Here is a 48,449-nt window from a genome sequence, read left to right on the forward strand (position 1 = left end):
ACATCGGCATCGACGAGCCAGTCGGGCAGCAGCGCGATGCCGGCGCCGTCGAGCACGGCCTCGCGCAACACTTCACTATGATTCGATTTCAGGCGCCCGGCAACCAGCACCCGCGTCGTGCCGTGCGCATCGGCGAACGACCACGCCTGCTGGTCGCCGCCGAAGTGAAAGCGCACGCACGCGTGATCGACCAGTTCGCCCGGCGTTGCCGGCGTGCCGTGCGCGTCGAGATAGTCGTGGCTCGCGACGACATAGCGCTGGAACGTCGCGAGCTGCCGTGCGACGACCTCCGCGGAAGGCGCTGCTTCGCCGAGCCGGATCGCGACGTCGATCCGGCCGGCGACGAGATCGACGCGTTCGTCGGTGAGCTGCAGGTCGAGATCGAGTTTCGGATGGCGCGCGAGGAAGGCCGCGACATGCGGCGCGATGCGGCGCACGCCGTACGCGACCGGCACCGACACGCGCAGCGGCCCGGACGGCTCGTCGCCGCGATCGGAGACGAGCGCGTCCGCTTCCGCGAGCTCCTCGAGCAGCCGCTTCGCGCGCGCGTAGTACATGGAGCCGGCATCGGACAGCGTGACCTGGCGCGTCGTGCGGTTCAGCAGCGCGGTGCCGAGCGATGCCTCGAGCGCATCCACCGCGCGCACGACCGACGAGGCCGCGAGGTCGAGACGGCGTCCCGCGCTCGAGAAGCCGCCGGCTTCCGCCACTTCCACGAACGCGCGCAGCGCGGAGAATTTGTCCATGTCGTCGCCTTTGTGCATGCCGCAACGATCCGTTGCGCGCCGTTCGCATTCTAGCGCCGGCCGGCAAGCGCTATCGTTGAAACTGCAATCAACAGGAGAGCGCAATGAATTCCGTCGAAGTCACGGTCACCTACGACCTCATCTGCCCGTGGTGCTGGATCGCCGAGCGCAGGCTCGCGGAGGCGATCGACGCAGCGGGACTGACCGGTGACGTGAAGGTCAGGTTCGTGCCGTTCGAACTGAACCCGGCGATGCCGGCCGCAGGCATCGATCGCAAGGCATACCGCAGCGCGAAATTCGGCAGCTGGGCGCGCTCGCAGGCACTCGACGCGCAGGTGGCCGAGGCCGGCCGCGCGGCGGGCCTGGTGTTCGATCACGCGCGGATCGCGCGTACGCCGAACACCCGGCTCGCGCACCGGCTCGTCTGGTTCGCGCAGCAGCGCGGCAGTGCGGCCGCGCTCGTCGATGCATTGTTCGCCGCGTACTTCCGCGACGGCCGCGACATCGGCGATGCGGACATGCTCGTGGAGATCGCGGCCGGCGCCGGCTTGCCGGGCGACGCGGTGCGGGCGTTCCTCGTGTCCGGCGAGGGGCTCGACGCGGTGATCGCGCTCGAGGCCGACGCGGTGCGCGCAGGCATCGCGTCGGTGCCGTCGACGCGCATCGGATCCACCGTCATCAGCGGCGCGCAACCGGCCGCCGTGTTTCTCGAGGCGTTGCTCGCCGCGCATCACGCGCATGACGCCGTAGCCTGAAGCGGTGCCCACCCTGAAGCACGGCCGGCGCCGTTCCGGCCCGGCTTCAGAACGTTTCATGTCCGGCTCAGGACAAGGGCGCGAGCGGCCGGTAGGCTCGATGTCGCGCGTACAGGCCCGGCCGACCGTCGGACCGGCAAGCGTCGCGCGACGTCGACACGCAACCGGGGGATCGGACATGAACTCACTGAAGCGGCGCATGCGCGCGCTGCGCGCGGGCGGCGTGCTGCTCGTCGCGTGGTACGTCGGCCTGCTCGCATCGACCGCATCGGCCGCGTCGGTCGCCTCGGCGGCATCGGCGGCATCGGTCGCATCGGTCGCGTCGACCGCCTCGGTCATATCGACCGCATTCGCCGGCCAGCCGGGCGACGGCACTCAGCCGCCGGGCTTCTACCGGCAGAAGGTCGGCGACCTGACGATCGTCGCGCTGTCCGACGGCACGCATCCGTTTCCGGTCGATACGGTTTTTCGCGATGTGTCGAAGGACGAGATCCGGCGCGATCTCGACCGCGCCTTTCTCGAGCCGCCGGTACAAGGGTCGATCAATGCGTTCCTGGTCGACACGGGATCGCGGCGGATTCTGGTCGATACGGGCGCCGGCGTGCTGTACGGCGACTGCTGCGGAAAGCTGCTCGGCAACCTGCGAGCGGCAGGCTACGCGCCCGCGCAGATCGACGAGGTGCTGCTCACGCACCTGCACAAGGATCATGTCGGCGGCATCGTGACGGACGGGCGGATGACCTTTCCGAACGCGGTCGTCCGGGTGAACGAGATCGAGGCGAATTACTGGCTCGACCCGGACCACAAGGCGCAGGCGCCGGCGTTCCTCGCGTCGTTTTTCGATTCGGCGGCCGCGTCGGTCGCGCCGTATGTCGCGGCCGGCCGTTTCAGGACGTTTCGTGGCGAAGCGACGCTCGCGCCCGGCGTTCGCGCGGTGCCGATGCCCGGCCATACGCCGGGCCATACGGCCTATCTGATCGAGAGCGGCGATGCGGGACTGCTCGCATGGGGCGACATCGTGCACGTCGCGGCGATCCAGTTGCAGGATCCGGATGCGACCGTCCAGTACGACAGCGATGCCGATGCGGCGCGCCGCACGCGGCGCGACGTGCTCCGGCGCGTGGCCGGCCGGCGCTATCTGGTCGGCGCCGCGCACATCGCGTTTCCCGGGCTCGGGCACTTGCGCAGGGACGGGGAGCGATACGACTGGGTGCCGGTCAACTACGACGCGACGCCGCTGCGCTGACCGGATGACGTGCGCGACGGTGTCAGCGCGTCATGCCGCGCCGCCATGCGCCGGGCGGATGGCCGACGATGCGCGCGAAGATGCGGTTCAGGTGGCTCTGGTCGGCGAAACCGCAGACGGCCGCGATTTCCGCGAGCGTCATGTCGGTCGTCTCGATCAGCTGGCGGGCCCGGATCACGCGCTGCTCGAGCAGCCACTGATGCGGCGTGCGCCCCGTCGTGCGGGAGAACGCGCGGATGAAATAGCCGCGCGACAGATCGCATTCGCTCGCGACTTCCTCGATCGATACGCCGAGGTTCGCCTTTTCCATCAGCAGTTCCTTGGCGAGCGCCGTCTTGGCCGGCGACAGCAGGCCCTTGTGCTGCAGGTCGCGCGCACGCGCGTTGCCGTAGCGGCTGGCGAGATGCGCGCCGATCGCGACTCCCATCTGCTCGACGAACAGCGTGTTCAGCGCGCCCGGCACGTCGAGGCTGTCGGCGACCGCGTGCGCGAGATGGCCGAGCACCGGGTCCTGCACGTCGGGCGCGCAGGTCAGGCCACCGATCGCCGTGCCGTCGTGTTCGCGGCCGAGGCGGTCGAGATAGCTGTGCGACAGCTCGATCAGCACGAAATCGAACTTGCCGTACAGATCGGCGCGGAAATTCCGGGAAAAGTCGCGAATGTAGATCGAGTCGTGCTGGAACCGCCGCTCGGATTTGCCGGCGCCGCCATAGATCGTGCGCCGGTGGCCGCCGTTCAGCGACACGCCGATCAGGAAGCCGCGATCGCTGGCGGCCATCTCGATGCGCTCGAAGTGTTCGTCGCGCATGCATTTGCGGTGGAGCGTCAGGCCGCCGACCGACCGGTCGATATCCTTGGACAACAGGCTCGACACGCATCCGAGCGTATCTTTCGGCACCGCCGCGGGCACTGCGGCGAAAGGATCTGACATGACGGAACGTCCTTCAATGGGGTACGGCATACGAGCAGTTTTACGTGCAAGTTTATACGGCACACACATTCGGCTCAGCATAACTTGAATAAATGTCCGCTTGCTGACGAAAAAATCGCCGTCCGGCCGAGCGCCGGCGCCGACGCTCGACCTGCTGGCGGAAGCGACAGGTCGAACGATATCGCCCCATTTATATCCGCGCGGCCCGCGTATCCGCCGCGGGCCGAGGCGGCGGGCGCCAGTGCATTTTCGTTCAAGATTTTTATTGATACGGCGTTTAGACTCGGGCCACTTTTTGAGACTTTGCGCCCGCCTGCCGTGCAGCCGGGCGCGGACTCCCGCCCCGGTGAACCGCGTGTTCACATGGCGGTCATCGTGGGGAACCTGGAGGCGGCCATGATCCAGATCGGGAATTTGTCGGTGGATTTCGAGCAGCGCGACATACGCGACCACGGTGCGTCGTTGCGTATTGGCGCGCGTGCGCTCGACATACTGGAAGTATTGCATCGCGCGAACGGCTCCCTCGTATCGAAGGACGACATCATGGACGCGGTGTGGCCGGGCCTGATCGTCGAGGAGAACCGGCTGCAGGTGCACGTCGCGACGTTGCGCAAGGCGCTGGGCCCGAACCGCGACCTGATCAAGACGGTGCCGGGCCGCGGCTACCTGCTGATCGCGCATCCGCCGGTCGCGCACGCGGTGGCGCCGCGCGCATCCGAGGTTGCGCCCGAGGTTGGGCCCGAGGCGGCCGCGGCACCCCATCCGGCGCCGCTCGTCGGGCGTCAGACCGAGATCGGGCAGATCGTCGACATGCTCGAGCGGGCATCGGTCGTCACGCTGGTGGGCGCGGGCGGCATCGGCAAGACGAGCCTGGCCGAGCGCGTCGCGCATGAACTGCGCGGCCGCGCCGGCGAGCGCGTGCTGTTCGTGGAACTGGCGCGCGCGGCGACGCGCGACGACGTGCTGCGCGCGATCGGCGCGGAACTCGGGCTCGACGCGGATGGCGTGCCGGCCGTCGAACGGATCGGCGAGGCCTTCGCCGCGTCGCGCGGCCTGCTCGTGCTCGACAACGCGGAGCACGTCGTCGACCTGGCGGCCGACCTCGTCGAAACGCTGACGTCGCACGCCGCGCCGCTGCGCGTGCTCGTGACGAGCCGCGAGCCGCTGCATATCTCGGTCGAGGCCGTGTTTCGCGTGAGTCCGCTGGCGGTGCCGGACGCCGATGCGGGCGTCGACGAGATCGCGCGCCATTCGGCCGTCGAGCTGTTTCTCGCGCGGATTCGCGCGGCCACGCCCGATTGCGCGGTCGATGCGGCCGGCATGCGGCTGATCGGCGACATCTGCCGGCGCCTCGACGGGCTGCCGCTCGCGATCGAGCTGGCCGCCGCGCGGGTCGCGACGCTCGGGCTCGAGGTCGTCGCGGCGCGTCTCGACGACCGGCTGAACCTGCTGACGGGCGGGCTGCGCTCGGCGTTGCCGCGCCACCAGACGCTGCGCGCCACGTTCGACTGGAGCTACGTGCTGCTGGATGCGGCCGCGCGGTCGCTGTTTCGCCGGATGGCCTGCTTCGTCGGCCCGTTTACGTTCGATGCCGCGCGTGATGTCGCGATGGATCCGGGCATGCCGTCCGCCGAAATGATCGCGCTGCTCGGCGAGCTGGTCGCGAAGTCGCTGGTGACCGTCGAGTTCAACGGCGCGCAGGCGCGCTACCGACTGACCGAATCGACCCGCGCGTACGCGCTCGAAAAACTGCACAACGAAGGCGAGTTCGACACGGTCGCCGCACGTCATGCGCGCTACGAACGCGAGCAGGCGGATGCCGCGATGGCGGCCCAGGCCCAGGCCGCGCATGCGGCCAGCCTGGGTGCCGGCGCGGGCATCGCGCCGCTGCGCGAACTCGCGGTGGCCGGGCCGCCGGCCGCGGAAATCGACGCGCTGGCGCATGCGTTGCTCGAACCGGCGCGCATGCGCGAAAGTTCGATCCCGGCGAGGCGCGCGCTCGACACGCTCGATGCCGGCGCCCACGGCGCCGTCGACGCGGCACGCGAGATGCGCCTGCGCGCGGCCTACGCGGCGGCGCTGCTGCATACCGACGGCGATACGCACACGGCCGCCGCGACGTGGGACAGGACGCTCGGTCTCGCCGGCCGGATCGGCGACGAGGCGTTCGACGCGCGCGCGCTGGTCGGGCTGTGGAACACGATGCTGACGCGCTCCGACATTCATGAATCGCTGCGCTACGCGACGCGCTTCGAGCGGGCCGCGGAGCGGCGCGGCGACCGGCCGCAGCGGCTGCTGGCGGACGCGATGGTCGCGACCTCGCTGCATTACTTCGGCGAGCATGCGCAGGCGCGCGAGCGGCTGGAGGCGGCGACGGCCGAGCTGGCCGTCGCCGGCGAGCCGCCCTGCGCGCAGGCGGCGCTGGGCATCGACGTCGCGACGCTCGGCCGGACGATGCTGACGCGGCTCGTCTGGCTGCAGGGCGATGCGGAATATGCGATGCGGCTGGCCGCGCAGGCGGTCGAATCCGCGCGCCGCAGCGGCTCGGCGCCGGCATTGTGCGTCGTGCTCGGCGCCGCGGCCGTGCCGATGGCGTTGTCCTACGGCGATCATGACGCGATTTCCGATTATCTGGAGACGCTGCGCTCGACCGCCGATGCGCACGGCTTCGACATCTGGCGCAGCCATGCCGAATGTCTCGCCGGGCAGTTCGACATGCAGGCCGGCCATCCCGGCGCCGGGCTCGCGCGGCTCGAGCCCGCGCTGCGGCGCATCGAAGCGAGCGGCTTCCGGCGCCTGCTCGCGCCGCTGGTCGTCGCCTACGCGGAAGGGTTGACGCGCACGGGCCGCGCGGCCGACGCGTGCACGAAGCTCGACGCGACGCTCGCGCGCTGCCGCGCGCACGGCGAGCATCTGTTCGTGCCGGAACTGCTGCGCGCGAGGGGGCTGGCGACGCTCGAACAGGCCCGCACCGCCGACCCGGATCTCGCGATCGCGTGCGAAGCCGACGGGCACCGTCACCTGCTGATGGCGATTCATGCGGCGAACGGCCAGGGTGCCGCGATGTGGGCGCTGCGCGCGACGCTGGACCTGGCCGATCACCTGATCGAGCGCGGGCGCACCGCGCAGGCGTCGTCGCTGGTGGCCGACCTGTCGGGGCATGTCGACCCGCAATCGCGGGCGTTCGACGTGCGCCGCCTGGCGCGCCTGCAGAACTTCGTTCGCCCGGAGACGGCTGCGCCGACGGGCCTGACGCGCAGGCGACGCGAGGCGGCGGATGCGATGCAGTCGGCGGCGTAACGGCGTGCCGGGCCCGCGCCGGGCGCCGTCGCGTCCGAGCGCCGCGGCGCGGCGGCCTGATCGTGCAATGTTCAAGGGGGAAGGGATGGTCGGTGTATCGTCAAACCGGGTGCATGCCGCGTGCGGCCGCATGCCGGCGTTCGGCGCGAGCAGGGGAGGCTGACGGTGCTCGACACGACGGCATTCGCCGAAGCGGCGGACCTCATCGTCTACAACGGCAAGATCGCGACGCAGGATGCGCGGCAGTCGTTCGTGACCGCGCTCGCGGTGAAGGACGGCCGGATCCTCGCGAGCGGCAGCGGCCGCGACGTGCTGCGCCATGCGCGCGACGGCACGCCGCGCATCGACCTGAACGGCCGCACCGTGATCCCGGGGCTGAACGATTCGCACCTGCACATGATCCGCGGCGGCCTGAACTTCAACCTCGAGCTGCGCTGGGACGGCGTGCCGACGCTGGCCGACGCGCTCGGCATGCTGCGCCGCCAGGTGCTGCGCACGCCCGCGCCGCACTGGGTGCGCGTGGTCGGCGGCTGGACCGAATTCCAGTTCGCGGAAAAGCGCGGGCCGACGGTGGCCGAGCTCAACGCGATCGCGCCCGACACGCCGGTCTTCATCCTGCACCTGGGCGACAGCGCGCTGCTGAACGCGGCCGCGCTGCGCGCGATCGGCTACGGCCGCGACACGTCCGATCCGCCCGGCGGCGAGATCCAGCGCGATCGCCTCGGCCGGCCGACCGGCATGCTGATCGCGCGCCCCGACATGGGCATCCTGCATGCGGTGCTCGAGCGCGCGCCGAAGCTCGGCCACGACGACCAGATCAATTCGACGCGGCATTTCATGCGCGAACTGAACCGTTTCGGCGTGACGAGCACGATCGACGCGGGTGGCGATTTCCAGGCCTATCCGGACGACTACGCGGCGGTCATGGCGCTCGCGAAGCGCGGCGAACTGACGGTGCGCATCGCGTACAGCCTGTTCGTGCAGCAGGCGGGGCGCGAGCTCGACGACTACGCGCGGTGGGTGACGCTGGCCAAGCCCGGCGACGGCGACGCGTTCCTGCGGATGAACGGCGCCGGCGAACTGCTGGTGTATTCCGCGGCCGATTTCGGCAATTTTCTCGAACCACGCCCCGACCTGCCCGACGCGCTCGAGGCGGAACTGGCCGCCGTGGTCCGGCTGCTGGTGCGGCACCGCTGGCCGTTCCGGCTGCACGCGACCTACGACGAATCGATCGGCCGCTTCCTGAACGTGCTGGAAGCCGTGAACCGCGAGCTGCCGTTCGACGGGCTGCGCTGGTTCTTCGATCATTGCGAGACGATCTCGGATGCGAACATCGCGCGCATCGCCGCGCTCGGCGGCGGCGTGACGGTCCAGCACCGGATGGCGTTCCAGGGCGAGTACTTCATCGCGCGCTACGGCGCGGAAGCGGCCGCGCGCACGCCGCCGATCCGCGCGATGCTGGCGGCCGGGCTGCCGGTCGGCGCGGGTACCGATGCGACGCGCATCGCGAGCTACAACCCGTTCCTGTCGCTGTACTGGATGGTGTCCGGGCGCACCGTCGGCGGCACGGCGCTGTATCCCGAATGGAACCGGCTCGGCCGGATGGAAGCGCTGCGCCGCTATACGGTCGGCAGCGCGTGGTTTTCGAACGAAGACGATCGCAAGGGCGCGCTGGTGCCCGGCCAGTACGCGGATTTCGCCGTGCTGACGGACGACTACTTCACGATCGACGAGGCGCAGATCAAGACGCTCTCCTCGGTGCTGACCGTCGTCGGCGGCAAGGTCGTGCATGCGGCCGACGAGTTCGCGCCGCTGGCGCCCCCGCCGTTGCCGGTCAGCCCCGCGTGGTCGCCGGTGGTCGAATTCGGCGGTTTCGGCCGGCGTCGTCCCGCGGCGGCGTCGCTGCGCGCGGCGGGCGGCGGCAGCGCGGATGCCGCCCGCGCGGACGCCGGTGCCGTGCGCGGCCCCGCGGTGCGTTTCGCGCGGCGCCTGCAGGTGGCTGCGCGGGAAGTCGTCGAGCAGTGCGAAGCATTCGGTTATCCCGGCGTCGCCTCGTAGGCGGCAGGTCGGCGCGCCGGCGCGTGCGGCCCGATGAACAGACAATTTTCCGCCCCGGCGCGGGGCAGAAGGAGACGAGATGAGTGGAGCGCCGACGTGCGCACCCGCCGATGACGAAGTCGCCGGCGTTCGCATTCCGCGGACGCCGATGGCGATCGAAGCGGCCGAAGCGGCGTGTGCATCGTTGCCGCCGGTGCTGACCGGTCACGCATGCCGGGTGTTCGTCCTGGCGTCGCTTGCCGCGCGCCGTGCCGGCGAGACGCTCGATGCCGATGCGCTGTACGTGGCCGCGATGTACGCGAACATGGGACTGAGCCCCGCCTATTGCCGCTCGAGCGCGCGCTACGAGGTCGACAGCGCCGATGCCGCGCACGCGTTCCTGCTGCGGCATCACACGTCGCAGCGCCAGCGCGACGACGTGTGGCGCGCGATCGCGCTGCATACGACGCCCGGTGTGGCCGCGCGCGTCTCGCCGCTGGCGTGCGCGCTGGCCGAGGCTGTGGCGGCGGACCTGATGGCGAGCGGCTTCGACGCGTATTCGGTGGACGAGCGTCGGGCGCTGCTCGCCGCGTATCCGCGCGAAGAAGGGTTCGGCGACGCGTTCCTCGATGCGGTCGCACGTGGCGTCGCGCACCGGCCGGCGTCGACGTTCGGCACGTGGAGTGCCGATGTGCTCGAGCGTGCCGACCCGGATTTTCAGCGGCCGAATTTCTGCGGGCGCGTGCTGGGCGCGCGCTGGAAGGACGTTTGACGGCTTCGTTCCGGAGCCGGCGGCGCGAGCTTGCCGCGGCGGCAGCTTGGCCGCTGTTGCGGTGCATGGGCGTTCAGGTGCTCAGGTGCTCAGACGTCCAAGCGCCCAAGCGCCCAAGCGCCCAAGCGCCCAAGCGCCCAAACGTTCAAACGTTCAAACGTTCGCGCCCGCCGCGTCATGACGCGCATAGTCGACGTATCCCGCGCGGTCGCCGCCATACCAGCCGACCGGCTTCGGCGCGGCGAGCGGCGCCTTCGCCGCGATGCGCTCGACGAGGTCGGGGTTCGCGATGTAGGCGCGCGCGAACGCGACGAGATCGGCATCACCCGCATCGATCAGCGCATTCGCGGCCTCCGGCGCGATGCCGCCGTTGACGATCAGCGTGCCGCGGTACGCGTTGCGCGTGTTCGCGACGATGCGCGGCAGGTCGGGTTCGCCGCTCCAGCCGTTGGTGTCCGCCGCGTGTACATAGGCGACGCCGGCTTCGTCGAGCATGCGCCCGACGTACGTGTACGTCGCGTCCGGATCCGCGTCGCGCACGTTGTTGTACTTCGCGTACGGCGAGATGCGCACGCCCACGCGATCGAGCGGCATCACGCCGCCCACCGCGTCGACGATTTCCTCGAGAAAGCGCGCGCGGTTCGCGACTGAGCCGCCGTAGCGGTCGTCGCGGCGGTTCAGCGTCGACGACAGGAACTGGTGCGGCAGGTAGCCGTTGGCTGCGTGAATTTCGACGCCGTCGAAGCCGGCCGCCTTCGCGCGCAGCGCCGCCTGGCGGAATTCCTCGACCGTCGCGGCGACCTCGTCGGTCGTCATCGCGCGCGACGGCGTCGCATGAATCTTCGTGTAGTAGCCGTTCTGCAACTGCGCCCACACCTGCAGCTGTTCGAGATCGTCGTTGACGCCGGACGGCGACAGCGGCGCTTCGCCGCCGAGCAGCGTCAGCGAGCTGACCCGGCCGCCGTGCCAGAGCTGCGCGAAGATGCGCCCGCCGTTCGCATGAACTGCGTCGGTGACCTGTTTCCAGCCGGCCGCCTGCTCGTCGGTGACGAGCCCGGGCGTCAGTTCGAACGCCGCGGAGGCCGGGCTGACGTTGGTCGCTTCGGTGACGATCAGGCCGGCGGATGCGCGCTGGGCGTAGTACTCGGCCATGAGCGCGGTCGGCTGGCCGCGCGAAGGCGCGCGAGAACGCGTCATCGGCCCCATCACGATACGGTTGGGAAGCGGCAGGCCGCGCAGATCGTAGTTACCGAGCAGGGTAGACATGATGAATTCCTTTTTGCGTGGAGCAGGGCGGCGCCGCGGATCGTGCGGCCGTGGCCGGTGTCGCGGCGGGCCCTGCGGAAAGTCGGAGGTGACGTGCCGGCAGCGTTCCAATGGCGCGAGCGACCCGAGCGGCGTTCGCGCGTGAACCGGTGCCGGCGCCGGTTCAAGCCTGGGCGTGGCGTTGCGCGTGCGGCCGCCCGATCACGAGGTAGTGGGCGAGCGCGATGATCGGGAACGCGCCGGCGACGGCCGCGACGAGCGGCCAGCCGCCATGCTCGTACAGCGGGCTCGCGAGCGCGGAGCCGACGGCCCCGCCGACGAAGATGCTGGTCATGTACAGCGCGTTCAGGCGGTTGCGGCTCGCCGCATGCAGCGCGTAGATCTCGCGCTGGCCGAGCACCATGTTCATCTGCACCGCGAAGTCGAGCACGATGCCCGTGACGACGAGGCCGTACAGCCCGGCGCCGTGGACCAGTGCAACCGCATACGACAGTGCGCCGGCGACCAGCGCGATCAGCGTTGCCCGCACCGTGTGCCCGGCATCCGCGAGGCGGCCGGCGACGGGCGCCGACGTCGCGCCGATCGCGCCAACCAGCGCGAACAGGCCGATGGCCGATTGCGACAGGCCGTAGTGACGCGTGAGCTCGACCGGCACGGCGGTCCAGAACAGGCTGAACGACGCGAACATCAGGCCCTGGTAGAACGCGCGATGGCGCAGCACCGGCATCGTGCGGACCAGATGCAGCAGCGAGCCGATCAGTTCGAAATAGGTCGCGCGGTGATCGGGCTGGCGCGACGGGATCGTCAGCGCGAGCACGGCCGTCACGAGCGTCATCAGCACGGCGGCGGCCGCGAACACGAAGCGCCAGCCGAACGCGTCGGCCACCACGCTCGACAGCGGGCGCGCGAGCAGGATGCCGAGCAGCAGCCCGCTCATGATCGTGCCGACCACGCGGCCGCGGGAATGATCGGGCGCGAGGTGCGCGGCGAGCGGCACGAGGATCTGCACGGCGACCGAGCTGAAGCCGATCAGCAGCGAGATCGCGAGGAACGGCCCGGGCGTATGCACCATCGCCGCCGCCGCGAGGCTCGCGATCGACACGACGGCGGTCGTGATCATCAGCTTGCGGTTCTCGAGCAGGTCGCCGAGCGGGACGATGAAGAACAGGCCGAGCGCGTAGCCGATCTGCGTCAGCGACACGATGAGGCTCGCGGTTTCGCCCGACATGTGCAGGCTGGGTGCGATGAGTTCGGTGATCGGCTGCGCGTAGTACAGGTTCGCGACGATCGCGCCGCAACTGAACGCGAACAGCAGGATGAGGCCCTGCGTGAGCTTGGCCGCGTGCCCCTGGGGCGCGAGCGGGGTGGATTCTGCTGACATGGTCGACTCCTTCGAAAGAGATGTCGGGTGCCCGGTCGTCGGGCGGATGATGCGGTGTGAGTCGCGGCGAAACGGAAGCCGCCGCATTGCCGTCAAGATTATTGATCGATCGATAACAAGGGAATACGGCCGCCGCGCAATCGAGCATTGCGCGGCGCGCAAAGGGGGCGGATCGCGGGCGGCGTCATGCGCGTCCGCCGCGGCAGGGATCGGCCGCGAACCGCATGCCGGTGACGGCGAGCCCGGCCGCGGCGGGCGCGCAGGTGGACGCCGGTGGCGGCGAGCCTGGCCGACGCGAGCGCGCAGGCGGACGGCCGGGGGCGGCCAGATGGCCGCGCAACGGTTCGCCGTGCGTGTCGGGAAAGGTGGTCAGGCGGCGCAGTACCGCGACCCCGCCGCCGTGAGCGGGCGACGGCCGGTCGCGACATTCGTGGACGGCGGCCTCGCGGCCGATGCAATTCAGCGTGACGGCGGCAGCCAGGTCCGCGATGGAGCCGCCGGCGATCGCGATCTTCATGATGGCCTCTCGTCGCGGGCCTCCGGCGCGGATATCGCGGATCGCGAAGCCCATGAAACCAGTCTGGATCGCGCGGGCTGAATTGTCCTAAAACGCCGCCTTAAATCACTTGATTCATGCGCTGCGCGATGCGGGCGGCCTTCAGCCGCGCTGGCCCTGCAGCGTCGGGATCTGCGCGAACAGGCCGGCGAGCCAGTCGACGAAGACCTTGAGCTTGACGGGCGTGTGGCGGTTGGGCGGATACAGGATCGAGATCGGCCGCGGCGGCGTGTTGAAATCGGTCAGCACCTCGCGCAGGCGTCCCGATTTCAGGTACGGCTCGACCAGGTACAGCGAGGTCTTGATCAGGCCGATTCCCGCGACGCCGCATGCGATGTAGGTGTCGGCGTCGTTGACCGCGACCGTGCCGCACATCTGGATGATGCGCGTTTCGCCGTCGACGACGTAGTCCCACGGCCGCGGCCGGCCCGTATCGGCCGACATGTGGCTGACCGCGATGTGCTGCGCGAGGTCGTCCACCGTGTCGGGTGCGCCGCAGCGCTCGAGATACGCGGGGGCCGCGCAGGTGCAGGTGGTGAGGCTGCCGATCCGTTTCGCGACCAGCCCCGAGTCGTCGAGCGCGCCGATGCGCACGACGCAATCGACCCCCTCGCCGACGAGGTCGATCTGCCGGTCCGTCACGCCGAGTTCGACCGAGATGCCCGGGTGGGCGGCGAGGAATTCGGGCAGCGCGGGCACCATGATCTGTTTCGCCATCGCCGGCGGCAGGTTCACCTTCAGGCGGCCGCGCGGCACGTTGCGCGCCTGCGAGACGGCCGCTTCCATGTCGTCGATCTCGCGCAGCACGCCGACGCAGCGTTCGTAATAGGCCTGCCCGTCCTCGGTCAGCGAGATGCGGCGCGTCGTGCGGTTCAGCAGCCGGCAGCCGAGATGCTGTTCGAGCGTGCTCAGCAGCGCGGACACGCGCGGCGTCGTGAGCCCGGTGGTGTCCGACGCGCGCGTGAAGCTGCCCGTCTCGACGATGCGCGTGAACACGCGCATCGAAAGCAAGGTATCCATCGTTCAGAAATCTCCAGCCTGTCGGGTTGCCGGCGCCGGTCCGTGCCGGCGCGGTCGGTTGTGAGGTGCGGCTATGCGTCGATCCGTTTCCTGAGCGAATCGCCGGCGAACGGCATTTCGCGCATGCGCTGGCCGGTCGCGTCGAAGATCGCGTTGGCCAGCGCGCCCGCGGTCGGCCCCATCGACGCCTCGGCCGCGCCGAGGAACGGTGCACCGGGGCGATTGATCAGATGCACCTTGATGCTTTGCGGGGCCGAGCCGAACCGCAGGATCGGATAGCTGCTCCAGTCGAAACTGCGAATGCGCTGCGTATCGTATTTCAGCGCCTCGTACAGTGTCCAGCTGGCGGCCTGCACGATGCCGCCCTCGATCTGGTTGCGGATGCCGTCCGGCGACACGACCTGGCCGGCGTCGACCGCGACTTCCGCGCGATCGAGCGTCACGTGGCCCGTCTCCGGCTCGACCGTGATCTCGATCGCGATCGCGACGTAGGCCATCAGGTTCTTGTACTTGCCGAACGCGAAGCCGACGCCGCGATTGCGCGCGCGCGGCGGCCGCGGCCAGCCGAACCGGGCCGCGGCGAGCTGGATCACCTGCCGCGCGCGCGGGTCCTGCATGTGGCGCAGGCGGAATTCGACCGGATCGACGCCGGCGGCGTGCGCGAGCTCGTCCATGAAGCTCTCGATGGCCCACACGTTGGTGTGCGCGCCGAGCGAGCGCATCGCGGAAGTCTGCAGCGGCATCGTCGGCGAGAAGTTGTTGACGATGTGCATGTTGGGCAGCGCGTAGAGCGGGATCGCGTTGCGATCGCCGCCGCCCTCGGGCTGCAGCATCGGCGTCGACGGCGCGGACACGAACGGCGGCTCGAGCATCCGCGCGGGCAGCAGCCGGCCGGCGTTGACGATGCGCTCGTTGTGCGAGCTGCTCCACAGCGCATAGTTCCAGTCGACGATGCGACCGCCCGCGTCGAGCGACGCGCTGAGCTCGGTGACCATCGCCGGCGTGAAGTGGTCCCACGTATGTTCCTGCTCGCGCATCCATTGCACGCGGATCGGCTTGCCGGGCATCGCCGCCGCGATCAGCGCCGCATGCGCGGCCGCATCGTCCGCGCCGTTGTGCCCGTAGCAGCCGGAACCCTCGGTGTGAATGCAGCGCACGCTCGCCTTCGGCAGCGACAGCATCTCGGCGAGGGCGTCGCGCAGCGGGTAGACGCCCTGCGAGTGGGTCCACACCGTCAGCGTGCCGTTCTCGAGATGCGCGACCGAACACGACGGCCCGATCGAGCCGTGCAGCAGGTAGTTCTTCAGGAACGTGGCGGACAGCGTCTTCGTCGCAGGCGCGGTGGGCGCATGCGTGTTGGCGATTTCGATGCGCTGGGTCGCGATCCGCTTGAGCTCCGCGTGGACCGTCGCGCGATCGGGCAGCGCGCGGCCGCCGGACCAGCGGCAGCTTGCGGCCAGCGCGCGCTGCGCGACGACCGCCTGCCATTCGCCGTGCGTGACGACCGCGAGCATGCTGCCGTTGCGCACGATCCGCACGACGCCCGGCATCTTCAGGATCGCGGCTTCGTCGAACGACTGCAGTGCCGCGTCGTACACCGGCGGCATCACGACGCGCGCGTGCAGCATGCCCGGCAGTTCCATGTCCTGCACGTAGCTGACGCCGCCCGTGACCTTGTTCGGGATGTCGACGCGCGGCAGCGACGTGCCGATCACGGTGAACGTGGCCGGGGGCTTCAGCGGCGAGGTCGGCGTCGCGTTGCGGTGCAGGTCGACGGTGCGCACCGCGTCGCCGTAGCGCATCGTGCGGCCGTCCGGCGCCTTGATGACGGCATCGGCGACGGTGAGCGTGCGCGGATCGACGCCGAACTGCTTCGCCGCGCCGTCGACCAGCAGCCCGCGCACCTGCGCGGCGGCGTTCAGCAGCGCGGAGCCGCTGTCCGCCATCGTGTGGCTGCCGGCCGTCAGGCCCTCGTCCGGCGACGCGCCGGTGTCGGCGGTCAGGAACGTGATCAGCGAGGGCTTCATGTTCAGCTCCTCGGCGGCCACTTGCAGCAACGCGGTGCGCACGCCGGTGCCGAGCTCGACCTTGCCGGTAAACACGGTGACCTTGCCGTCGGGCGCGATCTTGATCCACGCGTCGAGCAGCGGGTTGGTCTTGAGGCTGCCGGCCAGCGTTTCGGTGGCCTTGGCGACGTGGACGGCGGCGCCTTCGTCCGCGATCACGACTTCGGCGGCCGCGCGCGCGGCCGGCGCGAGGCTGAACGCGACGAAGAGCGCGCCGGAGACCATGAAGTGCCGGCGGCCTTCGTCGATGTCGTCGGGTGCGTTCATCAGATTCCCTTGCTGATCATGACCGGCGCGGCGGACGGTTCCGGCTCCGGCAGGCCCGCGACCTGGCGCACGGCGGCCAGGATCCGCATGTGGGTGCCGCAACGGCACAGGTTCGGTTCCATGTGGGTGCGCAGCTCGCGTTCGGTCGGTTTCGGGTTGCGTTCGAGCAGCGCCTGCGCGCGCATGATCATGCCCGCGATGCAGTAGCCGCACTGCGCCGCCTGGTGGTCGATGAACGCCTGTTGAAGCTTGCCCGGATGGTCGGCCGTGCCGAGGCTTTCGACGGTTCTGACGCGGCGCTCGCCGAGCGCGGCGACCGGAATCAGGCACGAGAACATCGGCTTGTCGTCGACGATCACGGTACATGCGCCGCATTGCCCGAGGCCGCAGCCGAATTTCGCGCCGTGCAGGTGCAGGTCGTTGCGCAGCGCGTACAGCAGCGGCGTCGACGGATCGATGTCGAGCGTGTGCCGCACGCCGTTCACGGTGAGGGCGATCATGGTGCGCGGTCCTCCTTTCTGAGCTTCGCGGCTAGGGTGTCGATGCCGCTCCATGCGGGGCGATCGGAATACGTCTCGCGCAGGTAGGCGGCGAGATCCGCGATCTGCGCGTCGTCGTACTGGTCGAGGTAGGACGGCATGTAGTTCAGCGTGTCCTCGCCATGCCAGCCGATGCCGTTGAACATCATCTGGATCGCGTTGCGCGGCGTGTCGGCATGGATGGCCGTGCTGAACGCGAGCGTCGGCCGCTCCCCGATCGACTGCATCGGCGAGACCGGCCCGTGACACTGCGCGCACGACGCCTGGAACAGTACGGCGCCGCGCTGCGCGGCCGGCGTCGTCGGGCCGTGTTCCGTGGCGGCCGTCGTTGCGGGACGCGCGGCGGCAGGCTTCTGGATGGACAGGATGTACGCGGCGATCGCCTCGACGTCTTCCGCCGGCACCGTCGCGAGATCGCGCGTGACCGGCAGCATCGGTCCGGCAGCCGCGCCGTGCTCGCTCGCGCGGCCGGTGCGCAAGTACGTGACCAGTTGCGCTTGCGTCCACGGCCGGGCCGCGTTGCCGAGCGTGTTGAGCGGCGGCGCGTCCCAGCCGTCGACGATGCCGCCGTCGAACGCCTTGCCGGCCTGTTCGCCGCCGATCGCGTTCAGCGGCGAATGGCAGGACGCGCAGTGCCCGAGGCCGTCGACGAGCATCTTGCCGCGATTCCATTGCGCGGATTGCGACGGATCGGGCTGGTACGCGCCCTCGCGCAGGAACAGCACGTTCCAGAACGCGACCAGCGGCCGGAAGTTGAGCGGGAAGATCAGGTCGTTCGCCGGCGTCTTCGTCTGCACCGGTTCGCGCGTCATCAGGTACGCGTATGCGGCCTCGATGTCCTGGTCGGACATCCGCGTGAAATGGATGTACGGAAACGCCGGGTAGAGCGGATGGCCGTCGCGGGCGATGCCGCTGCGCAGCGCCCGCGCGAACGCGGCCTGCGACCAGCGGCCGATGCCCGTGTCGGCATCCGGCGTGATGTTGGTCGCGTAGATCGTGCCGAACGGCGTCGCGAGCGGCAGGCCGCCGGCGAACGGCTTGCCGTCCTTCGCGGTGTGGCACACGACGCAGTCGCCGAGCGCGACGACGCGTGCGCCCGCGCGCACGAGCTGCGGATCGAAAGACGTGCGCGCGGGCGGATCGACCGGCGCGATCGACGGCCGGACCATGATGCCGATCGCGACCGCGAGACCGACGACCGCGACAACCGCCGCGCCGAACCAGAGTCTTTTGTGCTTCATGCGTACTCCGCGCGAACCGGTTCATCCGGCGTCATGCAATCGGCGTGGCACGGGAACGGACGCCGGCCAGGCCGGTTGCCCGCTGCGGCGCGCACCGGTGTGGCGTAGCGCGCGGGCCGGTGTGCGCGGCCTGGACAGCGCGTGCCGGCGGTGGATGTCGCAGCCGGGGCCGCCGGATGGCGATGCGGCATCGCCGATCGATCCGGCCATGCGAGGCCTGTCCGGCCGCAGCGATTCGCGGCGGCAATCATGTCGTCACTCCTGGGGTGGGGCGCGCGGGCCAGAGGCCGCGCGGCGATTGATGGAGGCAGTCTACGCTGGCGTCGGCGGCAATTCCTGAAGCCGCGCTGAATCGTTCTGAACGGTGACGGGCGGCGCACGCGCACACGCCGGCCGTGACTTGCGCGCGAGCGGCGCCAGCGCCGGCGCGAGCAGCACGAACGTGAAGTCGCCCACCTTCGTCCCTGCCGGCGGCGACCACTTTCTTGCAGCCGTGCGCGGGTCGAATGATGCGCGTGGCAAAACAGGCCGGCGCAGCAATGGCCGCGCCGTGCGGCATCAACCGGGCGGGTTCCGTCGAAGAACGCGGCCGCCGATGCCACAACGTCAGGATAACGAATCAGAAAGGGAACACGGAACATCATGCAATGACCTCAGCGCGGCGAGCCGAGGCCGAACGATGCGGCGAGTTGCGGCCCTTTCTCGAGCAACGCGGTCACTTCCTCGCGCCGCCGCGCCGACCATTGCGCGAGCCGCTCGACGACATCGGACGCGTCGGCCGGCAGCGCTTGCGCGAGCGACACGGCATCGCCCGCCGCCTTCGATGTGCCGGATGCCGTGTGCGGGCGCACGGTGCAGGCCGCATCGCCGACCAGTGCGACGCGACCGTCGGCGAAGGCGGGGCTCAGCACGTCGAAGATCGCCTGGTTGAATGGCGCGCGTGTCGCGAGCACCAGCTGCGACAGCGATGCCGGCAAGCGCTCTTGCGCCAGTTGCCGCAGCGACGCAACGGTCTCGTCGGCAAGCATGCCGGGGTGCACGGACGCATGATGGACGTTGCCGTTCCGGTCGGTCAGGTGGCGGCGCAGCGCGGCGCGATCGGCTTCGTTGCGATACCACAGCCAGTTGAAGCGGCGCGTGCCCGGCACGAGCGAGCCGTCGAGCGCCGGAATCAGGAACGCCATGAACAGTTCGCCCGGCGCCTTGTGACGCGTCATGTTCTCGATCAGCGGCGCGATCGCGGCGGGCTCGAAGCCGGCTTCGTCGACGATGCCGCGCCACGCGAGGTAGCCGGCAAACGACGGCGCATGGCCGGGAAACAGGCGCGTGCGCAGGCTCGAGCCCGCGCCGTCGGCGGCGATCAGCACGTCCGCGCGGATGCGTTCGTCGCCCAGGTGCACGTCGACCCCGCCGGCATCCTGCTCGAAGCCGCTGACCGCGCGGCCATAGCGGATGCGTCCGCGCGGCAGCGTGTCGCACAGCGACCGGTAGACGGCGTCCCACGACGAGAACGGCAGCATTTCGGGTTCGTCCCGCGTGACGCTGCCGTCGCGCTCGATCCAGCGACGCCGACGCGTCGGCACGCTGATCATCTGCCGGCAATGACGGCCATGCTGTTCGAGAAACGCCATCATCCGGCGCAGCACGGCCACGCCGCCGCCCTGGCCGCGCAGCGGGGACGGCGAGCGCTCGTAGACCGTCACGTCGTGACCGATGCAATCGAGCGTCAGCGCGGTCGCGAGACCGGCGATCGACCCGCCGGCAATGACTATCTTCATTCTGCGTGGTTCCTTGTTGGAAAAGCGGCATGGCGGTCCGGCTGCGCGGCGTGCCGACGGCTCGCCGGATGATGGCATGTCGACCGGCGGGCTGCGCCGATCGTGCAAGCGTCGTCGCGCGAGCGCGACATGGCGGCCCGATCGCGCTAGATCCGCAGCAGCTTTCCCGCATTGCCGCCGAGTATCAGCGCGCGCTGGGCCGCGCTCAGGTCGAGCCGGTCGAGAAAGCGGACCGGTTGTTCGTAACCCATGTCGAAGCAGTAGTCGCTGCCGAGTACGAGCCGGTCGATGCCGACGTTCGCGATCAGGAAGTCCAGCACCGGCCCGGAGTGGGACACCGTGTCGTAGCTGAAGCGCCGCAGATAGCTGCTGGGCTTCTGCGCGAGCCGGCGCGTTTCGGGGCGCACGGTCCAGCCCGCGTCGAGGCGCCCCGCGACGATCGGCAACGCGCCGCCGGCATGCGGCAGCGTAAAGTGCAGGTCCGGATGGCGATCGAGCACGCCACCGAGGATCAGGTGCGCGGCCGCGATCGCCGTGTCGAACGGATTGCCGAGCAGGTTGCTCAGATAGAAGTCACCGAGCCGTGCGCCGCCGACCGTTTGCTGCGGATGCAGGAACACCGGCAGGTTCAGTTGCGCGATGCGCGCGAAGACGGGTGCGAACAGCGGGTCGTCGAGATCGCGATTGTCGATGTTGGTGCCCATGTACACGCCGCGCACGCCCGGCAGCTGCGCGGCGCGCTCGAGTTCGTCGATCGCGTCGGTCGCGTTCAGCATCGGCAGCGTCGCGAGTACGACGAAGCGCGTCGGATGCCGCTCGTAGACGCGCGACGCGGCCGAGTTCCAGTCGCGCGCGAGCTTCGCATTGAACGGCCGGTCGGCCCAGTACGCCATCGGCACGCTGAGCGACAGCGCCTGGACGTCGACGCCGGACGCATCCATGTCCGTGAGCCGGGCATCGACGTCGATGAACTTCATCGGCAGCGGGCCGAGGCCGCCGGCGGGCGTGCGGAACGTGAACGACGCGTCGTCGCACGTGAACGACCCGCCGAAGCGCTTGCCTTCGCCGCCGACCAGATTGCAGAAGCTTTCCGGATAGTAGTGCGCGTGGATGTCGATCGCGCGCGGCCGCTGCAGCGGCGCGGTGGCCGATGCGGCCGGCGTGCTCGCGGTTGCGGCAGCCGGTGCCGAACGGCCGGCCAAGGCCGTGCCGGCGAGCGCGGCGAACGTGCCGAGCAGGCGTCGCCGGGCCGGCGGCGGGCAGCAGGTGCAGGTCAACGTGGGATGTCTCATGAGGATGTCGGCTCTTCGAATCGTGCGGCTCAGCCGCGTTGTGTGGTGCCCGTTGTGGTGCCCATTTCGCACGCGACGAGCTGGGTGTCGAACTGCGCACGCTCGTGTCGCGCGCGGGCCGAGCGATCGGTGACGGAGAACAGGACGACGCCGGCGAACGCCGCCGCCATCGAGAACAGTGCCGGGTATTCGTACGGATAGACCGCATGCGCATGACCGAGCACCGTCACCCACACGGTCGGGCTCAGCACCGTGAGCGTGACGGCGGTGGCGAGCCCGAGCAGGCCGCCGAGCACCGCGCCGCGCGTCGTGAGCCCGCGCCAGTAGATCGAGAGCAGCAGCACCGGAAAGTTCGAGCTCGCCGCGATCGAGAACGTGAGGCTGACGATGAACGCGATGTTCTGCTTCTCGAACGCGATGCCGAGCAGGATCGCGAGCACGCCGAGCACCACGGTCGTCGCGCGCGCCACGCGCATTTCCTCCTGGTCGGATGCGCGTCCGCGGCGCAGCACGTTCGCGTAGAGATCGTGCGAGATCGCCGACGATCCCGCGAGCGTGAGTCCGGCGACCACGGCGAGGATGGTCGAGAACGCGACCGCGCAGATGAAGCCGAGGAACACGTTGCCGCCGACCGCGTGCGCGAGGTGGATCGCCACCATGTTCGCGCCGCCCGTCACGGCGCCGGACGCGTCGTGGTAATGCGGGTCCGGCGCGACGAGCGCGATGGTGCCGAAGCCGATGATCACGATCAGCACGTAGCCGACGCCGACGATGCCGGTCGCATGGAGGATGCTCTTGCGGGCAGCCTTGACGTCGCCGACCGTGAAGAAGCGCATCAGGATGTGCGGAAGGCCCGCCGTGCCGAAGATCAGCGCGAGGCCGAGCGACACGGCGGAGACCGGATCGGAGACCAGGCCGCCCGGACGCAGGATCGCCGCATGCTTCGGATGCACGCTGACTGCCTGCGCGAACAGTGCGTCGAGGCTGAAGCCGAAACGGCCGAGCACCATGAACGCCATGAACGCCGCGCCGGCGAGCAGCAGCACGGCCTTGATGATCTGGATCCAGGTGGTCGCGAGCATCCCGCCGAAGAATACGTAGACGACCATCAGCACGCCGACGACGAGCACCGCGACCGTGTAGTCGAGACCGAACAGCAGCTCGACCAGCTTGCCCGCGCCGACCATCTGCGACACGAGATACAGCAGCACGATGACGATCGAGCTCGACGCCGCGAACGCGCGGATCGGCCGTTGCCGCAGGCGATAGGACACGACGTCGGCGAGCGTGTACTTGCCGAGGTTGCGCAGCGGCTCGGCGATCAGGAACAGGATGATCGGCCAGCTCGCGAGAAAGCCGACCGAATAGATCAGGCCGTCGTAGCCGCTCGTGAACACCAGCGCGGAAATGCCGAGCAGGGATGCCGCGGACATGTAGTCGCCGGCGATCGCCCAGCCGTTCTGGAACGCGGTGATCCGGCCGCCGGCCGCGTAATGGTCGGCCACGCTGTGATTCTTGCGCGCGGCCCAGCGCGTGATGACGAGCGTCGACGCGACGAACAGCAGGAACATGCCGATCGCGACCGGGTTGTGCCCGTGTGCGATCGCCGCGGGGCCGGCCGCGAACGCCGGTGCCGTGCCGGCGGCGGCGATCGCGGCGAGAAGCAGGCGTTTCATGGCGTGTCTCCGTGACGAAGGGACGCGACGAGCGCGTCGTGGACCGAATTGGCCTGGAATACGTACAGCGCGACGAGCGCGAACGTGACGACGAACATGCCGAAGCCGACCGGGATGCCCCACGGCGTCGGCCGGCCCGGCACGATCGGCTGGCCGAGCAGCGCCGGCGAAAACGCGAGCGTCAGGATGAACGCGAAATAGAGGGTGAGCATGACGAGCGTCAGCGACCAGGCGAGCAGCCTTCTGCGCCTGACGAGCGCGCGAAAACGGGCGTCGCGCAGCAGCGGATGGGCGGCCTGCGCCGGCGAGTCATGCGCGGGCGCGGTGCCGGCGGTGGCCGGAAGCGGGTGGTTCACGGTGTCTCCTCGATGGATCGAATGTCGCGGCCGGGCGTCGGGCGTCGCGCGTCTCGTGCGCGGCGCCCGCCCGTGCCCGGCTCGGAAATGCGGCTCAGAAATGCGGCGGCACCGCGGTTTCCCGCATCACGACTTCCGGCGTGCGATAGCGCTCGGCCATTGCGCGCTCGGTGTCGTTCTTCACTTGTGCCTGCATGTACGCGCCGAGATGGCGCGCGTGCTGCACGATCGCGACGCCGAAGGCGGTGCGCGTCTCGCTGTATTCGCACAGCGCGTCGAGCGTGTCGGCGCGCGTGGCGAGCGACGCGACGAGCGCGAGCGCATCGCCGGCCGCCTTCGTGACGCCCATTCCGCAATGCGGCCGCGCGACGAACGCGGCATCGCCGAGCAGCGCGATCCGGCCGAACGCCATGCGCGGCACTTCGAGGTCGTAGATCGGCTGGAACAGCGGCTGCGTCGCGCGTGCGACGACTTCCGCGAACTGCGGCGCGAGCAGCGCGTGGGCCGCGTCCTCGAGATCTGCGAGGACGTCGCGCCGGATCAGCGTCGGCGGAATGCCGCCGGCCCACAGCTTGCCGGTCTCGTCGGTCAGCAGGTTCGGCAGGTCGGTGTCTTCGCGCGTCGCGCGATACCAGACGAAGTTGTAGCGGCGCTCGCCGGGTTGCGTGCTGTTGCCCTGGCCGGCGACCGGGTAGCCGAGGATCTGTTCGTGCGGCGGCAAGCCGAACGCGAACTTGTCGAACAGGCTCGCGTGGGTCGCTTCCGACAGCGCGGCTTCGTCGACCAGCCCGCGCCATGCGACATAGCCCGCGTATTGCAACTGCGCGTCCGGCAGCAGCCGCTCGCGAATCGCGGAGCGGAACCCGTCGGCGGCAATGACGAGATCGGCATGCACGACCGAGCCATCGGACAGCGTGATAGACGCGTGCTCCGGCCCGTCCGCGACGTCGGTCACGACGGCGCCCGCGTGATAGTGCTGATCGGGCAGCGCCGCACGCAGCACGTGGTACATCTTGCTCCACGCGGTGAGCGTCTGTGGCAAGCGCCGTTCCGATTCCACGGCTCCGTCCTGCGACAGCGTGATGCGCGACTCGACCTTGACGCCGATCGACGCGTCGATGCGCACGCCCGCGGCGAGCATCACGTCGAACAGTTCCGGATGCGTGACGATGCCGGCACCACGGCCCGACAGCGCCTCGGGCACGCGTTCGTACACGTCGACGTCCCAGCCGTTGCGCAGCAGGAGGTTGGCTGCGAACAGCCCGCCCAGCGAACCGCCGACGATGGCGGCCTTGCGTTTGCTTGCAGTGATGTTGTTCATGTCAGTCTCCGGTGGATGCGCCGGCCGATGCGGCCGCGTCGGGAAGCGCGAGGCCCTCAACCTCAGCGGCAGGGAAGTTGAGTTCGATCGTCACGCCGGACGGATCCTCGATGAAGACCTGGTGCAGGCCGAGGCTGGGCACCGTGCGGTCGCGCCACGGGATGTTCTCGGCGCGCAGCGTGCGCCACGTCGCCTCGACGCCGGTCGCGAGGAACGCGATGTGGTCGACGGTGCCGGTGCCGGCGGCCGGCAGCGGCTTGTCGCCGAGATAGGCGGCAAGGCCGTCCGGATTGGACGGATCGACGCCGATGATGTGCACGGTGCCGTAATCGGCTTCGTCGCCGCCCTTGTAGAGCCATGCGCCGGGAAAGTCGAACGGCGGACGATAGCCGCGTTTGAAGCCGAGCACGCGTTCATAGAACCGGCACGATTTCTCGAGATCGAGCGTGCGGATCGAGTAGTGCGCAAGTCTGGATACAGGCATGGGACACCTCGTGTTTATCAGTCGATAAGTTATCGTTCGATAAATTCTAGTGGAAAAGATCGGCAGGACAAAGCCGCGATCGAGCGGTGTTTACCCGCAGTGGAAATGGGTGCCGGATGCCGGCGCGCGATGCGCTACGACGCGATTTCGCCGGCCATGACTTCGTCCGCGTAGCACCATACCCAGCGCTCGCCCGGCTCGATCGAACGGGCGAGCGGATGGCCGGTTTCGTGGAAATGCCGGCTCGCGTGGCGATTCGGCGACGAGTCGCAACAACCGACTTGCCCGCAGCTCAGGCACAGGCGCAGATGCACCCACCGGCTGCCGGACTTCACGCATTCCTCGCAGTAGTCCTTGTCGGTGTGCAGGACGCGCGCTTCGCCGAGGTGACTGCAGGTGGTGGCCATCTTTCGCTCCGATGCCGGCGCCGCAGAGCGCTCGCAGCGCGGCCGGCACGAAGCTGCAAGCGGAGGCGGACAGGATTCATTGTGGACGGTCGTGGCGCGAGCGGACCTTAATTCTTATTAAACGTCGCGGCGCGATGGCGACGACGACGTACAGTCGCAAGTGCGGCCGGGGTGCAATGTCGCGGTGCGGTCGCCGGGAGGGCTTCATGACGCAGTCTCAGCATGTCAGGGTAATCGGTTTGCCGAACAGCAGGGAAGCCTACGCAATTCGCGATTTCCTGAAGCGCGGCGTGGTCGAGTACGCGTGGTGCGAACTGACGTCCGACACCGACTGCGTGCGCGAGCTGGGCATCGCGCCGCTGCGCGATGTCCGGTTGCCGGTCGTCGTCTTTCCGGACGGAACGTGCATGTACCAGCCGACGCTGCCGGAGATCGCCGCCAAGCTCGGCTGGGTCGCGCGGCCGCGCTTCATCGAGTATGACCTGTCGATCTACGGTGCCGGCCCGGCGGGCCTGTCGGCTGCCGTCTACGCGGCATCGGAAGGGTTGCGGGCCGTCGTGATCGAGCGCGATGCGGTCGGTGGACAGGCGGGGACGAGTTCGCTGATCGAGAACTACATGGGATTCCCGGACGGCATACCGGGCGCCGAGCTGGCCGAGCGTGCGCGCCAGCAGGCGGTCAAGTTCGGCGTCGAGCTGCTGATGATGCGCGAGGGCGTGCATGCGACGTTCGTCGACGGCAAGATTCGCGTCGACCTGGCCGACGGCTCGATTCTGACCGCGCGCGCAAATATCTGCGCGACCGGCATCGAATACCGCAGCCTCGGTCTGCCGGACGAACAGCGCTTTCTCAACGCGGGCCTGTTCTATGGCGCGGGATCGAGCGAGGCGCCGATGTGCGAGGGCAAGCACGTGTTCATCGTCGGCGGCGGAAATTCGGCCGGGCAGGCGGTGATGAACTTCGCACGGCACGCGCGTGAAGTCACGATGGTCGTGCGCGGCGCATCGCTCGCGGCAACGCTGTCGCGCTACCTGATCGACCGGATCGAGCGCATGCCGAACGTGACCGTCCGCTACGGCACGACCGTCGACGCGTTGCAGGGCGACGGCCGGCTCGAGGTGATCGTGCTGCGCACGGAAGACGGCGCGCGGGAAGTGCTGCCGGCCACGCACCTGTTCGTCTGCATCGGTGGTGCGCCGAACACCGAATGGGCGAGGGACACGAACATCATTCGCAACGAGAGCGGCTACCTGGTCACGGGCAGCGACCTCTACGACTGTCCTGCATTCGGGCGCGTGTGGCCGCTCGAGCGCCGGCCCTACTATCTCGAAACGAGCGTGCCGGGTTCGTTCGCGGCGGGCGACGTCCGGTCGGGCTCGGTCAAGCGGGTGGCGTCGGCGGTCGGCGAAGGGGCGATGGCCGTGACCTTCGTCCACCGCTTCCTGAGCGAGGATGCGCAGCGGCAGGGCGCAGCCTGAGCCGTGCGGCGCTGGCGCCGCGATGCGTTGGCCGCCGGTATCAGCCGCGCGTCGACACCGGCAGCCGGAACGTCATCACGGTACCGTGCCCGTCGCGCGGCGCCGCTTCGAGCGTGCCGCCATGCGCCTCGATGATCGAGCGGCAGATCGCGAGTCCCATTCCCATGCCGTGCGATTTCGTCGTGAAGAACGGATCGAAGATCCGGTTGGCGATGTCCGCAGCGATGCCGGCGCCGCGATCGGCGATGCGGACCACCGCATGGCCGTCGCTGACCTGCGACGCGATTTCGAATTCGCGCTGCGTGACGAGTCCGTCCATTGCGTCGAGTGCATTGGTGACGAGGTTGAGGATCACCTGCTGGATCTGGGTGCGGTCGGCCATCGCGCAGATGCCGTCGCAGTGCAGTTCGGTGCGCAGCACCACCTGCTTCGCGTCGATTTCCGTCTCGGTGAGACGCAGCATGTCGCGAATCAGGTCGTCGATCGCGACCGGCGCCAGCGCGGGCGGCGTTTGGCGCGCGAGCGATCGCAACGCGCGGACGATGTCGGCCGCGCGCACGCCGGATGCACGGATGTCGTCCAGGCTCGCGAGCGCCTCGCCGAGATCGGGTTGCGGGCCGCGCAACCAGCGCATGCCCGCGCCGGCGCTCGACACGATGCTCGTCAGCGGCTGATTGATCTCGTGCGCGATCGATGCGGCGAGTTCGCCCATCACCGTCATGTGCGCGGTGCGCGCGAGCTCGGTGCGCGCGTGCCGCAGCGCGGCCTCGGTCTCGACCCGGCGCGCGTTCTCGTCGATCAGTTCCGCGTAGAGCCGCGCGGATTCGAGCGCGTTGGCGGCCTGCGGCGCGAGCACTTCCAGCATCGCGATGCGCCGCGGCGAGAACACGCCGTTGCTCAGTGCATTCTCGAGATAAAGCACGCCGACCAGCGCGCCCTGTTTCAACAGCGGCAGGCAGAACAGCGAGCGCGTCGGGTGCGCGCGCAGGCTGTCGACGTGATCGGGCACGCCGTCGCGCTGCGCATTCGCGAGCACGATCGGCTTTCGCGTGCGCGCGACGGTGTTCAGGATCGACAGCGGCACATCCTGTTCGGTGGGTTCGCTGCGGGCGATATCGACGATCACGTCGCTGCCCGCGATGCGCGCCACCGCCTCGATGGTCAGCCGGTCGTGCCGGGTGAGCAGCAGCAGGCCATGGCGCGCGCCGGCATACACGAGCATGTTGCGCATCAGCGTCTGGATCAGGCGCCCGAGCACGATTTCTTCGGATAACGAATGGGCGGCGCGCATCGCGAGCGCGAAATCGAGATCTTCGCGCGCGGGCGCGGCCGGGCCGCCCGGCGACGGATCCATCACGAGGAACGGATGCTGCGCTTCCATCGCCCGCGTCTTGCCGGTCGCGCCCCAGCGCCGGTAGCACGCATGGGCGAGCCGCAACTGATGACGGGCCTGGCCGCCGAGCCCGAGCGACGCGGCATGCTGCGCGGCCCGCTCGTGCGCGAGCGCCTGTTCGTGCACGAAGCCGTGTTCCGCCGCGAGGCTGGCCGATGTTTCGTACTGCTGCATCGCGACCACGTGCTCGCCGCGCACGCACGCGAACTCGGCATCGATCAGCGCGAGCTTGTTGAGAAACGTTCCGGGATTTCGCTCGCTCCACACCGCGAAGCGGGCGCGCTGGGGCGCGAAGCGTTCGAGCATGCGTTCGGGCGGCGTTGCGCCGTCGTCGCATGCGATCCCGGCCAGCACGCTGAACAGGTGGAAATCGGCAAGCATGATGTGCGCGGGCGTCGACCATGCACTCGACGTAGCCGCATCGAGCGATGCGCGCGCCGTCGCGGCGTCGCCGAAGATGAAGGCCGCCTGGCCGGCGAGCACGTCGGTCCAGAACGCCAGGACCGACATCGGGGTCCGCGATGACGCACGGGCACGCCAGCTGCCGATCAGCCGGTCCTGGCCGAACTGCAGCGCATCGATGAATTCGGATTGTGTGGAGACGAGGTCGGTGATGTCGTCGTAGTGCGCGCCACGCGCGATCTCCAGCAGCGGGTCGATTTCGGCGCGGATCGCGGGCAGCGCCTCGCCCATCGACAACAGATCGCTGACGATGTGATTGCAGCTGTAGCACATCCATCGCAGCTCGGCGCTCGCATTGCCCGCGGCTTTCGCATCGCGTGCGCGTTCGAGTGCATAGGACAGCGGCTGGGTCCAGACGCTCACCTGGTCGAGCGCGATCAGCGTGGCGGAGCGATAGCGCTCGAAGCCGTGGCGATCGACCAGCGCGAGCGCGACCCTGGCGAATTCGAAGCCGTCTTCATACGCGCCGTGGTGCTCCGCGATGCTCACGCCGTACCACGCGAGCCCCTGCACCGACGCGGCGGTGACGCCGTGGCGCAGCGTCAGCCGCACCATCGTCGCGAAATGCAGCAGCATCAACCCGCCGCTCGGATAGAACATCGCGGCTTCGAGCGCGGTCAGCAGTGCCATCGTGGCTTCCACGCGCGTGTCGGTCATCACGGGCAGGTCGACCAGGTCGGCGATGGCGCGGCCGTCGAGCGCCGCGCGCACCGCATCGCAGGCCGCCGCGAGATCGGCCTCGACCGGCTCGGCGGGCAGTTCGACGCCGAGCAGCGCCAGCCCGGCCAGCGCGACGTCGATCGCTTGCCGGTAGTGCGCCTCCACCGTGAGCTGCGCGGCCTTCAGCCGATGCGCCTCGGCGCGGTCGGCGGGCGTGCGCGTACGTGCCATGAGCGTGTCGATCGCGTCGGACGCCTGTGCGGTTTCGCCGGTCGCGAGCAGCAGGCCGCTGCGCAGGATGCCGATCCGGCTGGCGAGGCCGTAGTGTTGCGACCAGGCATGCGGGCCGAGCAGCGATTGCGCCGACGCAAGAAACGACAACGCACGATCGCGCGCGGCGGCCGTGGCCGCGGCCTCCGCGGCGTCGGCGAGCGCACCCGCGTATGCGAGCGCGAGCGTGTCGTCGAGCGGCACGCCTTGCGCCAGTTCGATCTGGGCGGCGAGCGCCAGCAAGGAGTCGGGTGACGGCGGGTTCGCGCGCGCGAGCATCGCGGCGGCGATCCGGGCGTGGCGCAGCGCGCGCTCCGGGCGCCCCGTGAGTGCGTAGACGGCCTCGAGGATGCGGTCGTGAGCGAAGCGCCAGCGGTCGCCGGAGAGCGACACGAGACCCATCCGGCGCGCCGGGTCCAGCCAGAAGCGGAGTTCGGCCAGCGTTTTGTCGGCGGCCGCGCGCAACAGCGCTTCGTCGATGTCGATGCCGATACAGGCCATCAGCGCCAGCAGCGTTCTCGTTTCGTGCGGCAAGCGCTGCATCCGGACCGCGAGCAGGCTCACGACGTTCTCGGTCTCGTGGCGCGCCTCGATGTCGTCCGCATTCCATTGCCACGCTTGCCGCACCGGATCGTAGCCGAGCAGCTGCTCGTCGATCAGCGTGCGCAGCAGCTGCTGGATGTAGAACGGATTGCCGCCCGTCCTGCGATGAACGATGTCGCCGAGCCCGGACAAGCGGGCCGGCGCCTCGCCGAGCATGCCGGCGAGCATCCGCGTGACGTCGGGCGTATCGAGCGGTGCCAGCGTCAGCGACGCGACGCGGGCGCGATCGAGCTGCTCGCGCAGGTGCCGGAACGCCGGCGCGTCGTCATGCGGCGGCCCGCTCCGATAGCTGGCGACGATGCAGACATGGGCCGGCGGATCGAGCGCGATCGATGCGAGGAACGCGAGCGTCGCTTCGTCGGCCCACTGGATGTCGTCCAGTGTCATGACGAGCGGCTCGCCCGGCGCCGCGAACGCGCGGAATGCATTCACGACGATCTGGCACAGATGGAATTCGGGAATCGCATCGGTAGGGTCGAACGCGACGGGCTCGACGTCGAGCAGCCACCCGGTTTCCGGGAAGATCGCCGCAAGAAGACTGGCCTGCCGACCCACGCAGTCGCGCAGCCGCGCGGCGATCGCCGCGATTTCGTCGTCGCGCCTCGCCAGCGCACTGCCGAACAGCGTGCGCAGCGCCTGCAGCACGGGCGCATACGGCCGCGCGGGCTGGAACCGGTCGACCGTGGCCGACGCGAACCAGGCGGTGCGCGACGCGGCGCGCGCATGACGCACGAAGTGTTCGGCGAGCGCGGTCTTGCCGACGCCGGCCGGTCCGCCGACCAGCACGAGGGCCGACTCGCCGGTGCGCGTGACGCTCTCCAGGATCCCCTCGAGCAGATGAATTTCCACGTCTCGGCCGACCGGCAGGTCGAGCGTGTGCAGACCGGCGAACGGATCGCAGCCGCCGAGCGCGAAGGGCTCGACGCGCCCCGCGGCGAGCCAGTCGTGCAGGATCCGTTCGAGATCGTGCTGCACCGCTTCACAGGACGGGTAGCGATCGGCGGGTTCCTTGGCGATCAGCTTCAGGATCAGATCGTTCAGGATGGCGGGCACGTCGCCGCGAAACGCCGTGGGCGGCGACGGTTTGATCGCGACGTGCGCGTGGACCCAGTCGGACGTCGACGCGGCCTTGTAAGGCATCGCGCCCGTCAGCAGGCGGAACAGCGTGATGCCGAACGCGTACAGGTCGGCGCGCTCGTCGACGCACGCGCCTGCCGAGACTTCCGGCGCGGCGTACGCGGCGAAATCCGTGCGCATCGTGCGGTCCGCCGCCTGTTTCGTCGCGCGCTCCCGGGCATGGGCGAACGAGCGGAGCATGACGGTGCCGTCCGCTGCGATGACGAAACTGGCCGGCTGGAGATCGCCGTGCAGCCAGCCGCGCCGATGCAGTTCCCCGAGCGTGCGGGCGGCGCCGATCGCCGTTTCGAGAAAGGCGTCGAGCGGCAGCCGGACGTCGGTCAGCGTGTCGAACGCACGCACGTCCAGGCGCGGATGAACGAGCACCGGGCCGTCGGCCGCGCGGATCAGCGCCACCGGCAAGAGCGCCCAGGCCGGGTCCAGGATCCCGTTCAACGCATGTTCCTGCTCGAACTGCCGGCAGCGCTGGTCGAATTCCCAGCCGGTCTGGCACGCCGGCCACACGCGCCCCGTCGCGCGGTCGGTCAGGTCGAAGGTCAGGACGTCGCCCGAGCGCACCACGTTCGACAGGCGGGCACGCGCGAGCCATTCGGCATCCATTCGGTTCGTGTCGTCCGGGTTACGCAAGGGCTGATTCACGGTGGGGCGGCGGGCTGGGTGGAGGAGGTGGAAGCGGCTCGCGATGCGGGATCGGCCGGGCTCGGTCGCGCGCGTTCGGGCCGCGACCCGTGCATTGTCCGACAGCCCGCGGGATTTTGCAGTACCCGCCGCGCCCTTGAGCCCGGGCGGCCGGCCGGGGCCGGACTTAAACCTATGGATAATATTCGCGGCGCCGGTTGCGACCTACGATACGGTCACGCCTTCCGGCATGCATCGGCATGGCCGGACGGGCAACCCAGGAGCGCGTCGCCTCGCGAGGCGGCGCGAGGTGGCAGGCAGCATAAGCGAGTGCGGATCATGTACACGTTCGGACGGGTGACGGTTTCCCTTGAATGCCGCGAAGTCTGTGTCGACGGGCAGCCCCGGTATATCGGCGCCCGGGCGTTCGAGATCCTCGAACTGCTGGTGAAGGCGGCCGGCCGGCTCGTGTCGAAGGACGAGATCATGCAGGCCGTGTGGCCGAACACGATCGTGGTCGAGAACAACATCCAGGTCCACGTCTCGACGCTGCGCAAGCTGTTCGGCGGCAAGCACGGGTGGATCCGGACCGAATCGGGCCGCGGCTACCGGCTCGCGCCGCCGGCCGACCATGCGCACGGCGATCGCCCGCCGCTCGCGTTCGACTCGGCAGGCAATGTCCGCGCGAGTGCTACGCCGCGCAAATGTCCGATGATTGGCCGGGAGCAGGAAGCGGCCGAGCTGCACGGGCTGCTCGAACGCGAGGCGCTCGTCACGCTGGTCGGTCCCGGCGGCGTCGGCAAGACGCATCTGGCGCTGGAAGTCGCGACGGCCTGGTCGATGGCGCACGCGATCGAGATGGTCCGGGTCGACCTGGCCGGCCTGCGGGCCGACGCGACCCTGGCGTGCGCGGTGCTGGACGCGTTCGACCTGCCGGGCGGCCCGGGCGCGGGTCCCGCCGACGTCGTCCAGGCGATCGGCGAGCAGCGCGTCGTGCTCGTGTTCGACAACGCCGAGCAGTACGTCGACGAACTGGCCGACCTGAGCGAAGCGATCGCGGACGCGAACCCTGGCGCGATACTCGTCGTGACGAGCCGGGAGCCGTTGCGGGTGGCGGGCGAGCGGGTCTATCGCGTCGGGCCGCTGTCGTTGCCGCCGGCCGGTGCGAACGCCGACGACATCGTCGCGAGCGGCGCGGTCCGGATGTTCCTGGCGCGCGCGCGCGCGATGGGTACGGATCTTCCGGCGGACGCGAAGACGCTCGACGCGATCGCAACCCTCTGCCGCCGCCTGAGCGGCCTGCCGCTCGCGCTCGAGCTCGGCGCGGCCCGTGTCGCGTCGCTCGGCATCCAGGGGCTGGCGGCGGATCTCGACAAGTCGGTGCTGTCGCTGTCCGGCGGCCTGCGCACGGCGCACCCGCGCCAGCAGACACTCAGGGCCACCATCGAGTGGAGCTATCGGCTGCTCGATGACATGGAGCGCACCGTGCTGTGCCGTCTCGCGGTGTTTCCGGATGCGTTCCGGCTCGACGCGGCCTGCGCGCTGGCCGCCTGCAACGAACTGGGTGCGGACGAGGTGCTGGACTGTCTCGTCAGCCTGGCGTCGAAATCGCTGCTGGTCGTTCATTCGGTCGGACTGTCGAAGCGCTACTCGCTGCTCGAGGTCGTGCGCGCGTATGCGCTCGAGAAACTGGCGGAATCGGGCGAAGCCGGGCGTCTCCACGCGCGCCGCGCGTCGTTTGCGGCCGATCCGCACGCGGACGCGCTGCAGCCGGCGCCGGCCGTGCCGGTCGCCGGATCGTGGGCGTGACAGCCGGGCTGCGCGGACCTGGCGCGCAGCGGCGGCGCCTGTCGATGCGGCATGAACCGCACGGCGCTCACCTCGATTGACACCATTTAGGTTTTTATTTCATGGCCCTTGTTTGCATCATCGATGACGATGCGTCGGTCCGAAAGAGTCTTGCCAGCCTGCTGAAATCGGCGGGCCATACCGCATTGCCGTTCGCGTCGGGCGAGGAATTTCTCGCGAGCGGCCCGCTGGACGACGCGGCGTGCGTGCTGCTCGACCTGAAGATGAAAGGGATGGGCGGTCTCGACGTCCAGCGCCTGCTGGTGCAGCGCAACGCGGCGCTGCCGGTCATCCTGATGTCGGCGCACGGCGACGACGAGTCGGTCCGCCGTGCGCTCGCGCAAGGCGCGGTCGCGTTCCTGCGCAAGCCGTTTCCATCGGACGACCTGCTCGACCTGATCGATCAGGTCGCATCCGGCACACCGCCCGCGTGAGCGGCGCGTCCGCCGTCATGCCGCGCGCGTCGGCGTGTCCGCCCGGACTTTTCTCGGTTTATCATTCGATAATGAAGCGGATGCCTACACGAGGAATGCGATGGCGAGCACGCCGGATATGACTTCGAACCGTCACCAGGGCGCGGGCGATCCCGCGCCGATCGTCTATGTGGTCGACGACGACGAAACGCTGCGGCGCGCGCTGAGCGCACTGTTGCGTTCGGCCGGGTTTCGCGTCGAGACGTTCGCGTCGTCGCGCGCGTTCCTCGCATTCGAGCGGCCCGACGTGCCGAGCTGCCTGATCCTCGACGTGCGCCTGGCCGACGAGAGCGGGCTCGCCGTCCAGGAGGAAGCGGTGCGCGCGGGCATGAACGTGCCGATCCTGTTCATGACGGGTTACGGCGACGTGGCCACCACCGTCAAGGCCATGAAGGGCGGCGCGCTCGATTTCCTGACGAAACCGTTCGACGACGACACGATGCTCGATGCCGTCGGCCGCGCGCTGGCCCGCGACGGCGAACGCCTCGCGCGCGAGCGTGCGCTGGATGCGGTGCGGCAGGCCTATGCGTCGTTGACGCCGCGCGAACGGGAAGTGATGAGCCAGGTGATCGCGGGCCTGATGAACAAGCAGATCGCGGCGAATCTCGGGCTGCAGGAAATCACGGTGAAGGTGCATCGTGCGCAGGTGATGAAGAAGATGCAGGTCCGCACGCTGCCGGATCTCGTGCGCCAGGCCGAAGCGCTCGGCGTGCGCCCGGCGGGGGCGGGTGGCAGAGCGGGTGACTGAGCGGGTGACCGTGCAACAACGCAAAAAACGTTAGGAAAGCTTAAGAGCGGCATGAAAGCGTCTGACGCCCGTCCGGCGAACGCGCGGCGCGCGTTCGTGCAGCGTCACAAGCGTCCGGCGCGACGTGCGTCGCCGGCCGACGCCGACGCCGACGCCGGCGGCGTCCATCCGCCGCCCAGCGCGCGCACCAGGCCGATCGTCGCGATGGCGAGCGACTGGCGGCTGTGAATCAGCTGGCGTTGCGCGCTCAGTGCATCGCGGTCCGCGTCGATCACCTCGAGATAGCTGACGTAGCCGTGCGCATAACGGCTCAGCGACAACCGCGCGGCCGCCTCGGTCGCGTGCGCCGCGCTGTCGTAGCGCGCGATCCGCTCCTTCTGCGCGGCGATGTCGTTGAGCGCGTCCTGAACCTCGCGCAGCGCGCCGAGCGCGGTCGCGCGATAGTTCGCGTCGGCGAGGTCCGCGCCGGCCGTCGCGGCGGCCACCGCGGCGTCGCGCTTGCCGCCGTCGAACAGCGTTTCGGCGACGCTCGCGCCGAGCCCCCACAGCGAACTGTTGCGATCGAGAAACGTGCCGAGATCGCGGCTCGCGAAACCACCCTGCGCGGTCAGCGTCAACGTCGGCAGCCATGCGGTGCGGGCGACGCCGATCTCGAGCGACGCCGCGTCGGCACGGCGCGCGGCCGCGTAGACGTCGGGCCGTTGCGCGAGCAGCGCGGACGGCAGCCCGGGCGGCACGTCCGGCACGCGCACGAGCGATGCGGTGGGCGCGACGGCGAATGTGGTCGGCGACACGCCGGTCAGCACGGCGAGCGCGTCGACGAGGTTCTCGCGCAGCCGGCGGCTGTCCGCGAGATCGGCGCGTGCCGTATCGAGATCGGCCGACGCGCGCAGCGCGTCGAGATCGCTCGCCGCGCCGGCCCGCACGCGCGCGGCGATCACGTCGAGCGCGGTGCGGCGCAGGTCGATCGCGCGTGCGAGCGTCGCGAGATCCTGTTCGACGAAATGGAGCGTCAGGTAGTCGGCCGCGACGTCGGTCGCCACGCGCAGGCGCACCGCCGCGCGATCCGCGTCGGCCTGCAGCACGTTCTGCCGGCCGATCTCGGCGTCGCCGCGCAGGCGGCCCCACAGATCGACTTCGTAGCTCGCGGTGAACGGCACCGACCAGTTGTGCATCGTGCGTTTCGGCAATGCGTTGTCGACCGTGCCCGACACGCGCGAGCGGCTGAACGACGGCGCGACACCGACGGTGGGCGCCAGCGCGGCTTCGCGCACGCCGAGCAGCGCCTGCGCCTGGTCGACGCGCGCCGCGGCGGCGCGAAGGTCGGGATTGCCGGCGAGCGCGGCGTCGACGAGCGTGACGAGCGGCGGCGCGCCGAACCATGAGGGCCACTCGGCGAGCGGCGCGGCGGGTGGGTTCGCCGCATCCGCATGGCGGAACGGGGCCGGTCCGACCGCTACGGGCGCAAGCGGCCGCGGCGCGATCGTGCATGCGCTCAGCAGGCAGGCCGCGAACACGGCGGCGAACGGGGCGGCGATGCGGATCATGGCTGCGCGCGCTCGGGTTGCAGCGTGACGACGACCGACAGGCCGGGCCGGATGCGCGGCTCGGTCACTGCCTGCCCGTCGAGCAGGATCTTCACGGGCACCCGCTGCGTGACCTTCGTGAAGTTGCCGGTCGCGTTGTCGGGCGGCAGCAGCGAAAACTGCCCGCCGGTCGCGGGCGACAGGCTGTCGACGTGGCCGCTGAAGGTCCGCTCCGGCAGCGCGTCGAAGCGCAATTGCACGGCGTCGCCGGTGCGCACGTGCCGCAGTTGGGTTTCGCGGAAGTTCGCGACCACCCACGGGTGCGGCTCGACGAGCGTGAGCAGCGCCTGGCCGGGCGCGACGTGCTCGCCGGTCTCGACGGTCTTCTTGCCGACATAACCGTCAGACGGCGCGACGACGGTCGTGTATTGCAACTGGAGTTCCGCGTCGCGCAATTCGGCGTCGTTCTGGTTCGACACGGCGGCCGCCGCCTGCCACGCGGCCTGCGCGCTGCGCCATTGCGCGTCGGCCGCGTCGATGCGCGCGCGGGCGGACTTGCGGGCCGCGTTGGCCGCATCGAATTCCTGCTGCGACAGCCCGCGCGGCGTTTCGCGGGTCAGCTCGCGGGCCCGCGCGTAATCGAGCTCGGCCTTCTCGGCATCCGCATGCGCCGACACGCGCGTCGCGTCGGCCTGCTCGACCAGCGCCTTCGCGCGGCTCGCATCGGCGTGGGCCTGCGCGACGCGCGCCCGCTGCAGCGCGACGCGCACGTCGAAATCGCGCGGGTCGAGCCGCACGAGCGGCTCGCCCGCATGCACGAACCGGTTGTCGTCCACCAGCACGCGCTCGACCGTGCCGGCCACGCGCGGCGAGATCACGTGCAGATGGCCGGTCACGTACGCGTCGTCGGTGCCGCGTTCGTGCGCATCGTATTCGTAGACCAGCAGCGCGACGAGCAGCAGCGCGCCGGCGGCGATCAGCACGACCGGCCACTTGCGCGAACGCGCGGCGGGAACGGACGGCGAGTCCGGCGGGTTCGGGGTCATGGTCGGGATACTCCATCGTACGGACGACTTTCTTCGTATCGCGCTATGCTTGCGCGAGCCTCATATGCGGGAGCCGCTCGACGATGAACACCACGTTCGCCCCCGGTGGCGCGACACCGGGGCCAGCCGCCGCGCCGGCCGCCGACATACCGACGTTTCGCTCGATCGCCGCGATCGCGTCCGTGCTGCTGGGCGCGATCATCGCGACGCTGACGTCGCGCATCACGTCGCTCGGGCTCGCCGACGTGCGCGGCGCGCTCGGCGTGGGGTTCGACGAAGGCGCGTGGATCAACACGGCGTTCACCGCGTCGCAGATGTTCGTCGGCCCGCTCGCGATCGCGGCGGCCTTCGTGTTCGGCACGCGCCGCGTGCTGCTGGCGGGCGCCTCGGTGTTTCTCGTCGTCGAAACCGTGCTGCCGCTGTGCACGAACTTCGGCACCTTCATCGCGTTCCAGAGCCTCGCCGGCTTCGCGTCCGGCGTGTTCGTGCCGCTGACCGTCGGGTTCGTCGTCCGCACGCTGCCGCCGCGGCTGATCCCGTTCGGCATCGCCGCGTATGCGATGAACCTCGAGATGTCGCTGAACCTGTCCGCGACGCTCGAAGGCTGGTACAGCGAACACCTGAGCTGGCGCTGGCTGTTCTGGCAGAACGCGCTGCTGACGGTGCCGTTCATCGTCTGCCTGTTGCTGTCGCTGTCGAACGAGCCGGTCAAGCGTTTCGTGTCCGGCATCGACACGCGCGGCATGCTGCTCGGCGCCGGCGGGTTCGCGTGCCTGTGCATCGCGCTCGACCAGGGCGAACGGCTGTTCTGGTTCCAGTCGCCGCTGATCGTCGCGCTGCTGTGCATCGGCATCCTGATGATTGCCGCATTCCTGATCCACGAACTCACGTCCCGGCAGGCCGGGCTCGATCTCGGCTACCTCGCGCTGCCCAACGTCGCGTTGCTGATCCTGCTCGTCGGTCTCGTGCGCTTCACCGTGCTCAACACGAGCTTCATTCCGTCGGTGTTTCTCGCGAGCACCTACGGGCTTCGCCCGCTGCAGATCGGCGATACGCTGCGCTGGATCGCGATTCCGCAACTGCTGTTCGCGCCGTGCGTCGCGTGGCTGCTGCAGCGCGTCGATCCGCGCCGGCTGATCGTGGCCGGTTTCCTGATGGTGGCGGTCGCGTTCGCGCTCGGCGCGCGTCTCACGCCCGCGTGGGCCGAGCCGGACTTCATCCCGTCGCAACTGCTCCAGGCGCTGGGGCAGACGATGGCGCTCACGTCGGTCATCTTCTTCTTCGGCAAGCATGTGACGGCCGAGCACGCGCTGACGTTCGGCGCCGTCGTGCAGACGACGCGCCTGCTGAGCGGGCAGCTCGGCACGACGTCGATCGCGGTGATCCAGCGCATCATGGAGGCTACCCATTCGAATCTCGTCGGTCTGCATGTCACGCTGTCTGATCCGCAAACGCTCGCGCGGCTGCGGGCTGGCGCGGCGTCGCTCGTGTCGCACGGCGCCACCTTCGCCACGGGCGACCAGGCGACCTATGCGCTGCTCGACCGGGCGGTCCGGGTCCAGGCGACCACGCTCGCGCTCGCGGACAATTTCCGGGTCGCGATGGCGTTCGCCGTCGCGGGGGTGTTGATCGGCATCCTGCTCAGGCCGGCGCGCGCGCCGTCGCCATGAGCCCCCGGCATCGCGCAGCGACGATCTTAGCGATCGCGCTCCCCGCGACGGAATCGCGTCGGCCTGAAAATTCCTGAATCTTCCTGAACGGCGCGCCGGCGCCAGGGCCGCGCGCGCCGTGCCGCAGCGCTTACGCCTTCAGGAACGCGAGCAGTTCGGCATTGATCAGGTCGGCATTGACGACGCACATCCCGTGCGCGCCGCCGGGGATCACCTTCAGCTGCGCGTGCTTCACGATCTTCGCGGACAGGCGCGCCGAATCGTCGATCGGCACGATCTGGTCGTCGTCGCCGTGCAGGATCAGCGTCGGCACGTCGATCTTCTTCAGGTCCTCGGTGTAGTCGACCTCGGAGAATTCCCTGACGCACTGGTACTGGCCGTACGCGCCGCCCATCATGCCCTGCGCCCAGAACGCGTCGATCGTGCCTTGCGACACCTTGACGTTCGGCCGGTTGAAGCCGAAGAACGGCACCGCGAGATCCTTGTAGAACTGCGAACGGTTCTCGGCGACGTTCTTGCGGATGCCGTCGAACACGTCCATCGGCAGGCCGCCAGGATTCGACGCCGATTTCACCATCTGCGGCGGCACCGCGCCGATCAGCACGGCCTTCGCCACGCGCTTCGTGCCGTGCCGGCCGATGTAGTGCGCGACTTCGCCGCCGCCGGTGGAATGGCCGACGAGCGTGGCCTCGCGCAGGTCGAGCGCATTCATCAGCGCAGCCAGGTCGTCGGCATACGTGTCCATGTCGTTGCCCTGCGACGGCTGGCTCGAGCGGCCGTGACCGCGCCGGTCGTGCGCGATCACGCGGTAGCCGTGCTGCACGAGGAACAGCATCTGCGCGTCCCACGCATCGGCGCACAGCGGCCAGCCGTGCGAGAACACGACCGGACGGCCGCTGCCCCAGTCCTTGAAGTAAATCTGCGTACCGTCTTTGGTGGTGATCGTGTTCATCGCATGGGCTCCTTGATGGGCGGAAGCGGCGTGTTTGGGGGCGGCGGCGGCGGCGGCCGGCAGCGCGGCGGCGGCAACGGCGGTCGCGCCGGCCAGCAGCATGTCTCGGCGGCGCGCCGAGGGAATGGCGTCGTGATCTGCGGGACGCATGAGGACTCCTTGAACGTGCGGTGCAATGGTGCCGCGTTGGATTTGAAGGGTTTCGGATCTGCCCGCGAGCGGCGCTCGCGCGGGCAGCCGGCGCGTTCGCGTTCGCGCGCCGGCAGGCACGCAAGGGCACGAACGAACGCCGACAGGAGGCTATCCCGCGACCGCGCGGCGCGTACTGAAATCGTGCTGAATTGTCGTGAACGCGGCCGCCGCGCGCCGCGCGAGCGCACCCGCCAGAAAAATTAAGCCCGGCGTAAAGACTCTTCAGCGGCGGCCCGTTATCGTCGGCATCAGGTCATCCCGTCGCGGATCTTGCCGGTTCGCGGCGGCGGATGACGCATCGCGATGCGTGCGGGTGCGAGACATCCGGCCCGTCGCCACTTGCCCGGATACGCCGCCATGGACGCCTTCAATCGCTGGGAACACGTGATGACGCTGCTCGACCCGTCGGCCGCCGCGCGCCGCCACGCGCCGCCGCCACTTCGCGACCCGGACGCCGCGTGCCGTCGCCATCGCGACGAAGTGCCGGCCGCGTCGAGCGACGGCATGCGCCGCCGGTGCGCGATCGTCGCGGCCGAGCGGCAGACCGATTCGTCGGTCCTGATATCGTGGAGCGATCCCACGCGCTTTCGCTACGACGAGCAGCGCTGGATCAGCGCCAAGTCGCGCGGCCTCGGACGCTGCGCGCTGACCGGCATCACGATCCGTGCCGGCGATGCGATCTACAAGCCGCAATGGCGCGGCGCGAAGCGCCCGGCGAACTATCGGGACGTGATCCTCACGTCCGAGCTGAACCGCTTCATCGCCAGGCTGTCGCGGTCATGACGCGGCACCCCGCGCGCCGTCCGTCGGCACCGGCCGGCGGCCGCCTGATCACCACCGAGGAATCCGCATGAGCACGTTCACGACACGCGACGGCGTTTCGATTCACTACAAGGACTGGGGCGCCGGCCGCCCGGTCGTGTTCATTCACGGCTGGCCGCTGAATGCGGACATGTGGGACGTCCAGATGCATCATCTCGCGTCGCACGGCATGCGCTGCATCGCCTACGACCGGCGCGGCTTCGGCCGCTCCGGCCAGCCGTGGACGGGTTACGACTACGACACGCTGGCCGACGATCTCGCGACGCTGATCGAGACGCTCGGGCTGCGCGACGTGACGCTCGTCGGCTTTTCGATGGGCGGCGGCGAGGTGGCGCGCTACATCGGCCGGCACGGTACGCGGCACATCGCGAAAGCCGTGCTGATCGGCGCGGTGACGCCGCTGGTCGCGCGCCGCGACGATCATCCCGACGGTGTCGACGTTGCCGTGTTCGACGGCATTCGCTCGGGCATCGTCGCGGATCGCGCGGCGTTCCTCGAAAACTTCTGGCCGCTGTTCACCGGTTCGAACCGGCCCGCGTCGACGATCTCGCGCGCGGCGCTCGACTGGACCACGTTCATGGCGTTGCAGGCCGGGTTGAAGGGCACGCTCGATTGCGTCGGGGCGTTTTCCGAAACCGATTTCAGGGCGGATCTCGACCGGTTCGACGTGCCGACGCTCGTGATTCACGGCGACGACGACCAGACGGTGCCGCTCGCGCTGACGGGCGCCGCGACCGCGAAGCGCGTGCCGCGCGCGACGCTGAGTGTCTACGAGGGCGGGCCGCACGCGCTGTATCTGACGCACGCGCAACGCCTGAACGACGAACTGCTGGCGTTCGTCCGCGCGTGATGCGGCGGCGGAGCGACGCGGCGCGGCGGACACGGCCGGCCGCTCGCGCTCACTCCGCCCATTTCGACCCGAGCACCAGGCCGCAGAAATTCGTCCGACGATAGTCCGGGTCGCAGCGCTCGAGCACGTCGGCGACGACGTTGCCGAACGCGATTTCGGGGCGATGCGCGGTGCCCGCGGCGTATGCCTCGAGGAACGGCGCCTTGAAGCGTGGGCTCCGCCCGTGGCCACGCCTGCACGATCTCGTCGCGTTTTGGCGTGTTTTGGCGCGGCCCACCTCGTCGAAACGCAGCACAAAGAGATCCGCTTCGACCCCGCGCCGAGTAATGCCGTCGGTGGTGTCATGTACGGATGAATGCCGACAGCCGCGTGCAGCGCAATCGCGCGCCATACCGCGGCCCCGTCTTCGGCGGCGACGCCGTGTCCGCCGGGAAAGAGAAACGCGTGCGTGACGTTCGCGCCGTCGCTTTCGTCGCGCCGGCGCCTGTGCCGCTGGCCTTCCGTCGGCCCGATGCGATGGAACAACGCGGCGGCGTACAGCAATTCGGCATCGAATGCGATGCCGCGGCGCATACCGATGATCGATGCAAATGCGAACACGCGCATCGCATGCAGGAACAAAAGTTTTTTCCCGCAACCTCGGCGCAATTCATTCAAATCGCCACGGCAAGTGATTCGTGCAAAAGCAAATCAGGAATGGCGGCGCTTTTATCACACCAAACGGGTTCATTGGTGAATCGCTGTTTCGCCTGTTGCCGGCGCCGGAAGCCGTGATGCGCGGCGCTGGACGAGGTGCAGCGCGAATACCGGCCTGCGGCGGCCATTCGCGGTTGTCGTCGATTCAAAAAATTTGCTCTTTGGCTTCTAATAATTTGAATCAATGGATGCTTAAAATGCCGTAGCATCTGCATCACCGGTGTCATTTCCGACAGGGCATCGATGAATGGAAAGCGATTAAGAATTCAAATGATCCGGATTGGAACACTTCACGTTTTCCTCGACAGGCGTGAAATTCGCTCGAACGGCAAACTGCTGCGAATCGGCAGTCGCGCATTCGAAATTCTCGAACTCCTGATTCGGGCGAACGGTGCGTTGGTATCGAAAGACGAGATCATGCAGCGCGTGTGGCCGCACACGGTCGTGGAGGAAAACAACCTGCAGGTGCATGTCGCCGCGTTGCGCAAGGCGCTCGCCGACAACCGGAACCTGATCATCACGGTGCCGGGGCGCGGCTACCGGCTGGTCGGCGGGCAAGCGCAGGCACAGGCGCCGGCCGCGGCGCCCGTGCGTCCCGCGACATCGCGGCTGGCGCCCGCGCCGACCGCACTCATCGGCCGCGAGCAGACGGTTGCGGACGTCCTCGCGGCGCTCGACACCGCGCGCGTCGTGACGCTGGTCGGTGCGGGCGGCATCGGCAAGACGCGGGTGGCGCTCGAAGCGGCCATGCGGGCCGAAGCGCGCTTTCCGGATGGCGCCGCGTTCGTATCGCTGGCCACGGTGGCGTGCCCGCACTTCGTGCCCGACGCGCTGGCCGGCGCGTTCGGCCTCGTGCACCCGGCCGGGTCGCTGACGCTCGAAGCCGTGCTCGCCAGCGTCGCGCATCGGCGGATGTTGCTCGTGCTCGACAATTGCGAACACCTGCTCGATGCCGCCGCGCGGATCGCGACCGCGCTCACCGAGTCGGATGCCGGTTTGTGCGTCCTGGCGACCAGCCGCGAGGCGCTGCGGATCCAGGGCGAGCGGCTGTGTCCGGTTCCGCCGCTCGAGGTACCCGCCGAGGGCGCGGACGAACGCGAGACCGCGGGCGCGAGCGCGGTGCAGCTGTTCTCGGCGCGCGCCCGCGCCGCCGACCCGCGCTTTCCGCTCGACGAACGCTGCCTGGCGCTGATGGCGTCGGTCTGCCGGCGTCTCGATGGGCTGCCGCTCGCGATCGAGCTGGCCGCGGCCCGCGCAGCCGTGCTCGGCATCGACGTGCTGGCCGCGCATCTCGACGACCATTTCCGGCTGCTGACCGGCGGCTTTCGCACGGCGTTGCCGCGTCATCAGACACTGCAGGCGATGTACGACTGGAGCTACCGCCTGCTCGACGACGCGGAGCGCCTGCTGCTGCGCTGGCTCGGCGTGTTCCGCGACAGCTTCTCGATCGACGCGGTGCGCGACATCGTCGGAACGAAGGGGCTCGTCGACACGGCGCTGCTCGACGCGATCGCGGGCCTTGTGTCGAAATCGCTGCTGAGCCTCGAGAGCGCGCATGGCGCGCCGCGCTACCGGCTGTTGACGACGACGCGCGCGTACGCGCTGCAGCAGCTCGAGACCAACGGCGAATGCGCGGCCGCGGCGCTCGCGCACGCGCGCTACTTCCTGGCGCTGTTCCGGCGTGCGCCCGGTAGCGACGACGGGCAGCTCGCCGAATCGCGGCTCGACGTGATCCGGCGCGAACTCGGCAATCTACGCGCGGCGCTCGACTGGGCGTTTTCACCGAACGGCGACGCGCGGGTCGGCATCGCGCTGGCCGCGGTCGCGGTGCCCTGCCTGTTCGACCTGTCGCTCGTGGACGAGTGTCGCGAACGGGCGCGCGCGGCGCTCGACGCGATGCGCGATCTCGACGACACGCCCGCGTGCGCCGACGCGCGCGTGCGGCTGCTGGCCGCGTATGCGGCCGCGCTCGCGCACACGTCGGGGCCGACGCAGATCGCGCACGACGCATGGTCGGCGGTGCACGCGCTCGGGTTCGAGTCGGGCGAGGCCGAACTGCCGCCGCGCGACGCGTAGCGCGGCGCGCCGACCGCGCATTCAGAACGTTTCAGGCCGAACACAGGACCCGGCCGGCCGGCGCGTCTACATTGCATGCGCGGGGACTGTCCGCTCATCGCTGTCGCGACGCCACCGACTGCCGGCGCAGGGTCCCCGCCCGTCGCGAAGCACGCCCTCAGCCCATTCCAGCATGCCGAACCTGTCCGTCACGGTCGCTTACGGCGCGCCGATCGTTCTTGCCGACCTGATCGCCTGGCGGCTGCTCGGGCGCGGTCGTTCGACGACGAAAGCCGTGTGGCGCTGCGCATCGTTCGCAGCGTTGACCTACGTGCTGTTCTCGACCGGCGTGAGCCCGCTCGCGGTGCCGGCGTCGCCCGACCGGTTCGACCGGCTCGCGATCCAGGTGATCGGCGTCGCATGGTGGCTGCAGTGCGCGCTGGTGTTCAGCCTGATGCTCGATCATCTGCTGCTGCCGCGCGCATGGCGCAACCAGCGGCTGTTCCACGACATCGCCGCGGGCGCCGTGTTCGGTGCGGCCGCCGTCGCCGCGCTGGGCTACGTGCTGGGGCTGCCGCTCAGCGGCGTGGTCGCGACGTCGGGGGCGGTCGCCGTCATCCTCGGGCTCGCGGTCCAGAACACGCTGAACGACGTGTTCTCGGGCCTGGTGCTGAATACCACGCAGCCGTTTCGTCTCGGCGACACGGTGGCGATGGGCGCGCTGGAAGGGCGCGTCGTCGAAAGCAACTGGCGCGCGACCAAGCTGATCGACAGCCTCGGCAACCTGGTCGTCGTGCCGAACAGCGTCGCGGCCAAGGCGGCGATCGTCAACCTGAGCGAACCGGCGAACGTGTACGGCGTGACGCTGACGATCGAGCTCGACCCGCAAGCGCGGCCCGCGGTCGTCGTCGATGCGCTCGCGCATGCCGCGGCCAGTTCGCTGGACGTGCTCGCCAGCCCGGCGCCGATCCCGGTTGTCAAGGCGTTCAGGACCAACTCGATCGAATACGAACTCGTCTGTTACGTCGACTCGCTGCAGAAAAAGATCGACGTCCGCAACCGGCTCTACGATCTGGCCCACCGGCATCTGGCTGCCGCGGACGTCGCGCTGCGCCCGCTGACGGGCGCGCCGGCGGCATCCGGTCCGGCGTCGCGCGGGCAACGCCTGCTGCGCGCGGTCGAGCTGTTCAGGCAGCTCGACGACGCGGACCTGGCGATACTGGCCGATGCGCTCGCGTCACGCGTGTTCAACAAGGGCGAGGTGATCTACGCGTCGAACTCCGACGCGCGCCTGCTGACGATCGTCGCGGCCGGCGTCGCGGCGGTGTTCGTGCCCGGCGCGACGGGCGACACGGAAGTCAGGCGGATGGCGCCCGGCGACGCGATCGGCCAGTCCGTCGTGCTCGCCGGCACGCAGCTGCATGCGAGCGTCTACGCGGTAACGGCCGTGACGGCCTATCAGCTGAGCAGTCGCGACCTGTCACCGCTGATCGCGAGGAAGCCTGAACTGGGGCGGCTGATGTGCGAATCGCTCACCGAGCACATCGCGACCGAGGAGAAGATGAGGATGCCGCCGGCCGCGAGCGCGCATGCGTCGTTCAGCCTGATCGAGTGGCTCGAGAAGGAGATGAAGCGCCTGCACGATTCGTTCGGCTGACGCGGCGGGCGGCGGGTAAGGGTGGGTCGCGGCCGCGAAGAGAGCGGGCTCAGGCGAGCGCGGTGAACCGGTCGACGAGGTCCGGGCGGTCGAGTTGTTCGACCCACCAGTGCAGCGCGCGTCCGGCCTCGTCGCCGCGCCACGCGAGGTAGCACTGGGTCGTGTCGCGCATGCCGGTCACCTGGCGTGCGACCAGCTTGCCTTGCGCGATCGCGCGTGCCGCGATGCAGTCGGGGAGCGTGCCCACCGCGAGTCCTTCGCACTGCGCGGCCAGTTTGGCGGCGAGGGTGGGGACGGCGAGATACGGCTGCCCCGCGTCGATGGCGACCGAACGCGGCGGCAGCTCGCGGGACGTATCGGAGATCGCCGCGCCGCGATGGGCGACGACCGATGCCAGCGACAGCGGTTCCGGCAGCGCCGCGAGCGGGTGGGTGGGGGCGACGGCGAACACGTGCCTGAGCGTGCCGATCGGCCGTGCCACGATGTCGGGCAGCTCGGGCGGTTCGCCCGTGGCGCCGACGACGAGATCCGCGCGGCGCGAAATCAGCGCATCCCAGGTGCCGCCGAGCACTTCGGTGGACAGTCGCAGCCGCGTGTCCATCTCGAGACCATAGAACGTGTGCACGTACGGCCACATCGCCTCGAACGGCAGGATCTCGTCGACACAGATCCGGACCTCGGTTTCCCAGCCCTGCTGCGCACGCTGCGCCTTGCGTTCGAGCTGTTCGGCGGCATGCAGCAGCCGGCGGCCCTCTTCGACGACCACGCGCCCCGCGTGCGTGAGTTTCGCGCGGCGTCCGCTACGGTCGAACAGCGCGACGTCGAGGTCGCTTTCGAGCTTTTGTACGAGGTAAGTCAGCGCGGACGGCACGCGGTGCAGCAGCTCGGCGGCTTCGGCGAACGTGCCGGTGCGGTCGATTGCGTCCAGTGCTTCGAGCGCTTCGAATGACAGCTTCATGGCGAATTCCACGGAGGGACGTCGGGCTGCCATGTTAGCGTCAAGCGCCGCTCGATCCAATACCGTTCAGGACGATCCATCGCGCGGCCAGGCGGCGGGACGCAACGGCATGGCGCGGGCCAGGCCGCGTGGCACCACCGTGATCGAAGGAACACGACGGAGTGGCGATGCCCGCGGACGGGCATGGCTGCATCCGATCAACGGGCGTGCGTCACGTCGGCGTCACGTCGGCGTCGAATCGCGGCGCGTTGCGGCGGTGTCGGGTGCGTGGGCACCGGGCAGCGCACCGAACATGTGTTGGCTGCACTTCGCATCGCGCCACGCGGTGCCGAGCCGGATACCGCTGAACATCCGCCGCGCGACCGGCAGGATCTGTTCGCCGGCCAGGATGCCCAGCAGGCCGACGAGCGCGACGATCGGCGGCGCCGGCGACGGCACGCCGATCAGCGCATAGACGATACCGGCGAGGAGGCCGGCGAACAGCGAGGCGGTGTACGGTTTCATGGGATCCGGGTGAAATGGCGGCCGTGTAAAAAATACGGATAACTACCGATCTGGCGTCGCTTCGGCAGTCTGCGACCAGCCTATCAGGTCTTCGCGTTCACCATGGTTCGGTTCAACGAAATTCAGATCTTTTAAGCCTGAGCGTCGCGGCCCGCGCGAATCAGAATGATTAATTGGCGTGATCGGGAATTTGCGTATTGAATGATGCCGGCTGGCTGTCGAATCTCCCGGCACAGCGTATTGGCTGCCTCCCGCATGGGTCGGCGAGGCAGGCCGCATTTTTCTCCGCGTCAAAGGACATCACCGCCATGAGCAACCCGAAGCTTGAAGTACTCACTCCGCACAACAGCCAGCTGATCTTCATCGACCAGCAGCCGCAGATGGCGTTCGGCGT

At 69.5% G+C, this 48,449-nt stretch carries 38 protein-coding genes and 1 pseudogene; 16 read left to right on the forward strand and 23 right to left on the reverse strand.

The window, feature by feature from the left end:
* A partial coding sequence (locus DIE17_RS34180) for a LysR family transcriptional regulator (RefSeq protein ID WP_148095671.1) occupies positions 1-746 on the reverse strand: 746 nt, incomplete at its 3' end.
* Positions 747-850: 104 nt separating this feature from the next.
* Here DIE17_RS34180 and DIE17_RS34185 point away from each other — a divergent pair.
* Together DIE17_RS34185 and DIE17_RS34190 are read left to right on the forward strand one after the other, a co-directional pair.
* The gene (locus DIE17_RS34185; RefSeq protein ID WP_124921722.1) at positions 851-1,501 is read left to right on the forward strand and encodes a DsbA family oxidoreductase; all 651 of its coding nucleotides are present in this window, start codon (positions 851-853) and stop codon (positions 1,499-1,501) included.
* 178 nt (positions 1,502-1,679) lie between these two features.
* Positions 1,680-2,747: an MBL fold metallo-hydrolase gene (locus tag DIE17_RS34190; protein ID WP_260439293.1), complete on the forward strand. Its 1,068-nt coding sequence runs from the start codon at positions 1,680-1,682 to the stop codon at positions 2,745-2,747.
* Positions 2,748-2,769: 22 nt separating this feature from the next.
* Here DIE17_RS34190 and DIE17_RS34195 read toward each other — a convergent pair whose 3' ends face one another.
* Positions 2,770-3,678 carry a helix-turn-helix domain-containing protein gene (locus DIE17_RS34195; protein WP_124667124.1) on the reverse strand — a complete coding sequence of 303 codons (909 nt, stop codon included), beginning with the start codon at positions 3,676-3,678 and terminating at the stop codon, positions 2,770-2,772.
* A gap of 396 nt (positions 3,679-4,074) precedes the next feature.
* Here DIE17_RS34195 and DIE17_RS34200 point away from each other — a divergent pair, with 396 nt between their 5' ends.
* The 3 genes from DIE17_RS34200 to DIE17_RS34210 all read left to right on the forward strand — a co-directional run bounded on the left by DIE17_RS34200 (position 4,075) and on the right by DIE17_RS34210 (position 9,787).
* The gene (locus DIE17_RS34200) at positions 4,075-6,978 is read left to right on the forward strand and encodes an ATP-binding protein (protein WP_124921739.1); all 2,904 of its coding nucleotides are present in this window, start codon (positions 4,075-4,077) and stop codon (positions 6,976-6,978) included.
* Between the two features lie 165 nt (positions 6,979-7,143).
* Positions 7,144-9,036 (forward strand): amidohydrolase, encoded by a 1,893-nt coding sequence (locus DIE17_RS34205; protein ID WP_124921723.1) that lies wholly within the window; start codon positions 7,144-7,146, stop codon positions 9,034-9,036.
* Positions 9,037-9,115: 79 nt separating this feature from the next.
* Positions 9,116-9,787, forward strand: coding sequence for a phosphohydrolase (locus tag DIE17_RS34210; RefSeq protein ID WP_124646370.1), 672 nt, complete (start codon positions 9,116-9,118; stop codon positions 9,785-9,787).
* Between the two features lie 153 nt (positions 9,788-9,940).
* Here the strand turns inward: DIE17_RS34210 and DIE17_RS34215 are convergent, their stop codons facing one another.
* The 14 genes from DIE17_RS34215 to DIE17_RS34280 all read right to left on the reverse strand — a co-directional run bounded on the left by DIE17_RS34215 (position 9,941) and on the right by DIE17_RS34280 (position 25,437).
* Positions 9,941-11,053, reverse strand: coding sequence for an alkene reductase (locus DIE17_RS34215; protein WP_124921724.1), 1,113 nt, complete (start codon positions 11,051-11,053; stop codon positions 9,941-9,943).
* A gap of 163 nt (positions 11,054-11,216) precedes the next feature.
* Positions 11,217-12,434 (reverse strand): MFS transporter, encoded by a 1,218-nt coding sequence (locus tag DIE17_RS34220; RefSeq protein ID WP_124529627.1) that lies wholly within the window; start codon positions 12,432-12,434, stop codon positions 11,217-11,219.
* 184 nt (positions 12,435-12,618) lie between these two features.
* Positions 12,619-12,951, reverse strand: a complete 333-nt coding sequence (locus DIE17_RS34225) for a hypothetical protein (protein ID WP_124921725.1) — start codon at positions 12,949-12,951, stop codon at positions 12,619-12,621.
* A 141-nt stretch (positions 12,952-13,092) separates the two neighbouring features.
* Entirely contained in the window at positions 13,093-14,010 is a 918-nt protein-coding gene (locus DIE17_RS34230; RefSeq protein ID WP_044847103.1) for a LysR family transcriptional regulator, read from the reverse strand.
* A gap of 71 nt (positions 14,011-14,081) precedes the next feature.
* A complete protein-coding gene (locus DIE17_RS34235; protein WP_124921726.1) occupies positions 14,082-16,343 on the reverse strand; it encodes a molybdopterin cofactor-binding domain-containing protein in 2,262 nt (753 codons plus the stop codon).
* Positions 16,343-16,843 carry a (2Fe-2S)-binding protein gene (locus DIE17_RS34240; RefSeq protein WP_044847105.1) on the reverse strand — a complete coding sequence of 167 codons (501 nt, stop codon included), beginning with the start codon at positions 16,841-16,843 and terminating at the stop codon, positions 16,343-16,345. The genes DIE17_RS34235 and DIE17_RS34240 overlap by 1 nt, the downstream gene beginning before the upstream one ends.
* On the reverse strand, positions 16,840-18,123 hold the full coding sequence (locus tag DIE17_RS34245) for a cytochrome c (protein ID WP_124529621.1): 1,284 nt from the start codon (positions 18,121-18,123) through the stop codon (positions 16,840-16,842). Before DIE17_RS34245 ends, DIE17_RS34240 begins: the two co-directional genes overlap by 4 nt.
* Positions 18,124-18,776: 653 nt before the next feature.
* Positions 18,777-19,901: an FAD-dependent monooxygenase gene (locus DIE17_RS34250; protein WP_124921727.1), complete on the reverse strand. Its 1,125-nt coding sequence runs from the start codon at positions 19,899-19,901 to the stop codon at positions 18,777-18,779.
* 146 nt (positions 19,902-20,047) lie between these two features.
* On the reverse strand, positions 20,048-21,193 hold the full coding sequence (locus tag DIE17_RS34255) for an amidohydrolase family protein (protein ID WP_124921728.1): 1,146 nt from the start codon (positions 21,191-21,193) through the stop codon (positions 20,048-20,050).
* Between the two features lie 29 nt (positions 21,194-21,222).
* A complete protein-coding gene (gene actP / locus DIE17_RS34260) occupies positions 21,223-22,869 on the reverse strand; it encodes a cation/acetate symporter ActP (RefSeq protein ID WP_124921729.1) in 1,647 nt (548 codons plus the stop codon).
* Positions 22,866-23,225: a DUF485 domain-containing protein gene (locus tag DIE17_RS34265; protein WP_124646364.1), complete on the reverse strand. Its 360-nt coding sequence runs from the start codon at positions 23,223-23,225 to the stop codon at positions 22,866-22,868. Before DIE17_RS34265 ends, actP begins: the two co-directional genes overlap by 4 nt.
* Before the next feature lie 94 nt (positions 23,226-23,319).
* Positions 23,320-24,546: an FAD binding domain-containing protein gene (locus DIE17_RS34270; RefSeq protein ID WP_124921730.1), complete on the reverse strand. Its 1,227-nt coding sequence runs from the start codon at positions 24,544-24,546 to the stop codon at positions 23,320-23,322.
* A gap of 1 nt (position 24,547) precedes the next feature.
* Positions 24,548-25,030, reverse strand: coding sequence for a VOC family protein (locus DIE17_RS34275; protein ID WP_124488019.1), 483 nt, complete (start codon positions 25,028-25,030; stop codon positions 24,548-24,550).
* Between the two features lie 134 nt (positions 25,031-25,164).
* On the reverse strand, positions 25,165-25,437 hold the full coding sequence (locus DIE17_RS34280; RefSeq protein WP_124921731.1) for a ubiquitin carboxyl-terminal hydrolase 14: 273 nt from the start codon (positions 25,435-25,437) through the stop codon (positions 25,165-25,167).
* 206 nt (positions 25,438-25,643) lie between these two features.
* On the opposite strand from DIE17_RS34280, the gene DIE17_RS34285 reads away from it, so the two are divergent.
* Positions 25,644-26,915 carry an NAD(P)/FAD-dependent oxidoreductase gene (locus DIE17_RS34285; RefSeq protein WP_124921732.1) on the forward strand — a complete coding sequence of 424 codons (1,272 nt, stop codon included), beginning with the start codon at positions 25,644-25,646 and terminating at the stop codon, positions 26,913-26,915.
* 40 nt (positions 26,916-26,955) lie between these two features.
* On the opposite strand, the gene DIE17_RS34290 is transcribed toward DIE17_RS34285, so the two are convergent.
* A complete protein-coding gene (locus DIE17_RS34290) occupies positions 26,956-32,040 on the reverse strand; it encodes an ATP-binding sensor histidine kinase (RefSeq protein ID WP_124921733.1) in 5,085 nt (1,694 codons plus the stop codon).
* Positions 32,041-32,397: 357 nt separating this feature from the next.
* Between DIE17_RS34290 and DIE17_RS34295 the strand changes: the two genes are divergently transcribed.
* The 3 genes from DIE17_RS34295 (at position 32,398) to DIE17_RS34305 (ending at position 35,127) form a co-directional block, all read left to right on the forward strand.
* A complete protein-coding gene (locus DIE17_RS34295) occupies positions 32,398-33,867 on the forward strand; it encodes an ATP-binding protein (protein ID WP_185733778.1) in 1,470 nt (489 codons plus the stop codon).
* Positions 33,868-33,968: 101 nt separating this feature from the next.
* Positions 33,969-34,340, forward strand: a complete 372-nt coding sequence (locus DIE17_RS34300; protein WP_124921735.1) for a response regulator transcription factor — start codon at positions 33,969-33,971, stop codon at positions 34,338-34,340.
* Between the two features lie 118 nt (positions 34,341-34,458).
* A complete protein-coding gene (locus DIE17_RS34305; protein ID WP_260426280.1) occupies positions 34,459-35,127 on the forward strand; it encodes a response regulator transcription factor in 669 nt (222 codons plus the stop codon).
* Between the two features lie 104 nt (positions 35,128-35,231).
* Here the strand turns inward: DIE17_RS34305 and DIE17_RS34310 are convergent, their stop codons facing one another.
* Positions 35,232-36,674, reverse strand: coding sequence for an efflux transporter outer membrane subunit (locus tag DIE17_RS34310; protein WP_124892606.1), 1,443 nt, complete (start codon positions 36,672-36,674; stop codon positions 35,232-35,234).
* Entirely contained in the window at positions 36,671-37,699 is a 1,029-nt protein-coding gene (locus tag DIE17_RS34315) for an HlyD family secretion protein (protein WP_124488012.1), read from the reverse strand. The genes DIE17_RS34310 and DIE17_RS34315 overlap by 4 nt, the downstream gene beginning before the upstream one ends.
* An 83-nt stretch (positions 37,700-37,782) precedes the next feature.
* Between DIE17_RS34315 and DIE17_RS34320 the strand changes: the two genes are divergently transcribed.
* On the forward strand, positions 37,783-39,369 hold the full coding sequence (locus DIE17_RS34320) for an MFS transporter (protein ID WP_044847121.1): 1,587 nt from the start codon (positions 37,783-37,785) through the stop codon (positions 39,367-39,369).
* Positions 39,370-39,499: 130 nt separating this feature from the next.
* On the opposite strand, the gene DIE17_RS34325 is transcribed toward DIE17_RS34320, so the two are convergent.
* Entirely contained in the window at positions 39,500-40,321 is an 822-nt protein-coding gene (locus tag DIE17_RS34325) for an alpha/beta fold hydrolase (RefSeq protein WP_185735420.1), read from the reverse strand.
* A 549-nt stretch (positions 40,322-40,870) separates the two neighbouring features.
* On the opposite strand from DIE17_RS34325, the gene DIE17_RS34330 reads away from it, so the two are divergent.
* Together DIE17_RS34330 and DIE17_RS34335 are read left to right on the forward strand one after the other, a co-directional pair.
* A complete protein-coding gene (locus DIE17_RS34330; protein ID WP_124646356.1) occupies positions 40,871-41,296 on the forward strand; it encodes a DUF3331 domain-containing protein in 426 nt (141 codons plus the stop codon).
* Positions 41,297-41,363: 67 nt separating this feature from the next.
* Positions 41,364-42,185, forward strand: coding sequence for an alpha/beta fold hydrolase (locus tag DIE17_RS34335; protein ID WP_124892600.1), 822 nt, complete (start codon positions 41,364-41,366; stop codon positions 42,183-42,185).
* 49 nt (positions 42,186-42,234) lie between these two features.
* Here DIE17_RS34335 and DIE17_RS34340 read toward each other — a convergent pair whose 3' ends face one another.
* Positions 42,235-42,480, reverse strand: a complete 246-nt coding sequence (locus tag DIE17_RS34340) for a hypothetical protein (protein ID WP_124488007.1) — start codon at positions 42,478-42,480, stop codon at positions 42,235-42,237.
* Between the two features lie 56 nt (positions 42,481-42,536).
* Here DIE17_RS34340 and DIE17_RS34345 point away from each other — a divergent pair, with 56 nt between their 5' ends.
* From DIE17_RS34345 to DIE17_RS34355, 3 genes are all read left to right on the forward strand, one after another.
* Positions 42,537-42,959, forward strand: a complete 423-nt coding sequence (locus DIE17_RS34345) for a hypothetical protein (protein WP_124521076.1) — start codon at positions 42,537-42,539, stop codon at positions 42,957-42,959.
* A gap of 192 nt (positions 42,960-43,151) precedes the next feature.
* On the forward strand, positions 43,152-44,957 hold the full coding sequence (locus tag DIE17_RS34350) for a winged helix-turn-helix domain-containing protein (RefSeq protein ID WP_124921740.1): 1,806 nt from the start codon (positions 43,152-43,154) through the stop codon (positions 44,955-44,957).
* Between the two features lie 172 nt (positions 44,958-45,129).
* Positions 45,130-46,593 (forward strand): mechanosensitive ion channel family protein, encoded by a 1,464-nt coding sequence (locus DIE17_RS34355; RefSeq protein ID WP_124921737.1) that lies wholly within the window; start codon positions 45,130-45,132, stop codon positions 46,591-46,593.
* A 49-nt stretch (positions 46,594-46,642) separates the two neighbouring features.
* On the opposite strand, the gene DIE17_RS34360 is transcribed toward DIE17_RS34355, so the two are convergent.
* Both DIE17_RS34360 and DIE17_RS34365 read right to left on the reverse strand, forming a co-directional pair.
* Positions 46,643-47,551, reverse strand: coding sequence for a LysR family transcriptional regulator (locus tag DIE17_RS34360; protein ID WP_124521072.1), 909 nt, complete (start codon positions 47,549-47,551; stop codon positions 46,643-46,645).
* 222 nt (positions 47,552-47,773) lie between these two features.
* The gene (locus tag DIE17_RS34365) at positions 47,774-48,055 is read right to left on the reverse strand and encodes a XapX domain-containing protein (RefSeq protein ID WP_044847129.1); all 282 of its coding nucleotides are present in this window, start codon (positions 48,053-48,055) and stop codon (positions 47,774-47,776) included.
* Between the two features lie 197 nt (positions 48,056-48,252).
* On the opposite strand from DIE17_RS34365, the pseudogene DIE17_RS38190 reads away from it, so the two are divergent.
* Positions 48,253-48,449 (forward strand): annotated as a pseudogene (locus tag DIE17_RS38190) (hypothetical protein); the annotation flags it as partial.

It is taken from the genome of Burkholderia sp. Bp9099 (genome assembly GCF_003857805.1).
In the GTDB taxonomy this organism is placed as follows: Bacteria; Pseudomonadota; Gammaproteobacteria; order Burkholderiales; family Burkholderiaceae; genus Burkholderia.

Bases quoted from the DNA above. Each gene is read 5' to 3' on its own strand.
- DIE17_RS34325 (WP_185735420.1), bottom strand. From the start codon at position 40,321: ATGAACACGATCACCACCAAAGACGGTACGCAGATTTACTTCAAGGAC.
- DIE17_RS34320 (WP_044847121.1), top strand. From the start codon at position 37,783: ATGAACACCACGTTCGCCCCCGGTGGCGCGACACCGGGGCCAGCCGCC.
- DIE17_RS34200 (WP_124921739.1), top strand. From the start codon at position 4,075: ATGATCCAGATCGGGAATTTGTCGGTGGATTTCGAGCAGCGCGACATA.
- DIE17_RS34215 (WP_124921724.1), bottom strand. From the start codon at position 11,053: ATGTCTACCCTGCTCGGTAACTACGATCTGCGCGGCCTGCCGCTTCCC.
- DIE17_RS34185 (WP_124921722.1), top strand. From the start codon at position 851: ATGAATTCCGTCGAAGTCACGGTCACCTACGACCTCATCTGCCCGTGG.
- DIE17_RS34310 (WP_124892606.1), bottom strand. From the start codon at position 36,674: ATGATCCGCATCGCCGCCCCGTTCGCCGCCGTGTTCGCGGCCTGCCTG.
- DIE17_RS34305 (WP_260426280.1), top strand. From the start codon at position 34,459: ATGACTTCGAACCGTCACCAGGGCGCGGGCGATCCCGCGCCGATCGTC.
- DIE17_RS34270 (WP_124921730.1), bottom strand. From the start codon at position 24,546: ATGAACAACATCACTGCAAGCAAACGCAAGGCCGCCATCGTCGGCGGT.
- DIE17_RS34255 (WP_124921728.1), bottom strand. From the start codon at position 21,193: ATGAGACATCCCACGTTGACCTGCACCTGCTGCCCGCCGCCGGCCCGG.
- DIE17_RS34190 (WP_260439293.1), top strand. From the start codon at position 1,680: ATGAACTCACTGAAGCGGCGCATGCGCGCGCTGCGCGCGGGCGGCGTG.
- DIE17_RS34235 (WP_124921726.1), bottom strand. From the start codon at position 16,343: ATGAACGCACCCGACGACATCGACGAAGGCCGCCGGCACTTCATGGTC.
- DIE17_RS34345 (WP_124521076.1), top strand. From the start codon at position 42,537: ATGAATGCCGACAGCCGCGTGCAGCGCAATCGCGCGCCATACCGCGGC.
- DIE17_RS34210 (WP_124646370.1), top strand. From the start codon at position 9,116: ATGAGTGGAGCGCCGACGTGCGCACCCGCCGATGACGAAGTCGCCGGC.
- DIE17_RS34365 (WP_044847129.1), bottom strand. From the start codon at position 48,055: ATGAAACCGTACACCGCCTCGCTGTTCGCCGGCCTCCTCGCCGGTATC.
- DIE17_RS34245 (WP_124529621.1), bottom strand. From the start codon at position 18,123: ATGAAGCACAAAAGACTCTGGTTCGGCGCGGCGGTTGTCGCGGTCGTC.
- DIE17_RS34225 (WP_124921725.1), bottom strand. From the start codon at position 12,951: ATGAAGATCGCGATCGCCGGCGGCTCCATCGCGGACCTGGCTGCCGCC.
- DIE17_RS34195 (WP_124667124.1), bottom strand. From the start codon at position 3,678: ATGTCAGATCCTTTCGCCGCAGTGCCCGCGGCGGTGCCGAAAGATACG.
- DIE17_RS34315 (WP_124488012.1), bottom strand. From the start codon at position 37,699: ATGACCCCGAACCCGCCGGACTCGCCGTCCGTTCCCGCCGCGCGTTCG.
- DIE17_RS34240 (WP_044847105.1), bottom strand. From the start codon at position 16,843: ATGATCGCCCTCACCGTGAACGGCGTGCGGCACACGCTCGACATCGAT.
- DIE17_RS34220 (WP_124529627.1), bottom strand. From the start codon at position 12,434: ATGTCAGCAGAATCCACCCCGCTCGCGCCCCAGGGGCACGCGGCCAAG.
- DIE17_RS34295 (WP_185733778.1), top strand. From the start codon at position 32,398: ATGTACACGTTCGGACGGGTGACGGTTTCCCTTGAATGCCGCGAAGTC.
- DIE17_RS34350 (WP_124921740.1), top strand. From the start codon at position 43,152: ATGATCCGGATTGGAACACTTCACGTTTTCCTCGACAGGCGTGAAATT.
- DIE17_RS34360 (WP_124521072.1), bottom strand. From the start codon at position 47,551: ATGAAGCTGTCATTCGAAGCGCTCGAAGCACTGGACGCAATCGACCGC.
- DIE17_RS34330 (WP_124646356.1), top strand. From the start codon at position 40,871: ATGGACGCCTTCAATCGCTGGGAACACGTGATGACGCTGCTCGACCCG.
- DIE17_RS34355 (WP_124921737.1), top strand. From the start codon at position 45,130: ATGCCGAACCTGTCCGTCACGGTCGCTTACGGCGCGCCGATCGTTCTT.
- DIE17_RS34280 (WP_124921731.1), bottom strand. From the start codon at position 25,437: ATGGCCACCACCTGCAGTCACCTCGGCGAAGCGCGCGTCCTGCACACC.
- DIE17_RS34230 (WP_044847103.1), bottom strand. From the start codon at position 14,010: ATGGATACCTTGCTTTCGATGCGCGTGTTCACGCGCATCGTCGAGACG.
- DIE17_RS34335 (WP_124892600.1), top strand. From the start codon at position 41,364: ATGAGCACGTTCACGACACGCGACGGCGTTTCGATTCACTACAAGGAC.
- DIE17_RS34275 (WP_124488019.1), bottom strand. From the start codon at position 25,030: ATGCCTGTATCCAGACTTGCGCACTACTCGATCCGCACGCTCGATCTC.
- DIE17_RS34300 (WP_124921735.1), top strand. From the start codon at position 33,969: ATGGCCCTTGTTTGCATCATCGATGACGATGCGTCGGTCCGAAAGAGT.
- DIE17_RS34285 (WP_124921732.1), top strand. From the start codon at position 25,644: ATGACGCAGTCTCAGCATGTCAGGGTAATCGGTTTGCCGAACAGCAGG.
- DIE17_RS34290 (WP_124921733.1), bottom strand. From the start codon at position 32,040: ATGGATGCCGAATGGCTCGCGCGTGCCCGCCTGTCGAACGTGGTGCGC.
- DIE17_RS34250 (WP_124921727.1), bottom strand. From the start codon at position 19,901: ATGAAGATAGTCATTGCCGGCGGGTCGATCGCCGGTCTCGCGACCGCG.
- actP (WP_124921729.1), bottom strand. From the start codon at position 22,869: ATGAAACGCCTGCTTCTCGCCGCGATCGCCGCCGCCGGCACGGCACCG.